The organism is Pseudomonas sp. Q12-87 (assembly GCF_001269755.1).
GTDB lineage: Bacteria > Pseudomonadota > Gammaproteobacteria > Pseudomonadales > Pseudomonadaceae > Aquipseudomonas > Aquipseudomonas fluorescens_S.
On record NZ_LHVI01000004.1, the window covers coordinates 220,201 to 277,871 of the forward strand.

Genomic DNA, 57,671 nt, shown 5'->3' on the forward strand with positions numbered 1-57,671 from the left:
TGGCGCTGCCGCAACTGCAAGTCAAATACAACCTGGTCACTTCCCAGACCCGCATCCCGCTGGTGCAAAACGGCACCGTGGACCTGGAGTGTGGCTCTACCGGGGTGACCGCCGAGCGACAGAAACAAGTGGCGTTTTCCTACGGCTTCATCTATGTGAAGGGCCAACTGCTGACGGCCAAGGACAGTGGCATCAATAGCTTCGCCGACCTGCGCGGCAAGAACGTGGTAACCACCGCCGGGACCACCAATGAACGCTTCCTGAAAAGCTACAACCAGGACAACAAGCTCGACATGTTCGTCATCAGCGCCAAGGACCACGGCGAGGCCTTCCAGATGCTCGAAACCGGGCGTGCGGCGGCGTTCTACATGGACGATGCGCTGCTCTATGGCGAGCGGGCCAAGGCCCGTGATCCGCACAAATGGGTGGTCGTAGGCCAAGAGCAGTCGCGGGAAATCTACAGCTGCATGGTGCGCAAGGACGACCCGCAATTGCTGGCGCTGGTCAACGCGACCCTGGCGGATCTGTACAAGTCGGGAGAGATCAACGACATCTACGACCGTTGGTTCCAGAAACCGATCCCGCCCAAGGGCTTGAACCTGGAATTCCCGATGACCAGCGAGTTGAAGGCGATCATTGCCAAGCCGACGAGTGATCCGGTGCAGTAAGTCATCCGGATATCCACGGGGCCACTGTGGGAGCGGGCTTGCTCGCGAAAGCGGTGCGTCAGTCACTATTTATGCTGGCTGACACACCGCGTTCGCGAGCAAGCCCGCTCCCACGAGTGATCTTCGGCGGCTGCGAAGCCTGCGATGACTAGAAATCCCCCCACAACTGCTGCGCCACTGCCAACGCCACCACAGGCGCGGTTTCGGTGCGCAGTACGCGGGGGCCGAGTCGGGCGGCGTGGTAGCCAGCAGTCTTGGCCTGTTCGACTTCGGCATCCGACAGGCCGCCCTCGGGGCCGATCAGGAACGCCAGCGTCGACGGCTTGGCGTGGCTGACCAGCGGTTCGGCGACGGGGTGCAGCACCAGCTTCAGCTCGGCCTCGGTCTGCTTCAGCCAATCGGCCAACAGCAGCGGCGGATGGATCAGCGGCACGGTGGAGCGCCCGCACTGCTCGCAGGCGCTGATCGCCACCTGGCGCCAGTGCAGCAGGCGTTTATCGGCGCGCTCGTCCTTGAGGCGTACTTCGCAGCGCTCGCTGAATATTGGCGTGATCTCGCTGACGCCCAGTTCGGTGGCTTTCTGGATGGCCCAATCCATGCGCTCGCCCCGCGACAAACCCTGGCCGAGGTGGATATGCAGCGGCGACTCAACCTGCCCGGCGAACTGATCGTCCAGTTGCACCCGCACGCGTTTCTTGCCGACCTCGGCCAGCGTGCCGCGAAACTCCTGGCCGGAGCCGTCGAATACCTGCACCGCATCGCCTTCGGCCATACGCAGCACACGGCCGATGTAATGGGCCTGGGCTTCGGGCAACTCGTGATCACCGAGGCTCAGCGGGGCGTCGATGAAGAAGCGGGACAGTCTCATGCTTAGTTCTCTATTGAATCTGAATTCGACATTGCGGCGAGGGTGCTTTTGTGGCGAGGGAGCTTGCTCCCGCTCGGCCGGGCTGGCGCTCCAGGGCGCAGCGCCCGCTCTTCTTTAGGGCCGCTTCGCAGCCCAGCGGGAGCAAGCTCCCTCGCCACAGAGAATTGCCTGTCAGCCTGGATCACGGAACCCCGGATGGAAGTCCTTCGGCACCGCCACGCTGACCTTGTCCCGGGTCGCGATGTCGATGCCTTCGCTGGCCACTTCGGCGAGGAAGTCGATCTGCTCGGGCGTGATGACATACGGCGGCAGGAAATACACCACGCTGCCCAGCGGGCGCAGCAACGCACCGCGCTCCAGGGCATGCTGGAACACCGCCAGGCCACGTCGCTCCTGCCACGGATAGGCGGTCTTGCTGGCCTTGTCCTTGACCATCTCGATGGCCAGGACCATGCCGGTCTGGCGCACTTCGGACACGTTCGGATGGTCGGCCAGGTGCGCGGTGGCGCTGGCCATGCGCTGGGCCAGGGCCTTGTTGTTTTCGATGACGTTGTCTTCTTCGAAGATATCCAGCGTCGCCAGGGCCGCCGCGCAGGCCAGCGGGTTGCCCGTGTAGCTGTGGGAATGCAGGAAGGCGCGCAGGGTCGGATAGTCATCGTAGAAGGCGTTGTAGACCTCATCGGTGGTCACGCACGCCGCCAGCGGCAGATAGCCGCCGGTCAGGGCCTTGGACAGGCAGAGGAAGTCCGGCGTGATGCCGGCCTGCTCACAGGCGAACATCGTTCCGGTGCGGCCGAAGCCCACGGCGATTTCGTCATGGATCAGGTGCACGCCGTAGCGGTCGCAGGCCTCGCGCAGCAGCTTCAGGTACACCGGGTGATACATGCGCATACCGCCCGCGCCCTGGATCAGCGGCTCGACGATCACCGCCGCGACGGTGTCGTGGTGTTCGGCCAGGGTCTGCTCCATGGCGGCGAACATCGTGCGCGAGTGCTCCTCCCAGCTCACGCCCTCGGGGCGGTGGTAGCAGTCGGGGCTGGGCACCTTGAGGGTATCGAGCAGCAGCGCCTTGTAGGTTTCGGTAAACAGCGGCACGTCGCCCACCGACATCGCCGCGATGGTTTCGCCGTGGTAGCTGTTGCTCAGGGTGACGAAGCGCTTCTTGTCCGGTCGGCCGCGATTGATCCAGTAGTGGAAGCTCATCTTCATCGCCACTTCGATGCAGGACGAGCCGTTATCGGCGTAGAAGCATCGGGTCAGGCCATCGGGCGTCATCTTCACCAGGCGCTCGGACAGTTCGATCACCGGCTGATGGCTGAATCCGGCGAGGATCACATGTTCCAACTGATCGACCTGATCCTTGATCCGCTGGTTGATGCGCGGGTTGGCGTGGCCAAACACGTTGACCCACCAGGAGCTGACGGCATCAAGGTAGCGCTTGCCTTCGAAGTCTTCCAGCCACACGCCTTCGCCGCGCTTGATGGGGACCAGCGGCAGCTGTTCATGATCTTTCATCTGGGTGCAGGGATGCCACAGCACCGCGAGATCCCGTTGCATCCACTGGTTATTCAGGCCCATTTACAGTCTCCTCGAGGCGGCTCGCGGCGGGCGCGGGCAAAACAATCGCGCAAGCCTATGCAATGGCGGCCCTGGGGACAACCCATTGTGTCGTACCGGCTACTTTGGGCGAGGCGATAGACGTCGCTGGCGGCGTTTTGATGGCTGACGTATTCTTCGCCGTTCTCTGAGCCGCCTGGCTCCAATAACTGAAATTTCCTACGTTTTATTCCGGAGTTCGTTGAATGTCTGCTGGTTGGCTGCGCGCCTGTGCGCTGGTGATGATAGGGCTGTTCAGCGTTTCGGCGCTGGCCAAGGACAAACAACCGACGGCCATCGTCATCGGCGGTGGACTGGCGGGGCTCACGGCAGCCTACGAGTTGCAGAACAAGGGCTGGATGGTGACGCTGCTCGAAGCCAAGCCTGACCTGGGCGGCCGCTCTGGCATGGCCACCAGCGAGTGGATCGGCAATGACAAGACCCAGCCGGTGCTGAACAAATACGTTTCCACATTCAAGCTGAGCACCACGCCGGCACCGGAATTCGTGCGTACCCCCAGCTACCTGATCGACGGCACCTACTTCACCGCCGCCGACCTGGCGACCAAGCAGCCAGCCACCGCCGAAGCCATCAAGCGCTACGAAACTACCCTGGACGACCTGGCGCGCTCCATCGAGGACCCGCAGAACCCGGCTGCCAACAGCACCTTGCATGCCTTGGACCAGATCACCGTGTCCAACTGGCTCGACCGCCTGCAACTGCCGGCCACTGCGCGACAACTGGTCAACCAGGAAATCCGCACCCGCTACGACGAACCTTCGCGCCTGTCGCTGCTGTATTTCGCACAGCAGAGCCGGGTCTATCGTGGCGTGGCCGACCGCGACCTGCGGGCCTCGCGCCTGCTCGGTGGCAGCCCGGTATTGGCCCAGGCGTTCGTCAAGCAACTGAAAACCATCAAGACCAATTCGCCGGTATCGGCCATTAACCAGGACAAGGACGGCGTGACCGTCAAGGTCGGCAGCGTTGGCTATCAGGCCGACTATGTGGTGCTGGCCGTGCCTTTGCGGGCCCTGAACAAGATCCAACTGACGCCGGCCCTGGATGCCCAGCATCAAGGCGCGATCAAGGGCACCAACTACGGTTGGCGCGACCAGATCATGCTCAAGTTCAAGACCCCGGTCTGGGACAGCAAGGCGCGCATGTCGGGCGAGATCTACAGCAACGCAGGCCTGGGCATGATGTGGATCGAGCCGGCCATGAAGGGCGGCGCCAACGTCGTCATCAACCTGTCCGGCGACAATGCCCGGGTGATGCAGGCCTTCGGCGACAAGCAGATGGTCGACCAGGTGCTGATCCGCCTGCACGCGTTTTATCCACAGGCCCGTGGCGCCTTTACCGGCTATGAAATCCGTCGCTACAGCACCGATCCCTCCATGGGCGGCGCCTACCTGGCCTTTGGTCCCGGCCAGATCAGCAAATACTGGCGCCTGTGGGAAAAACCATTGCAGCGCGTAGCCTTTGCCGGCGAGCACACCGACACCCTCTACCCTGGCACCCTTGAAGGCGCCCTGCGCAGTGGTCAGCGGGCAGCCAGCCAGGTTGAAGACCTGGCCGCGGGCAAGTCGTTCGAACCAGCCAAGGTCGTTCCGGCCGCGACGGCGGCAGCGGCCGGTGCAGTGGCGGCGAAGAAAGGCAACTTCTTCACCAATCTGTTCGGTGGCTCGGATGACGACAAGAAGCCGGAGCCGGTCAAGGCCCCCGAGCCGGTCGCGCCCACTCCGGCCCCAGCCCCAGCGCCGGTACCCGCTCCAGCGCCGGTTGCGCCACCTGCACCTGCGGCACCGGTAAAAGCCGAGCCGACCAAAAAGGCAGCGGCCAAAGCCACGCCGAAGAAATCGACAGCCAAGACCCCGGCTAAAAAAGCCCCGGCAAAGGCCCCGGTGAAAAAGGCAGAGCCAGCGAAGAAGCCAACGGCGAAACCGGCAGCGACCCCTGAGACCCAGGCTCAATAACGTTCAGGCGTAAAAAAAAAGCGCGGCCCTGAGGTCGCGCTTTTTTTTGCCTATTCATCAGCGCGAAATATCCGGCCTGCTTGGGCAGTGCTCTACCTGAGCTTGCTCGCGATGAGGTCCCTACGGACCCCAACGGCTGCCTGTGCCCTCGCCATCACCCATCATTTATTCTTTAATCTTTCCTTAACCCACCCCCACCAGACTGATGATCGTATTTCTCGATATTTCAAAGCGAAATTTTCCGCTTTAAATCGATAGATAACTCGCTAGTCTTGGTCGCAGTTTTTACAGGATATGAGCAATGCAGCTACGCAACTCTGCTTCTCGTTATGGCTGGGTCAGCCTCGTTCTGCACTGGGGCGTCGCGCTGGCGGTGTACGGGCTATTCGCCCTGGGCTTGTGGATGGTCGGTCTGGATTACTACAGCACTTGGCGAAAAGACGCGCCGGACCTGCACAAGAGCATTGGCCTGGTGCTGCTCGCGGTCATGTTGCTGCGAGTGATCTGGCGTTTTGTCAGCCCGCCGCCCTCGACCCTGCAAAGCTATGGCCGCCTGACGCGTATCAGCGCCAAGCTTGGTCATAGCGCACTGTATCTCGGGTTGTTCGCCGTGATGATCGCTGGTTACCTGATTTCCACCGCAGACGGTGTCGGGATTCCGGTGTTTGGCCTGTTTGAAGTACCCGCGCTGGTGTCCGGACTGCCCGATCAGGCAGACGTCGCTGGCGAGATTCACCTGTACCTGGCGTGGGCGTTGGTCATTTTTTCCGGCCTTCATGCGTTGGCAGCACTGAAACACCACTTTATTGACCGTGACGCGACCCTCAAGCGAATGCTGGGGCGCCAAGCCTGATGTTCAACCTCGACTCCAAAGGAATATAAAGCATGTTGAAAAAGACGCTCGCCGCCCTGGCAATCGGTTCTGCACTGTTGTCGGCCGGCCAGGCCATGGCCGCCGACTACGTCGTCGACAAGGAAGGCCAGCACGCCTTCGTCGACTTCAAGATCAGCCACTTGGGCTACAGCTACATCACCGGTACCTTCAAGGACATCGACGGCAAGTTCAGCTTCGACGCCGCCAAGCCTGAAGACAGCAAGATCGAGTTCAACGTGCGCACCGCCAGCGTGTTCACCAACCACGCCGAACGCGACAAGCACATCGCCAGCAAAGACTTCCTGGAAGTTTCCAAGTACGCCGATGCCAAGTTCGTGTCGACCAGCGTCAAGCCTACCGGTAAGAATGCTGCCGGCAAGGACACTGCCGACGTGACCGGCGACCTGACCCTGCACGGTGTGACCAAGCCAATCGTGGTCAAGGCCACTTTCCTGGGTGAAGGCAAGGATCCATGGGGCGGCTACCGTGCCGGCTTCGAGGGCACCACCAGCATCAAGCGTTCCGATTTCGGCAAAATGATGGACCTGGGTCCACAATCCGACGCCGTTGAGCTGTACGTGTCGTTTGAAGGTGTCAAAGCGAAGTAATCTTCGCACTGACAAAAAACGCCCCTGGTCTTGCGATCAGGGGCGTTTTTTATTGCCACGTGAAAATCAAACAAACAGCGCAATCCCCTTTGGGAGCTAACGCTGTTCATTTAAGAAAGATGACGGATCTGTGGCCAGAGATTGCTCCCGCTCGGCTGCGAAGCAGTCGTAAACCGGCGGGTGCGGTGTGTCTGATGCTCCGCATTTTGCAGATTTTGGGGCCGCTTCGCGGCCCAGCGGGAGCAAGCTTCCTCGCCACGGGTTCGTCGATTGCCTTATGAACAGCATTACCCTATGGGAGCGGGCTTGCTCGCTCCCGCATTCAGGTTAGTGGCGCCCGAATGAAAATGCCCCAGGTCGCAAGACCTGGGGCATTTTTCAAGGCTTGGAAAAACTCAGCGATTGCGGGTCAGCAACGCTGGCTTCTCGCCCCGTGGGCGGCTAGGCAGTTGATCCAGTTGCTCAGGCGTCGGGAAGCGATCGGCTTTCGATTCCTTGTGCATGATCTTGGGCTGGTTGCCACGCGGGTTCTGTACGGCCGGTTCCGGGCGAGGCTGCTCGTCACGGGCCGGGCGGCGAGGGCGAGTGTCGTCGCGACGAGCCTGGCCGTCACGGGGTGCGCCGTTACGTGGGCCGCTGCGCTTGGCCGGCGGGGTGCCGGTGGACGAGCCGTTGCTGTTGCGTGGCCCGTTCTGGCGACCTTGTGGCTGGCCGCCGCGCGGGGCGCCTGCACCTGCTGCGCCTGCCGCCGGGGCACCTGGGCGGCGACCGCGACCTTGGGCCGGTTTCTGCTGCGGTACGTAGTCGACGCGGTTACCAAAGTTATCGACATCGTCGTCCAGGAACTCGTCCGGGGCACGATCAGCCGCGGGGCGTGGTGCCGGACGCTGTTGTTCACGAGCCGGGGTACCTTCGCGGGGCTTCTGTTCGCGAGCCGGGCGTTCGCCACGGCTGTTGCTGGCAGGTTTTTCCTTGCCCTTGTCCTTGCCTTTGTCTTTGCGACCGCCGCCACCGCCTGTGCCATTCGGACCGTCACCGCGTGGACCGCGAGCATTGCGTGGGTTACGCACGTCCGGACGTTCACGCACTTCAGGCTTTTCGGCCTCGATAGTGCTGGCGTCGAAGCCCATCAGGTCGCCGTCGGCGATTTTCTGCTTGGTCATGCGCTCGATGCTTTTGAGCAGTTTTTCTTCGTCCGGCGCGACCAGCGAGATCGCTTCGCCCGAACGACCGGCCCGGCCGGTGCGGCCGATACGGTGCACATAGTCTTCATCGACGTTTGGCAGCTCGAAGTTGACCACGTGAGGCAACTGATCGATGTCCAGGCCACGGGCGGCGATGTCGGTGGCAACCAGGATGCGCACTTCGCCGGCCTTGAAATCAGCCAGGGCCTTGGTGCGAGCGTTCTGGCTCTTGTTGCCATGGATCGCCACGGCCGGCAGGCCATGCTTGTCCAGGTATTCGGCCAGGCGGTTGGCGCCATGCTTGGTGCGCGTGAACACCAGGACCTGTTCCCAGGCGCCAGCGGTGATCAGGTGTGCCAGCAGTGCACGCTTGTGGCTGGCTGGCAGGCGGAATACGCGCTGCTCGATGCGCTCGACCGTGGTGTTGGGCGGCGTCACCTCGATGCGTTCCGGGTTGTGCAGCAGCTTGCCGGCCAAGTCCGTGATGTCCTTGGAGAACGTCGCCGAAAACAGCAGATTCTGGCGCTTGGCAGGCAGGCGGGCGAGGACTTTCTTCACGTCATGGACGAAGCCCATGTCGAGCATGCGGTCGGCTTCGTCCAGCACGAGGATTTCAACGTGGGACAAGTCGACACTGCCCTGGCCGGCCAGGTCGAGCAGGCGGCCGGGGCAGGCCACGAGCACATCGACGCCACGGGCCATGGCCTGAACCTGGGGGTTCATGCCGACACCGCCGAAAATGCAGGCGCTGACGAATTTCAGGTCGCGAGCATAGATCTTGAAGCTCTCGTGCACCTGGGCAGCCAGTTCGCGGGTGGGGGTCAGGACCAGCACGCGCGGTTGGCGCGGGCCATGACGCTGGGATTTGTCTGGGTGACCGTTGGGAAACAACCGCTCCAGGATCGGAAGGGCGAAACCGCCGGTTTTACCAGTACCTGTCTGTGCCGCGACCATCAGGTCGCGACCTTGCAACACGGCGGGAATGGCCCGCTGTTGCACTGGGGTAGGCTGGGTGTAGCCGGCGGCTTCGATGGCGCCGACTAAAGCCTCGGAGAGACCGAGGGAAGCAAAGGACATGAGTAATCCTGTTCTAGTGAGGGCCTGGCCCAATGGGATAGTCTTGCCCGGCGCGAATGACGTTCAATTAAAAGACGTCATCCCGTCCGGTCCTGCCGGGTCTGAAAAGCGAGTCCGGACAAGGCTCGCGCGGGCTGGAAGCTGCGCTGTAGCGGTGTCGGGATGCCTTTTGCAAGACCGGGCGTCCGGGCGTGAGCCTGGCGGGAAGGCCCGAGTATAACAGAGCAAACGCCGCGCGCCGCTTTCCTGCTGCTCAACGGTTTATTTCAGTCTGGGCCGGGTCGGGTGGCGCAGCCTTGGCAATCGGGCCGGCGCCATAGCGGGCGCTCAGCTCGGCATAGCCCGGTTCGCGCTTGAACCGCTTGAGTTCGGCGCCAAAACGCTGCACCAGCAAATCCATCCCGGCGTTGCGCCGCACCGCCAGGTACTGGCTCTGACGGCTGACCACCAGCGGGTTTTCGGTAATTTGGTCGCCCAGTCGCATTTGCTCAAGCAGATGCCGGCCCACCCTGCGGTCGGTGATGAGCAGGTCGATGCGGCCCAATTGCAACTTCCCGAAATTGGCTTCGTGGGTCGGTGCTGTTTCACGCTCGAACAGCGGCGACTCACTGAATGCCTGGCTGTACAAGTAACCGGGCGACGTCCCGACAGTCAGGCCTCGCAGGTCATCGAGGGTACGAAACGGGTGGGGCCGGGCATTGGCATAGAACATCACGAACTCCACATCCGACAGCGGCTCGCTGGGGTAGAGCAGCGTGGCTTCGCGCTCGTCACTGTGAAAAATGTCCAGCGCACCGTCCGCGAGGCCTTGCTCCAGCATCGCCAGGCAACGCTTCCATGGCAGGAACTGCCATTCCACGTCGATACCCAGGCGCTTGAACACAATGGCGGTGGTTTCGTAGTCCAATCCCAGGGCCTTGCCGTTCTCTTCGTAGACGTATGGCGCCCAGGGTTCAGTGACGATGCGCAACTTCTCGGCCCGGGCAACCATGCTCAGGCACAAGAGGAAAATAATAGTCAGTAGGTGGGCAATGACGGGCATGGCCTGAGGTTACGACGAGAGCTCATCAAATAGCTAGAGCGCTCTGGCCTGCGCCTCAGTTGTCCTTTGCCTGCATCAGGTGTTGGTAGATGGCTGTGCGGCGTTCACCGAGTACCAGGCGGATCAGTGGATGATCGAGCCAGTGTTTGAGCTCGTGATCCGGTAATGGCTTTTTCAGGCGATTTTCGAGGTTTTCCAGGGCTTTTTCCCACCAGACCGGGGCGCACGCCTGATCGAACTGATTGGTGTGGCGGTAGCAACCATAGAGAATCTCACGCATGAATTGCCGCTTATGACGGGGTAGCGCCAGGGTGATCAATTTATAAGCCAGGCGCTGAAATGTCGGGGGCCTGGGCAGCGTAGCGGTGACTTGTCCGGTTTCATCCAATGCTTGCTGGCAGAGGGGCGCGGCACCGTGTTTGTCGAGCCAGGCCTTGGTCTTGGCGCGAAACAGTTGCTTGCGACTCCAGTAATGATGGATCAGGTCGGGGCATTCGCGCACCTGCACCGAGCGATAGGCGGCCACCGACAGGCAGAATTCCTCCAGGGTGTAGGCACCCTTCGCCAGCGGGTAAAGCTCATCCATCAAGGCGATCGAGCGATCCAGTACGGACGCGTCCACGTAGGTGAGGCCGATCACTCCAGAGTTCAGCAAGGGCATGTGGTCGTCGGCCAACTGCCGTTGGCGCAATGTGTCTGCCAACGTCAGGTAGAGCACCGAGTCCTTGTTGGCGCCATAAGGCAGACCAAAGGCGTTGCACAGCAACGTGCCCGGCCGGATACGGCGGAACAGATCGAGGGGGGAGCTGTGGAAGAACGTATCGGTGTCGATCAGCAGTGCTAACTCGACCTCTTCCAGCACTTTTTGCATCACCACATGCTTGGCACGGAAGTGATATCCGTGGGGCTCGATCCAGGCCTGGCGGGTTTCGTGATCCAAGGGGCGCAATCGTACCGGCAGCCCTTCGTACGGCGCGGGGTTATCGGTGAACACCTGGATATCCAGCGCTTCGCCCGGGGTCTTGCGCAGACCGGCCAACGCACTGGCTATGCTGAACAGCGCTTCCTGGTGATAGGTCTCGGCCCCGTAGACCAGATAAATGAGTTGGGGGGTCGTTAGCCTGTGACCATTGGGCATCTACTGCATTCCTCCAGCTTTCTTGGGTAGAAAAAAAGGCCTTGGTGTTCGCCAAGGCCTTCTTGTACCTGCGAATTAAGTCATTAACGTGGCAGTTTAAGATTGTTCCAGACGGCGAGGCTGGGTTCGGCCTGATTAAGGGTATAGAAATGCAGCCCCGGCGCACCGCCCTGCAACAAACGCTCACACATTTGCGTGATGACTTCCTCGCCGAAGCTTTGGATGCTGGAACTGTCATCACCGTAGGCTTCCAGCTGCTTGCGGATCCAGCGCGGGATTTCTGCACCGCACGCGTCGGAAAAGCGCGCAAGCTTGCTGTAATTGGTGATCGGCATGATTCCCGGCACCACAGGAATATCGACACCCATCTTGCGGATACGCTCAACAAAATAGAAATAACTGTCGGCATTGAAGAAATATTGCGTGATCGCACTATTGGCGCCGGCTTTGGCCTTGCGCACGAAATTGAGCAGATCGTCTTCGAAATTACGCGCCTGGGGGTGCATTTCCGGGTAGGCGGCCACTTCGATGTGGAAATGCTCCCCGGTTTCTTCTCGAATGAAGCTCACCAGTTCGTTGGCATGGCGCAGCTCGCCGCTGGCCATGCCCATGCCGGAGGGCAGGTCACCGCGCAGGGCGACGATGCGATTGATGCCCGCGGCCTTGTATTGCGTCAGCAGGCTGCGCAGGTCTTCCTTGCTGTCACCCACACAGGACAGGTGAGGTGCGGCCGGGACTTTGACTTCGCTTTCGAGCTGCAACACGGTGTTCATCGTGCGGTCACGGGTCGAACCGCCGGCGCCATAGGTGCAGGAGAAGAAGTCGGGGTTGTAGCTGGCCAACTGACGGGCAGTGGCGATGAGTTTTTCATGCCCAGCATCGGTCTTCGTCGGGAAGAACTCGAAGCTGTAGCGACGGTCTTGGGACATGGTCATATCCTTGGAAACTCGTAGGGCTGAAAGCCTGGCGCATCCCAATGTGGGAGCGGGCTTGCTCGCGAAGGCGGTTCATCATTCAACATTGATGTCGCCTGATCCTCCGCCTTCGCGAGCAAGCCCGCTCCCACAGGGAGAGCAGGCAATAGAGCCGATCAGTAGCGGTAAGCGTGCGGCTTGAACGGGCCTTCGACGGTGACGCCGATGTAGTCAGCCTGTTGCTTGGTCAGTTGGGTGACCACGCCGCCGAAACCGCGGACCATTTCCAGGGCCACTTCTTCGTCGAGTTTCTTGGGCAGTACTTCCACGGTCAGGCGCTCGGCTTTCTGGGCTGGCGACAGGTCGGCGTATTTCTGGCCGAACAGGAAGATCTGGGCCAGGACCTGGTTGGCGAACGAGCCGTCCATGATGCGGCTTGGGTGGCCGGTGGCATTGCCCAGGTTAACCAGGCGGCCTTCGGCCAGCAGGATCAGGTAGTCGTCGTTCTGTGGATCGAAGCTGCCGGTGCCGGTGCGGTGAACCTTGTGGACCTGTGGCTTCACTTCTTCCCACGCCCAATTCTTGCGCATGAAAGCGGTGTCGATTTCATTGTCGAAGTGGCCGATGTTGCAAACCACGGCGCGCTTCTTCAGGGCCTTGAGCATGTTCGCATCGCAGACATTGACGTTACCGGTGGTGGTCACGATCAGGTCGATCTTGCCCAGCAGGGCCTTGTCGATGCTGGCTTCGGTGCCGTCGTTGATCCCGTCGACGAACGGCGAAACCAGTTCGAAACCGTCCATGCAGGCTTGCATGGCGCAGATCGGATCGACTTCCGATACCTTGACGATCATGCCTTCCTGGCGCAGGGACTGGGCCGAGCCCTTGCCCACGTCACCGTAGCCGATCACCAGCGCCTGCTTGCCCGACAACAGGTGGTCGGTGCCGCGCTTGATGGCGTCGTTGAGGCTGTGACGGCAGCCGTACTTGTTGTCGTTCTTGCTCTTGGTCACCGAGTCGTTGACGTTGATGGCCGGGATCTTCAGCTCACCCTTGGCCAGCATGTCCAACAGACGGTGTACGCCGGTGGTGGTCTCTTCGGTGACGCCGTGAACCTTGTCCAGCACGGCTGCGTACTTCTTGTGCAGCAGCTCGGTGAGGTCGCCGCCGTCGTCGAGGATCATGTTGGCATCCCACGGCTGGCCATCCTTGAGGATGGTCTGCTCCAGGCACCACTCGTATTCCTGCTCGGTCTCGCCTTTCCAGGCGAACACAGGGACACCGGCGGCGGCGATGGCGGCAGCGGCCTGGTCCTGGGTCGAGAAGATGTTGCAGGACGACCAACGTACTTCGGCACCCAGGGCAACCAGGGTTTCGATCAGCACGGCGGTCTGGATGGTCATGTGGATGCAGCCGAGGATCTTCGCGCCCTTGAGCGGCTGCTCGCCGGCGTATTTGCGGCGCAGGCCCATCAGGGCTGGCATTTCGGATTCGGCGATGATGATTTCGCGACGGCCCCAGGCGGCGAGGGACATGTCGGCGACTTTGTAGTCGGTAAAATCTGCAGGCGTGATAACAGCGCTCATGAAGAGCCTCCATTCGTAATGTATGCGAATGGGCGCCGTTGTGCGTTTAGTGTCGGTGCGGGTAGCCCCGTACAGACAACGCCCCATCCGAGCCTGACAGGTCGAACCTGCTGCAGCGCCCCTCGGACAGGTGGCGGGAACGGCCCAAAGCGTGGGCCGAAGTAAAGCGGGGCGATTATAACGGGCTAATCGGATCTTCCAAAGGGTTTCTGTCGGCAAATCAAAACTGCCGATAGCTGTCATAGGGCTCGCGACCTAGAGCCTGACCGCCCGGTCTGCCATGATGCGGCTATTCATCGGCCAGACGCTCAGGAGTGAACATGAATTTCCACACCCGCAAATGGGTCAAGCCCGAAGACCTCAACCCCAACGGCACGCTATTCGGCGGCAGCCTGTTGCGCTGGATCGACGAAGAGGCGGCGATCTACGCCATCGTCCAGTTGGGCAACCAGCGCGTAGTCACCAAGTACATCTCGGAAATCAATTTCGTCAGCGCCTCGCGCCAGGGCGACATCATCGAGCTGGGTATCACCGCTACCGAATTTGGCCGCACGTCCATCACCCTGACCTGTGAAGTGCGCAACAAGATCACCCGCAAAAGCATCCTGACGGTGGAAAAAATGGTCTTCGTCAATCTCGGCGAAGACGGCTTGCCCGCGCCCCATGGCCGGACGGAGATCAAGTACGTCAAGGATCAGTTCCAGGACGGCATCACCAGCGAGTGAGAGGCGGCTTCAGGCCCCCGTGAACATTGGCCCACACTGAACAGCTCCGGACGCCGCGTGTCGTAGGTACATCACGCCACCGGTTCAGGAGCTGTATGGATACCCACGAAGAAGGCAAGACCCCTGACCTTTCGGCCCAGGAGCAACACGAAGTCGACCGCAACCAGCCGCCGCGGGCGGCGGTGCTGCATGAAATCATCCGCACCCAGGGCAATCAGGAATTGGAGCGCAGTATTGCCGCGCTCTGGTGGTCGGCCCTGGCGGCGGGGTTGACCATGGGCCTGTCGCTGATGGCGATGGGGTTGCTCAACTCGCGGTTGCCGGATCACGAAGGCTTCAAGGTGATCGCCAGTTTTGGCTACTGCGCCGGTTTTCTCGCGGTGATCCTGGCTCGACAGCAATTGTTCACCGAAAACACCCTGACTGCCGTGTTGCCGGTCATGAGCAACCCCACGCTGGCCAATTTCGGCCGGCTGCTGCGGCTGTGGGGCGTGGTGCTGGTGGGCAACCTCTGCGGAACCTTGCTGGTGGCGTACGTGATGCTGCACCTGCCGATTTTCGACAAGCCCACCGACCAGGCATTCCTGGAGATCGGCCGCAAGGTCATGGAAAACGACACCGGCCAGATGTTCGCCAAGGGCATCATTTCTGGCTGGATGATCGCCACCATGGTCTGGATGATCCCGTCGATGGAAAGCGCCAAGATGTGGATCATCACGCTCATCACCTACTTGATGGCGCTGGGCGATTTCACCCACATCGTGGTCGGCTCGGCCGAGGTGTCGTATCTGGTCTTTGCCGGGCAACTGTCGTGGGAGGACTTCTGGCTGGTGTTCGCCGGGCCGACGTTGGCGGGGAATATCATCGGTGGCAGCTTTATTTTTGCGCTGATCAGCCATGCGCAGATTCGTAGCGAAGTGAGCCTGCCCAGAGGTAAGCCATCTGCTGCGCCAGCGCGGCGCAGCGACTCGGAGTAGGGGGAGCCGATTTATAGGCTCCCGGTGGGCGTGGCGGTTATTTGAATCGCATGTTGCGCAGTGTCGTGCGGGTTTTTGACTCCGGATCGAGCAGCCCCGTGTAGCGCGACCTGTAGTTCGCGATGACCCGTTCAAGTGAATTGTTGAACGCGATCTTCTGTTCCAGTGAATGTTTGGACGCCTTTGGATCTTGCACCTCTTGCAATTCCCGAATGGCCCCGTTGATCAGCTTGATGTTCGCATCGGGCTGGCCGCCGAGAAAGCGCGCGGGATTCAGTACGTGTTGCACGACGTTATGGGCGCGGGTGGCAACGTCTTGCAGATGCATTTTTTCGACGGCGTGCTGGGTCACCACGGAAATGGCGCTGGGCGCGCCTTTGTCCCACTCGGCGGCGGCCTGCAGGAACTGCATGAAGTCCGGGTCATTGCCGTGATTGAGGCGTTTTGCCAGCCATTCCAACTGGTCGGGCTGATCCGCAAGCTGGTCGAGGGCCCAGATAGGCATGTGCATCTCTTGGGTGGGTTCAAGCTTGGAGGACGTTTTGTTGGCTGTCTTGATCGATTCCTTTAATTCTTTCAGCGCCAGTTGTGCGTGCCGCCTGAAGGCGATCACCTCGGCGCAGGCTTCGTCGTGCTCCAGCTCTGCGCTTAGCTGCTCTAACGTGTTGTCGTCAAACGCCAGCAGGGCCTCCCTGGTTGAGGCAAACGAATAGGTTTGTTGAGTGGCGTTGCGCTCGTCCAGATGGGCTTGGACAGCCTTGCGCAGTTCTTCCTGAAGAAAATTCTTTGTCTTCTTGGGCATATTGAAATCGACCGTTCCCCTCAGGCCGGAGTGATCGCCTTCTTTGAATTTCAGCGGTACGACGACGGTATGTTCGTCAAAACGCTTCAGTTGCTCGGCATTCCACACAGAGCTGGCCGTATGGGGGGCCTTGAGAAGTCTATCGATCAGGGCTGACATCCCCGTACCCCGCTGGGTTTCCTGGCCTGATTTTTCAGTGTCGAATACCAGTATCAAGTGCTCGCCGTTCGGGATCGGGCTCGTCGAGGCAGTCGGGTTATAGATAGCAGGTACCGGTGTGTTGTTCAGGATGCCGCCATCGGCAAATGCCGTGGTGGTGCCCATGGGTTGGAACGGCTGCCCTTGCAGGGTCGGCTTGCTGAACACCACCGGCAGCGACGCGGAGATACGTGCTGCCACGGCGATGTCCATCTCTGGGGTCAGGTCCGCGCTGAAGACCACCAGTTGAGCGCCTTCCTCGAACATGGCGGTGCCGGTGATTTCTAGCGTCTTGATCTGCGGGATATCTTTGCTCAGCGCTGCCAGGTCGGCAAAGGTGACGTGCTGGTTTATTTCCACGTTGGCAACGGCTTTTTGCGCTTCTGTGGAAAGAGGTGTGGGGTGCTTTTCGCAGCATCGCAAAAGCGCCGCGCAGGATTCCTTTCTGATCAGTTCCTCCAGCGGCATCCCCTTGGAGCCCAGGCGTGGCAACAGATCACAGAGCAATTGCGCCAGGGGAATGCTTTTCAATTGCTCGCCCAATTTCGACAACCTGTCCTGCCAGATTGAAACCTCGTCCTTGCTGCTGTTGAGCAACTTAACGAGGGAGATGTCGTCGGAGATCCTGTCGAAGCCGGCATGAGTCATACCGCAGGCGAGTAAAGCGGCCGCTAGGGCCCCCGCAGAGGCACCTAAGAACGTTTCGATAAAGTCCATGAGGCCGTTGGCTTCGAGCGTATCGACGAGGCCGGAATAAGCCACCCCCTTGGCGCCACCGCCGCTCAGGACCACTTCTGTGATGGGCGGCCGATTCATACTGACCTGGACGCTACCATCCTCATTTCGAACGAGAGTGATCGACCGGTCTGTCGCGCCGCAGAGCAATTGTTGGGGGCCTTCAGGGGAGGCTTGTTTGGCAAGCGGGTCTACGTGTTCACAAGCGTGAAGGGAAGGATTGTATTGCGAAATTTCTAGCATTCGGGTTCGTTCCGTGTGCCCAAGAGGGGGACCGAACTGTAAGCAATATCTGAAGACTAATTGCGTTGTGACTCAACTGGACAAATATCCGCTGGCTGCAAACGGCAGTCGGCGAATCTCGATGAAAAGCGCTCTAAAACAAGGCTTCTAGGCGGTCGGTAAAACAGCTCGCACGCTTGAGGACAAAATCCTACTGACAGTGTTGCCCATTCGCTCGCGGGCCGGGCAGGTTTCTCAGGTGATCAAACAGCCACTGCCGCCAAGCGTCGTTGCCGATGAATAAAGAACAAGGCTGTCAATACCGTAAGGCCGCCGACAGTTGCCCCCGTCCATGGCAAGTCGGCCAAATCAGCCCCGCTGGCCACCACCAACCCGCCAATCCAGGCCCCGGCCGCATTACCGAGGTTGAATGCGCTCTGGTTTAGGGTCGAGCCGAGATTCGGGGCTTCGTGGGCCTGGTCAATGATCAGCAGTTGCAAGATCGGGCACAGGGCGAAGGCGAAGATGCCCCACAGCACCAGGGTGATGGCGGCGGGTATCACCGACTGGCTGGTCTGGCTGAACGCGGCGAGCACCAGCACCACGGCCAGGGCCATGGCCACCAGCGAGGGCAGCAGGCGCTGGTCGGCCAGCCGTCCGCCAAGGAAGCTGCCCGCCGTCAGGCCGACACCGAACAACAGCAGCATGATCGTCACGCCGTGCGGACTGACGCCGGTGATGTCCTGCAGGATCGGTGCGATGTAGGTGAACACGCTGAACAGGCTGGTGGAGGCCAGCACGCTCATGCCCAGGGCCAGCAATACGTTGACCTTGCCCAGGACCCTGAACTCGCTGGCCAGGTTGGCTTTTTCCATGGGGATGTCCTTGGGCAACCAGACCCATTGGGCAATGGCTGCGATCACCCCGATCATCGACACCGCCCAGAAGGTCGAGCGCCAGCCGGCGTATTGCCCCAGGGCCGTGCCCAACGGTACGCCCAACACGTTGGCCAGGGTCAGGCCGGTGAACATCATTGCGATCGCTTGGGCCCGTTTGTTCGGCGCCACCAACCCGGCGGCCACCACCGAACCGATGCCAAAGAACGCCCCGTGACACAGGGCAGTGATGACCCGGGCGGCCATTAGCGTGGTGTAGTTCGGCGCCAGGGCGCAGAGCACGTTGCCCAGGATGAACATCAGCGTCATGCCCAGCAGCGTTGCCTTGCGCGGCATGTTGGCGGTGCCGATGGCCAGGATCGGTGCGCCGAACACCACGCCCAGGGCGTAGCCGGTGATCAACAGCCCGGCCTGGGGAATGCTCACCGCCAGGTCACGGGCGACATCGGGCAGCAGGCCCATGATGACGAATTCAGTCGTGCCGATGCCGAAAGCGGCGACGGCCAAAGCAAGCAAGGCGAGTGGCATGCGCAGGGTCTCTGTCTGTAGTCTTGACGCTCTGATCAGGCATACGCATGCCGGCGCCCCGGTTCGAACGAACAGGGCAGCGACGGAATTATTGGAATTGGCTTATGCGCAACTGAATGCGGCGTGGTCGCCAGCAGTATAAACCGCTGCCGATGGATCGCGAATCAATTCTCTGGATGGAATAAGGAGCGTGCCGTGCTTGCGACGGCCTTGGTGTTGGTTGCGGCGCTGTTGCATGCGGCGTGGAATACGCTGATCAAGTTCAGTGGCGAGCGTCTGTTGGTGGTGGCGTGCATGGACAGCGTCGCGTTGCTGTTCGTCGCCCTGGCCCTGGGCTTCGTGGCCCTGCCGCCCGTGGACATCTGGCCGTGGATCCTGGCGTCGGCGGCGTTCGAGTTGCTGTATCGCTATTTGCTGATCCAGGCGTATCGGGTCGGTGACCTGGGGCTGGTCTATCCGCTGATGCGAGGGTTGTCGCCGCTGGTGGTGCTGGTCCTGACTTTTATCTTCGCCGGTGAAGCGCTGACAACCCAGCAGATCGTCGGCATCCTGCTGATCCCGTTCGGCATGCTCTGCCTGTTGTGGCAGGGCGGTGGCGGGGCGCGGCTGCCCTGGTCGATGCTGCCGGTGGTGGCGCTGATCGGCTTGTGCATTGGCTGCTACACCTTTATCGACGGCCACGCCCTGCGGCGCTGGTCCCATCCGCTGGATTACCTGGTCTGGGTCACGTTGCTCAGCGCCTGGCCGTTCCCGCTGCTGACGTTGGTCGCCAAGCGGCCGGCGTTCATGCGGTTCTGGCGTGAGCAGTGGCGGCTGGGGCTGGCGGTCGGGTTCTGTGTATTGTTCAGCTACGCTCTGGTGCTCTGGGCCATGCAATTGGGGTCGATCGCCGAAGCGGCGGCGCTGCGGGAGATCAGTGTGATCCTGGTGGTGTTGTTCGGCATGCGTTACCTGAAAGAACCTTTCGGCCGGCCGCGGCTCTTAGCTTGCGGGCTGGTGCTGGCGGGCATGCTGGTGATGAAATTCTGACCGGCGCCCTGACTCGTGATTTCTCTAAAACTCAAAGAAGGAACTGCTTCATGACGGTTGCCCTGTGGTGCGTGTTGATTGCCTTTCTCTTGCCTTACCTCTGTATTGCAATCGCCAAGGCCGGTGGGAAATACCGGTTGCGGGATAATTACGACCCTCGGGATTTCCTCGAAACGCTTGAAGGCGCACCTCGACGCGCATACGCCGCGCAATTGAACAGCTTTGAAATCACCCCGTTTTTTGCCGCCGCCGTGATCGTCGCGCACCTGGCCGGCAATGCCGAGCTGGTGACCATCAATGTGTTGTCCGTGTTGTTCATCACCAGCCGCCTGTTGTACATCATCTGCTACCTGGCGGACTGGGCGATCCTGCGCTCGCTGGTGTGGTTCGTGGGCGTAGGGTTGGTGTTGAGTTTCTTCTTCGTTTCGGTCTGAGGCTGGCGGTTGAATCGGCGGCGTCTGTACTGGCCCTGTCGCGAGCAGGCTCGCTCCCACATTGGATCTAGCCGTACACAAAATATGTGTCCACTGGAGATCAACTGTGGGAGCGAGCCTGCTCGCGATGGGGCCGGACAAAGCACCTCATTCCTTAGGGATTGGCGCTAACCGCATTCGCCACCTGTGGCACTTGGGGCAACGCCATGCCCTTGGGCCAGAGCATCCAGATCTGCCCCTGTTGCTTCATGTCCCCGGCCAGTTGCCCTGCCGCCTCGCCCGTGCCCCAGAACAGGTCCGCCCGTACTTCGCCGGTAATTGCGCCGCCGGTGTCCTGGGCGGCGACGGGGCGATTCAGGGCGCTGCCGTCGGGGCGCGTGGTGGACAGCCACAGCAGGCTGCCCAGCGGAATCACCTTGCGGTCCACCGCCACGCTGTAGCCCGCGGTCAACGGTACGTTCAGCGAGCCGCGCGGGCCTTCGTTGCTGTCAGGGTTGCGATTGAAAAACACGTAGCTGGGGTTGCTGCCCAGCAGCTCGGGAATGCGGTTCGGGTTGGCCTTGGCCCAGGCACTGATGGTGCCCATGGTGACGTCTTCTTTTTTCAGTTCCCCCTGTTCCACCAGCCAGCGGCCAATGGGGCGATAAGGATGACCATTCTGGTCGGCATAGCCGATACGCAATAAGCGGCCATCGTCGAGGCGGATGCGACCCGAGCCCTGGATCTGCAGGAATTGCAGGTTCATCGGGTCTGTCAGCCAGGCGATGACGGGGGCCTTCACTCCATTGTTTTCGATGGTGGCTGCGTCGTCATAGGGCTTGAGCACCCGACCTTCGAGGCGACCGCGCAGGCGTTTGCCCTTGAGTTCGGGGTAAATGCTGTCCAGTGACACAATAATCATGTCCTCCGGCACCCCGTACACCGGGATATTCGCGGTAGCGGTCCGGGTGAGACTGCCGGGGTAGACCGGCTCGTAGTAACCGGTGATCAGGCCGTTGGGGCTGTTGTCGCCCGAACGCAGGCCATAGACGTCCAGGTTCTGTTTCAGAAAGCTGCGAACGGCCTGTGCGGTCTGCGGCACATTGGCCGCTGCCGCGCAGGTGGGCCCCCACGTCGCATCGGCCTTGAGCCGGGTACAAGCGCTGCGCCAAGAGCCGAAACCGGCCAGCAAATCGTTGTCGGACACCGACGGTAAGGCTTCCCACGGCGCGCTGGCATACGTGGCGAGCGCGTGGGTCTGCGGCGCTTCGACCTTTTCGCCGCGATTGCAGCCGGCCAGCAGCGCGATCAGCGGTAGGGTCAACGCCAGGCCTTTGTGCCAGGTCTTGAAGCGGCTGTTCATGAAGATTTCCTTTGCAGCCATTCGAGCGCTTTATGGGGCGCCCAAACAACCCGTATTGTTGATAGGGGCATTGGTCTTTACCGGTGACCCGAGGATACTAACCGCCGTTTCCTGCCCCCCGAGGCCAAGATGTTTGTAAAACGATTTTCCATGGCCGTACTGGCGTGCCTGATGTTGTCCGCTTGTGGCGGTGTCGATCCCAATTCCCCGCTGGGCCAACGCAAGGCGATCTTCAAGCAGATGCTCAAGACCAACGAAGAGTTGGGCGGCATGTTGCGCGGCCGAGTCCCGTTCGACGGTGCGCGTTTCGCCGAAGGCGCGGTGAAGCTTGATCAATTGTCCCATGAGCCGTGGAAGCACTTCCCGCCAGTACGCGAGCAGGACCACACCAGCGCCCTGGACGATGTCTGGCAAAAGCAGGCACATTTCCAAGACCTGGCCCGCAATCTTGAAGCCGCCACCGGCGAGTTGGTGATCGCCAGCAAGGTGCAGCCCTACAAGGCCAGCTACTTGGCGCCGGCGGTGCAGAAAGTCGAGGATGCTTGCAGCGCCTGTCATAAGGAGTTTCGGGATCATTGAATAAAGGCAGCTACTACTGATCTAGCTCATCGACCGCTTCCTGCAGTTCCTTGCGGGAGGCGGCCAGCTTGTCCTTGCGTTTGTTGATGCGTTCGGCGTCGCCTTTCTTCATGGCTTTTTCCAGGTCGGCCTGGCGCCGGCTGACTTCGTGCTTGGCGTCGAGCACCTTGTTTTCTCGCTCTTTGCGCAAGGAGGCGTCGGTGCAATGCGTGGTGACTTCGTTCAGCGCGGTTTCCAGGCCTTCTTGCTGATCCTTGTTGCCACGGGACTTGGCCAGCTCGATCTGGTTGATGATGCCCTGGCGCTTGGCCGCGCAGCCGGTAAGCTCCGGTGCTTGCTCGTCCGCCATCAAGGGGGCGGCCATGGCGCTGCACAAGACCAGCAGGGCAACGGGGGACAGGAAATTCATAGCAACTCCGTAAAAAAATCGCGAGCGGGTCGACACAGATGCGCTGTTGGAACGCATGTTGGCCCCTTGGGTTCAACCGCACGGGCCCGGATTAAAAACCGTCGACTCCGGCGGCGCGTAATACGTCGCTCAAGGCCAGCACCTGCGGGTCGCGAAAAAACGCGCTCAATTGCGCGGCGCGACCCGCTCCGATGCCGGCCTCGGCTTGCCATTGTCCGGTGCTGCGCTCGGCCAGCGCCTGCCACGGTCCTTCCAGCCGGGCCTCGCCGGCGGGCGGAAGGCCAAGTGCCTTGAGCCATTGCCCGAAAGGACGTTGCCGGGCTTCACCCAGGCTGTCGAGCAGGCGCGCGCTACTGCGTTCGCCGAAGCCGGCAATGGTAGCAAGCCCGGCAGCATCGAGGGTCAACCAATCGAGCAATCCGTCGAGTCGACCGGCGGCCAACAATTTTTTCCAGGTGCCCGGGCCGACATGGGGCAGGGCAAGACCGTGCTTGCCGCTGAGCCAGTCCAGGCGTGCCAGGAACTGGCTCTCGCAGCCAGCTGTAGGTTGCCAGCAACTCAATAAGTGATGATCGGCTGCCCGCGGGACACTGAGGTCCTGGCGGACCACGCTGCGCAGGACGACGCCATCGAGCCGCGGGATGGTCAACCCGGCGAGGCTGATGGCGATCCGGTCGCCGGGGCGGATGTCCATGTCCTCCCAATGCTTGAGGGAGCTGACGCTCACCCGGCGGATCCAGCGGTCGTCGAGCTTGATGGGTTCAAGTTCCAGCACCGGGGTAATGCGCCCGGTGCGGCCGATCTTGAAGCGTACCTTGCGCACTTCGGCCAAGGCCTGGGCATACGGGTATTTCCAGGCCACGCTCCAGAACGGCACCCGGGCCCGCCAGCGATCACTGGGTGGACGGCGGCTCTGGCGCAGGACAATTCCGTCACTGGCGAATGGCAGCGGCGTGCGATACCAGTGGTCGCGCCAGTGTTCGGCATCGGCCAGTGCCTGGACCGGCTGGTTGTAGTCGAGCGTGTCGGCGAAACCCAGCGCCGTCAGCGCGGCCATTCGTTCGGGCAGGGTGTCCGGTCCTTCAGGCCACTCCCAGACAAACAGGCCGATGTCCGCTGCCTCTTGCGCCGTCATGTTCGTGCGCGCCATCAGGCCCGCCACGGTCCCGCGGGCGTTGAGACTGCCGCTGCTGGCCTGTACATGGCTGAGCAGGCGCCAGTACAACTCGCCCTGAACGAGCAGGTCGAGGGGCTGGCTCAGCTGTTGGGTGATGGCGCCGATCTTGCGCGCATTAGGGGTCCAGTCATGGCCCTGGACACCATCGCCGCGGCTGATCGCCTGGTGCAAGCGACCCGCGCGATAGACCAGGGTGACCGCCACGCCATCGACTTTCGGCTGGGCCCAGACGTCCGCTCGTCCGTGCAGCCAGGCCCGCACGGCCTCGACGTCCTTGAGCTTTTCAAGACCCGTATGCACGACAGGGTGCGGCACCTTCCCGCGCGCTGTGCGCAATGGGCTGGCCGACTTCTGCAAGTCGAAACAGCTGCGCCACTGATCCAGTTGCGTGCGGGACTGATCATAGAGTTCGTCGGCCACCCGCGAGCGACCGAGGCGGTGGTAACTGTCGTCCCAGCTATCGATTTGCTGTTGCAGGGCGGAGATTTCTGCCCGGGCGCGTTCGATCGGCCAGTCGGGGCAGGTCGCCGCAACGGCCGGGGCTGAAAGAAATAAAAGGAAGGTGAGTGTGAACAATAACGCTGGCATCAAAGCATCCTTGCTTGGTTGAGTCTTTGAAGGCTAGACGTCGGTGCACGGGCTGCGAGTCCCGTTGCGTTACCGGGTTTTACGAAGCCTGATGGCACAATCACGGCGGTACAGTGCGGTGTGATTTAGCCGCGCAACTGTCCCTTGAACCCAGCCGTGGCCGGCGCAGAATGGATGTTCGATCCACCCCAGCCGGGAACTCTCACGATGGACCTGACGACACTTGCCGTTTTCATTCCGGCCTGCTTTGCGCTGAACATGGCACCGGGACCCAATAACCTGTTGTCCATCAGCAATGCCTCGCGCTATGGCTTCGTCCGGGCATGCAGCGGCGGGGTCGGTCGGCTGGTGGCTTTTGCGATCATGATCGCCTTGGCTGCAGTGGGGCTGACGGCGGTGCTGCACACCTCGGAGTTGCTGTTCCTGGGAATCAAGCTTGTCGGGGCCGGCTACCTGTTCTACCTGGCCGTGCAGTTGTGGCGAGCCCGGCCCGAGGCCGACAGCGACGCCGCAGTCGTCTCGATGAGCATGAGCAGCCTGGCGCGTCAGGAATTCCTGGTGGCGATTGGCAACCCCAAGGCAATCCTGCTGTTCACCGCGTTCCTGCCGCAATTCGTCGACCGCGCGGGCACCGTCACCCAGCAGTTCGCAATACTGGGCGGGTTATTCCTGGCGCTGGAATGCGTCGCCATCGGCTTGTATTGCTACATGGGCATCCATGCGCGGCGGTTGTTCGCCCGGCCCAGCGGCAAGCGCCTGTTCAACCGGATGTGTGCGGGATTACTGGCCAGTGCGGCTTCGTTTTTGCTGGTGGCACGGCGAGCCTAGATTCACTGAAGGTCCCCCGTGGTGAGGGAGCAAGCTCTCTCACCACGGGGGACTTTTCGTCTCCGGCGGTCTTACAGGCCGGCAGCGGCGCGCAGGGCGTCGGCACGGTCGGTTTTTTCCCAGGTGAACGTGGTGAAGGTGTCGTCGCCCACGGTCTTGGTCTGCGGTGTACGACCGAAGTGGCCATAGGCTGCGGTGTCCTGGTACATCGGGTGCAGCAGGTCGAGCATGGTGGTGATGGCGTACGGGCGCAGGTCGAACACTTCACGGACCAGGTTGATGATCTTGTCATCGCCGATCTTGCCGGTGCCGAAGGTGTTCAACGAGATCGACGTAGGTTGGGCGACGCCGATGGCGTAGGACACCTGGATCTCGCAGCGCTCGGCCAGGCCGGCGGCCACGATGTTCTTGGCCACATAGCGGCCGGCGTAGGCTGCCGAGCGGTCGACCTTCGATGGGTCCTTGCCGGAGAACGCGCCGCCACCGTGACGGGCCATGCCGCCATAGCTGTCGACGATGATCTTGCGACCGGTCAGGCCGCAATCGCCGACCGGGCCACCGATGATGAATTGGCCAGTGGGGTTGATATGGAATTGGGTGTCCTTGGACAGCAACTCGGCAGGCAGCACGTGCTTGACAATCAGCTCCATCACGCCTTCGCGCAGGTCTTTGTAGGACACATCAGGGTTGTGCTGGGTCGACAGTACGACGGCGTCGATACCGACCACTTTGCCGCCTTCGTAACGGCACGTCACCTGGGACTTGGCGTCCGGGCGCAGCCACGGCAGCAAGCCGGATTTACGGGCCTCGGCCTGGCGTTGCACCAACTGGTGCGAGAAAGTGATCGGGGCCGGCATCAGCACGTCGGTTTCGTTGCTGGCATAGCCGAACATCAGGCCCTGGTCGCCGGCGCCCTGGTCTTCAGGCTTGGCACGGTCAACGCCTTGGTTGATGTCGGGGGATTGCTTGCCGATGATGTTCATCACGCCGCAGGTCGCGCCGTCGAAGCCAACGTCGGAGCTGTTGTAGCCAATGCCCAGGATGACATCGCGAACGATCTGTTCCAGGTCGACCCAGGCCGAAGTGGTGACTTCGCCGGCAATGATCGCCACGCCCGTTTTCACCAGCGTCTCGCACGCCACGCGGGCGAACTTGTCTTCAGCAATGATGGCGTCCAGCACCGCATCAGAAATCTGGTCGGCGATTTTGTCCGGATGCCCTTCAGACACGGACTCGGAGGTGAAAAGGGAGTATTCGCTCATCTCGATGTATTCCTACAAGTTACCGTTGGTGAGTGTGCCAGTCGGTCGCTGAAAGTGGCGAACCTGGATCTGGAAACCATTACGTAAGCCAATATAGAGGCTTTCTCCGGGCACGAGGCCCGCGGCGGTGGCCCAGCGGGCCAGGTCGTCCTGTTCAAACCCGAGCCAGAGATCCCCGCAGGCCTCCCTGGCCCAGCTCTGGTTGTGGCTGCATAACTCTGTTACCAGCAGGCTGCCGCCTGGTTGCAGCAGGCCGGCCATGTGCCGAAGCGCATCGGCCGGTGCGGCGAAATGGTGAAGCACCATGTTCAATACGACGCAGTCGGCCTGCAGGCCCACACCGTCCAAGGCGTCGGCCAACTGCAGGCTTACATTAGCCAGCGTTTCGCGTTCGCACACCTGGCGTGCCAGTTCGAGCATGGCCGGGCTGTTGTCCAGCGCCGTGACCTGGCAGAAACGCCGTGCCAGCTCCGGCAGGAATGCGCCGTCACCAGGGCCGACCTCAATCGCCGTCGCCGTGGAATCGAAACCCAATTTGTCGAGCAACGCCACGACACTCTCGCGGTACTGCGGCAGGCCGGCGATCAGGTCCTGCTGGGCGCGAAACTTTTCGGCCACCCGGGCGAAAAAATCCTGGCTGGCGGCGGCCCGTTGCCGGTGGACCTGGGCGATGCGCGCCTGCACGTCGTTCGGCAGGTTCAGCGCATCCACCTCATCCAGCAGGGCGGCGTGCAGCGTGCCGCCCAGAAGGTCGGTGTGGGGCAGGGCGCGGCGATAGAAAATCGCGTTGCCTTCGCGGCGTGTCGCCACCAGGTCGGCCTGGGCCAGTACCTTCAGGTGATGGCTCATGCCGGACTGACCGATGCCGAAGATCTGCGCCAGCTCCAGCACGCCGAACGAATCGTTGGCCAGGGCGCGCAATACATTGAGCCGCAGCGGATCGCCGCCGGCCTTGCAAAGGGCCGCCAGCTCATCGCAATCGTCATGGCGGATGGAGGGCGCGGGTAAATTCATAGTGCCGCAGTCTAGAGAGGGGGTTGAATCCCTGCAAGTTCAATATCAAAAAGTTTTGATATTGCACGATAAAAGGCACTTCCCGGGATGTGCTTGACTCTACCGACCATGAGCGGAAAGGTTTCATCTGGCGAATGCGGCCTTATCCACCGGAAAAACGCTTCAGGATGACTATCTGTCATTGCCCGGAGCGGGTGGGTGAGGGAAAATGCTCGCCTTTTTTCAGTTTCGTTTTATTCATTCTCGATTCAATTCCCGCAGGAGATCAGCGATGCCCAGCCGTCGTGAGCGTGCCAATGCCATTCGTGCCCTCAGCATGGATGCCGTGCAGAAAGCCAACAGCGGCCATCCCGGTGCCCCTATGGGTATGGCGGATATCGCCGAGGTGCTTTGGCGCGATTACCTCAAGCACAGCCCGAGCAACCCAGCCTTCGCCGATCGTGACCGCTTCGTGCTGTCCAACGGCCACGGCTCGATGTTGATCTACTCGCTGCTGCACCTGACCGGCTATGACCTGTCCATCGATGACCTGAAGAACTTCCGCCAGTTGCACAGCCGCACCCCGGGCCACCCGGAATATGGCTACACCCCAGGCGTGGAAACCACCACCGGTCCGCTGGGCCAAGGCTTGGCCAACGCCGTCGGCTTTGCCCTGGCAGAAAAAGTATTGGCTGCGCAGTTCAACCGCCCGGGCCATAACGTTGTCGATCACCACACCTACGTATTCCTGGGTGATGGCTGCATGATGGAAGGCATTTCCCATGAAGTCGCCTCCCTGGCCGGCACCTTGGGCCTGGGCAAGCTGATCGCCTTCTATGACGACAACGGCATTTCCATCGACGGCGAAGTCGAAGGCTGGTTCACCGACGACACTCCCAAGCGCTTCGAGGCCTACAACTGGCTTGTCATCCGCAACGTCGACGGCCATGATCCAGAAGAGATCAAGACCGCCATCGAGACCGCGCGCAAGAGCGCCCAGCCGACCCTGATCTGCTGCAAGACCACCATTGGCTTCGGTTCGCCGAACAAGCAGGGCAAGGAAGACTGCCACGGCGCGCCGCTGGGTGCCGAGGAAATCGCCCTGACCCGCGCTGCCCTGAAGTGGAACCACGGCCCGTTCGAAATCCCGGCCGACATCTATGCCGAGTGGGACGCCAAGGAAAAAGGCCGTGCGGCCGAAGCCGAATGGGACCAGCGTTTCGCCGCCTACTCCGCCCAATTCCCTGAACTGGCCAATGAGCTGGTGCGTCGCCTCAGCGGTGAGCTGCCGGCCGATTTCGCCGAAAAGGCGTCTGCCTACATCGCCGAAGTCGCGGCGAAGGGCGAAACCATCGCCAGCCGCAAGGCCAGCCAGAACACCCTGAACGCGTTCGGCCCGCTGCTGCCGGAACTGCTGGGCGGCTCGGCCGACCTGGCCGGTTCCAACCTGACCCTGTGGAAAGGCTGCAAGGGCGTGACGGCTGAAGACGCCAGCGGTAACTACATGTACTACGGCGTTCGCGAGTTCGGCATGAGCGCGATCATGAACGGCGTCGCGCTGCACGGCGGCCTGGTGCCTTACGGCGCGACCTTCCTGATGTTCATGGAATACGCCCGCAACGCCGTGCGCATGTCGGCACTGATGAAAAAACGCATCCTGTACGTGTTCACCCACGACTCCATCGGCCTGGGCGAAGATGGCCCGACTCACCAGCCGATCGAGCAACTGGCGAGCCTGCGCTGCACCCCGAACCTCGATACCTGGCGCCCATGCGACGCCGTGGAGTCGGCGGTGGCCTGGAAGCACGCCATCGAGCGTAACGACGGCCCATCGGCGCTGATTTTCTCCCGCCAGAACCTGCAGCACCAAACCCGCGATGCCGGCCAGATCGGCGATATCTCCCGCGGTGGCTACGTGCTCAAGGATTGCATCGGTGAGCCTGAGCTGATCCTGATCGCCACCGGTTCCGAGGTCGGCCTGGCCGTCCAGGCCTATGACAAGCTGACCGAGCAAGGTCGCAACGTGCGCGTTGTGTCCATGCCATGCACCAGCGTGTTCGATGCCCAGGACGCCGGCTACAAGCAAGCCGTGTTGCCGCTGCAAGTCAGCGCACGGATCGCCATCGAAGCCGCTCACGCCGATTACTGGTACAAGTACGTGGGCCTGGAAGGCCGCGTCATCGGCATGACCACTTACGGCGAATCGGCGCCTGCGCCGGCGCTGTTCGAGGAATTCGGCTTCACCCTGGAAAACATCCTGGGCCAGGCTGAAGAGCTGCTGGAAGACTGATCCGAAAGTTGCGTCGTCTGGACTGACGCCTTCGCGAGCAAGCCCGCTCCCACATGAGATTGCATTCCAAATGTGGGAGCGGGCTTGCTCGCGAAAGCGCCGGCCCAGGCAATACTGAGCTGAAGGATTCACCACGCTAATCGAGAACCCCATGCCCCAACCGCGTCCCTACAAAGTTGCACTCAACGGCTACGGCCGGATTGGTCGTTGCGTCTTGCGTGCGTTGTTCGAGCGAGGAAGCAAGGCTGGGTTCGAAATCGTGGCCATCAACGACCTGGCCGACATGGCTAGCATCGAATACCTGACACGCTTTGACTCCACCCATGGCCGATTTCCCGGCGAAGTGCGGGTCGAGGGCGATTGTCTGCATATCAATGGCGATTGCGTGAAAGTCCTGCGCAGTGCCACCCCCGAAGGCATCGATTGGGCATCCCTGGATGTCGACCTGGTGCTCGAATGCTCCGGTGCCTACCACACGCGTGACGACGGCCAGCGTTTCCTCGCGGCCGGCGCGCCACGGGTACTGTTCTCCCAGCCGATGGCCAGCGAAGCGGATGTCGACGCCACCATCGTCTACGGTGTGAACCAGGATTGCCTGACCGGTGAAGAGCTGCTGGTGTCCAACGCGTCCTGCACCACCAATTGCGGCGTGCCGCTGTTGCGCCTGCTGGACCAGGCCATTGGCCTGGAATACGTATCGATCACCACCATCCACTCGGCGATGAACGACCAGCCGGTGATCGACGCCTATCATCATGAAGACCTGCGCCGTACCCGTTCGGCGTTCCAGTCGGTGATTCCGGTGTCCACTGGTCTGGCGCGCGGTATCGAGCGGCTGTTGCCGGAACTTGCGGGACGAATTCAGGCCAAAGCCGTGCGGGTGCCGACGGTCAACGTGTCCTGCCTCGATATTACGATGCAGACCGTGAGCGATACCGACGCCACCGAGGTCAACCGGATCTTGCGCGAAGCCGCCACCAGCGGCCCGCTCAAAGGCTTGCTGGCCTATACCGAGTTGCCTCATGCCAGTTGTGATTTTAATCATGACCCGCATTCGGCCATCGTCGATGCCAGCCAGACCCGGGTTTCCGGGCCACGGCTCGTGAACATCCTGGCCTGGTTCGACAACGAATGGGGTTTTGCCAATCGAATGCTGGACGTTGCTGAACATTATCTGCAAACAGCGACTTCGCTTGCTGCTTCCAACAAACCTGCTCTCTAAACAGTTATCCAGGAATTGCGACCCATGACCGTGTTGAAGATGTCCGACCTCGATCTGCAAGGTAAGCGCGTACTGATCCGCGAAGACCTCAACGTCCCCGTCAAGGACGGTGTTGTCACCAGCGACGCGCGCATCCTGGCTTCGCTGCCGACCATCAAGCTGGCCCTGGAAAAAGGCGCGGCCGTGATGGTTTGCTCGCACTTGGGCCGTCCGACCGAGGGTGAGTTCTCGGCCGAGAATAGCCTCAAGCCTGTCGCCGACTACCTGAGCAAGGCCTTGGGCCGCGACGTGCCATTGGTTGCCGATTACCTGGGCGGCGTGGACGTGAAGGCCGGCGACGTCGTGCTGTTCGAAAACGTGCGCTTCAACAAGGGCGAGAAAAAGAACGCCGACGAACTGGCCCAGCAATACGCGGCCCTGTGCGACGTGTTCGTGATGGACGCCTTCGGCACCGCCCACCGCGCCGAGGGTTCGACCCATGGCGTGGCGAAGTTCGCCAAGGTCGCCGCGGCCGGTCCGCTGCTGGCTGCTGAACTGGACGCGCTGGGCAAGGCCCTGGGCTCCCCGGCCCAGCCGATGGCTGCCATCGTTGCCGGCTCCAAGGTGTCCACCAAGCTTGATGTATTGAACAGCCTGAGCCAGGTGTGCAACCAATTGATCGTCGGTGGTGGCATTGCCAACACGTTCCTGGCCGCTGCCGGTCACCCGGTTGGTAAATCCCTGTACGAGCCGGACCTGCTGGACACCGCCCGTGAAATCGCCGCCAAGGTCAGCGTGCCATTGCCGGTGGACGTGGTGGTCGCCAAGGAATTCGCCGAAAGCGCGACCGCGACCGTCAAGCTGATCGCAGACGTGGCCGAAGATGACATGATCCTCGACATCGGCCCGCAAACCGCGGCCCATTTCGCCGAACTGCTGAAATCGTCCCAGACCATCCTGTGGAACGGTCCGGTGGGGGTGTTCGAGTTCGACCAGTTCGGCAACGGCACCAAGGTGTTGGCCCAGGCCATCGCCGACAGCGCTGCGTTTTCGATTGCGGGCGGCGGCGATACCCTGGCGGCCATCGACAAATATGGCGTAGCCGATCAGATCTCCTACATTTCTACCGGTGGCGGCGCGTTCCTCGAATTCGTCGAAGGCAAGGTGCTGCCCGCCGTGGAAGTCCTGGAAAGCCGGGCCAAGGCCTGAAGCTGCGTTGACCAGGCAAAGGAGTGTTCCGATGGTCAAGACGTTAACGTTGCTGTTGGCGACGACAATGCTGGTGGCTTGCTCAAGCAGCCCGGAGGCCCCGGCCCCGCAAACCGGCACGTCGATGCCCGAGGATGGCTGTTCCCAGGCCGACTGGCAGGCCGAGACCAACCCGGTGCTGAACAAGCGTTCCGGGCCGGACGGCCTGGACAAATACGAGACGCAAACCCCGGCCAAGGAACATGGTTGTCCTTGACGGGTCTGACTCTTAACTCATGGCTGGCGGCGCGCGTCGTCAGTCGAGGAACACGGATGAAAGGCTTGATCGCCGTAATGGCGTTGGCATTGCTGGGCGGCTGTGCACAACTGGGTTTTTTGCATTCGTCCGAGCCTGTTGCAGAGGGCTGGACAAGCTGGACCTGTGACAGCGGGGCCAAAGTGCTCTGGCGCTACACCGATGTCGCCCGCCAGGAAGTCGACGTGCGCCTTGGCGGCGCCGATCAGGTTTATCACCTGAAGCAGGAGCCGGGCGCCTCGGGTTCGCTGTACAGCGATGACATGCTGGCTTTTCACGTCAAGGGTGACGAAGGCCTGGTGTATTGGGTCGCCACCAATGACTTGATTGGGCGGGGTTGCAAGGCCAATTGATCCACAGAGGTCCAATGTGGGAGCGGGCTTGCTCGCGAATACGGTGGGTCAGCTTGCATATCTGCTGAATGTGAAACTGCATTCGCGAGCAAGCCCGCTCCCACAGGGCCTCTATAAAATTTGAGATTTTGTTTCACCGAACACGCAGACCGGGACCACCCCCCGATCTGCAATGACTTGAATAGCCGCCGCCGCTCCGGCAGGCTGGCACGATTAACGACCCTCGACCGGGAGAGACACACAATGGCACTTATCAGCATGCGTCAGATGCTGGACCACGCAGCCGAGTTCGGCTACGGCGTTCCAGCCTTTAACGTCAACAACCTTGAGCAGATGCGCGCCATCATGGAAGCCGCTGACAAGACTGACTCTCCGGTGATCGTCCAGGCTTCGGCCGGTGCCCGCAAATATGCCGGTGCGCCGTTCCTGCGCCACCTGATCCTGGCCGCTATCGAAGAATTCCCGCACATTCCGGTGTGCATGCACCAGGACCATGGCACCAGCCCGGACGTCTGCCAGCGTTCCATCCAACTGGGCTTCAGCTCGGTGATGATGGACGGCTCCCTGGGCGAAGACGGCAAGACCCCGACCGACTACGAGTACAACGTGCGTGTCACCCAGCAAACCGTGGCCATGGCCCACGCTTGCGGCGTTTCGGTGGAAGGTGAGCTGGGTTGCCTGGGCTCCCTGGAAACCGGCATGGCCGGCGAAGAAGATGGCATTGGCGCCGAAGGTGTGCTGGATCACAGCCAAATGCTGACCGACCCGGAAGAAGCCGCCGATTTCGTCAAGAAAACCCAGGTCGACGCCCTGGCCATCGCCATCGGCACCAGCCACGGCGCCTACAAGTTCACCAAGCCACCTACCGGCGACGTGCTGGCGATCGACCGCATCAAGGAAATCCACAAGCGCATCCCCAACACCCACTTGGTGATGCACGGTTCTTCCTCCGTGCCGCAAGAGTGGTTGGCGATCATCAATCAGTACGGCGGCGACATTAAAGAAACCTACGGCGTGCCGGTTGAAGAAATCGTTGAAGGCATCAAGTACGGCGTGCGCAAGGTCAATATCGATACTGACCTGCGTTTGGCGTCCACGGGTGCCATGCGTCGTTTGATGGCGACCAATCCGAGTGAGTTTGATCCGCGTAAGTTCTTTGGTGCGACCGTGACTGCGATGCGTGATGTGTGCATTGCGCGTTATGAGGCGTTTGGGACTGCTGGGAATGCTTCGAAGATCAAGCCGATTTCGTTGGAAGCGATGTATCAGCGGTATTTGAAGGGTGAGTTGAACGCTAAGGTTAACTGAGGCTTTAGTGGTGTGAAAAAACCCGCAGTGATGCGGGTTTTTTGTTTGTGCGGTGTCATGGTTGTGTGTGTATATCCGTTGCTGCGGTAACGGCCACTTAGGGTTCCGCCCTCACTCCGGCATTGCTCCGTGGGCCGCCGCGAAGGGTCATCCATGACCCAGCGCGGCTACCTCGGCATCCATGCCGAGGTGCCTACTGCGCAATGCCTGCGTTCGGCCAGCGTGGTTTAACGGGGCGCCCAAGATCAAAAGCCAGCGCGAGGCGGCCTTATAGCCGGCCTGGTTCCAGGTGGCACCACGCTTCCCCTGTGGGAGCGGGCTTGCTCGCGAAGGGCATGTCACCGTTGATGAAGATGCTGGATTTGCTGGCTTCTTCGCGAGCAAGCTCGCTCCCACAGGGTTTTGTGTGGTGCATCATTTTCTGCGTCTGCTGAAGATCCAATGTGAGAGCGAGCTTGCTCGCGATGACGGCAGCAGATTCAACCCCTAACTATCTCGCCCGCTACTGATCCAGTGCTATCGAGAGCGGGCTCGCTCCCACCAAAACGGAGCGTTATTGACCTTCGAGCCCGCGTTGTTCAATTACCCCAAACACATCCACATCCTGGACCATGATCCGGGCGATGTTGGTGATGGTATTGATGTCGTTTTCGCCTGAGTCACGCAGGGAGCTGCAGGCCATGAGCGTCAGGTAGTCGAGGGTGGCGTGCAGGCGTTCGCTAACGCAGGCGTGGAGTTCGGGCAGTGCGGCCGTTTTGTCGATGAACAGGACGGGCTGAGTGGTGGCGATCGGGGTAAGTGGGGTGAAGCGGCGGAACGATTGTTCGGTAGACATAATAAATCTCTAACTCAAGGGAAAATTTGGCCACCGTTTTGCTGCGAAACAATTGGGGGGCAGCCATGTGCGGGTTCGCAGACCGAGGAGTTAGCACCCGGCAGACCCGAAGATCTCCCACACACAGCCGCCATGAAAGCCGAACACAGGCGCGTATGCCTATGCCGATTTTTGACGGTTGTGATTCTAACTCACCAGGGCTGCGAAACCCTCCCACTGATCAAAGCCAGCGGGCAGACCCAACTATAGAGCAGATTTTCCAAGCAAAAATCGACCTGTAGGACGCACCGGCCCCCCGTGGCGAGGGAGCTTGCTCCCGCTCGGTGGCGCAGCCGCCGTAAAACCTGGGCATGAGGTCGGTCTGACGAAAAGAGGGGGCTGCTTCGCCGCCCAGCGGGAGCAAGCTCCCTCGCCACGGTGAGTAAATTCCTACGAGAATTTCAGAAGGGCAGGATAAGCAGAAAATGCGCACCCAAGCGAAGCGCCGAACAACCCACCATCACCGCAACCTGCCCCACCGCCTTCGCGAGCAAGCCCGCTCCCACAGGAGAAACGCGATCCCTCCAACAACCAGGCCGGCTATAAGGCCGCCTCGAGGGGGACGTTGATCTCGGGGCCCCGTTAACCACGCTGGCCGAACGCAGGCATTGCGTAGTGGGCATCCCGGCATGGATGCCGGGATAGCCGCGCTGGGTCATGGATGACCCTTCGCGGCGGGCCCACGGAGCAATGCCGGAGTTGAGGGCATGCCGAGCCTAGGCGAGGCACCGAGTGGTGGGGCAAGAGCGTTTTGCTTACTTTTGCGCTTCTCAAAAGTGAGACGCCGTAAGGGCGTAACCCTAAGTGGCCGTTACCGCAGGAACGGATATACACACGGTATCCCTAGATACATCCCCACGAGACTTTCGAAAACACACAGTTAAGTGTTGTGATCAATATCCAACTTGCTGAACGTCACCTTCCCACCTTCACTGGTATACCCACTGTTGTCCTGAACATACACCCCAGCCTTGAAATACAACGGTTTGACCCGCCACGTAGAACTGATGGTGGTATACCAACTACGACCCGCCGCAGTAATCCCCAAGTCGCCAGTACGATCAAGGTGGATCCGGTAACTGAACGACCGATCAAGCTTCACGCCGGTGGCGACGGTGACAACCCGGCCCTCGTCGTCGTTGGGGCGCATGCGGACCTTGGCAACGATGTCGCCGGTCTTGCCATCATCCTTGTACTGGTATTCCAGTTTCACCAAGGGCTTGCTGCTGTCCTTGGCATGAATCTGCCCGATCACGATCTTGCCGCTGCTGGGGACCTGATTGACGACCAGCGTCGCGCTCAATTTATTGTCGGCGTCTGGGTACAGCCAATTGCGCAAGGTGCCGTCCTTGTACGTCTCGCGCAATTCGCTACGGGGGTAAATCGCGTTTTCCGTCTTGGTGCCGGTCACCGGTGACCAGAAATACACGGTGCTGCCTTCGGAGTTGAAATATTTATCCTTGAACCCATCCACCAGCCGAGGGGTCTCGATGGTTTTGGGCGGGCTGCCCTCAGGGATGCTCAAGTTCCAGGTTGCAAGATCGACCATGTTCGGGTCCTTTATACGAGTGAAAATACTGCATGACGCAACCAGAGGCTCTGGCCCGGACTTATCGAGTCGATTCGACAAGGCCTGGGTCGGCCTTTTCTCATGCCAGTACGGCGGAGGGTTGGCGTCAACTGACCGTCAGAGTGGTCATCGCAGTGTTTGTGCCCGAGATAGTTGGCCGTTGGTCGGTTAGTTCGGTTTTTGGCTGAACTATGGCGCTATGGCATCTGTATAGGCGGGGGGCACCGGAGCAGCGATCCTTGCTGCACCGGTGCTCTTGATACCCTTAAAGGGTGGTGTGCTTGATTTCCAGCAGGCTGAACGTCACTTTTCCGCCTTCGGTGGTGTAGCCAGTGTTGTCCTGCACATAGACGCCCGCCTTGAAATACAGAGGTTTGGTCTTCCAGGTCGGGTCCACCGAGGTTCTCCAGTTGAAGCCCGCCGCGCTGATCCCCAGCGCACCACCTGGGCTGAGGTGGATCATGTAGGAAAAATTGCGGTCGAGCTTGACGCCGGTGGCGACTGTAATCACCTGGCCCGATTCGTCATCCGGACGCATGCGGACCTTGGCGACAATGTTGCCGGTGGAGCTAGAGGTCTTGTACTGGAACTCCAGCTTCACCATGGGGCTGGTGCTGTCCTTGGTGTGGATCTGGCCGATCACGATCTTGCCGGAGCTGGGTACCTGATTGACTGTCAGGGTCGCACGCAAGGTGTTATCCGCCGCCGGATAGAGCCAGTTGCGCAGGGTGCCATCGGCGTAGGTTTCACGCAGTTCGCTGCGTGGGTATATCGCGTTGGCGGTCTTGGTGCCGGTTACCGGGGCCCAGAAGAACAGGGTGCCGGTTTCGGCGTTGAAGTATTGGTCCTTGAACCCTTGGGCCAGTCGAGGGGTCTCGATGGTCATCGCTGGGGTGCCTTCGGGTACGCTCAAATTCCAAGTAGTGAGATCGATCATGTTGAGGTCCTGCATAACGTTGTGAAATGAATGAACGCCACAGCGTGAGGCTCTAACCCGCGCTTGAGGGGCGTCCTGATAACACCGGGATTTGAGCTTTTAGTTGTTTTGTCGGCGGATGTTTGACGTCAATTGAACGTCATGAGAGGTATTGCAGTTTTTATGCCTGACCAGGGTGACCGTTAGTCGGCTATTTCGGGCTTTGTCTGGATGATGGCGCGATGACACCTACTGCTTTTCAAAATCCCGGTCTAGAGTGAGTTCACAGTATTTGTCCGCTTTGCCACGGAAAACGGACATGGCGCCTGATAAGAGAAGCAGCATGGAATGCGCGCAACCCACGATTGGCGACGACAGCTCCGTCCTTTTGATTGTTGATGACTACCCCGAAAACCTGCTCAGCATGCGAGCGTTGTTGCAGCGTCCGGATTGGCGAGTGATGACCGCTGCCTCGGGTGTCGAGGCGCTTAACCTGCTGCTCGAACATGACATCGACCTGGTCCTGCTGGACGTGCAGATGCCCGACATGGACGGTTTCGAAGTGGCTCGCCTGATGCGTGGCAGCCAGCGCACGCGGCTGACGCCGATCATCTTCCTGACCGCCAACGAACAGTCCCAGGATGCGGTGATCAAGGGCTACGCCAATGGCGCAGTGGATTACCTGTTCAAACCTTTCGACCCGCAGATCCTCAAGCCCAAGGTGCAGGCGTTGCTCGAGCATCAGCGCAATCGCCGGGCCTTGCAGCGCCTGAGCCAGGATCTGGAAGCGGCCCGGGCCTTTAACGCCTCGGTGCTGGACAACGCCGCCGAAGGCATTCTGGTGGTGGACGAGGCAGGCGGTATCCGCTTCGCCAACCCGTCCACCTGCCGTTTGCTCAATGCCACCGCCGAGCAGTTGCAAGGGCGGCCGTTCCTCGATTTCCTGCAGAAACCGCACATCGCCGAATGGGCCGATTGTGATATCCACACGGCCTATCGTCGTGGCGAGACCTTCCGCCTGCACGACGCCGTCATGCGCACCGCGCCTGGCCAACAGGTTTCGGTAGCCTTGTCCTGCGCACCGTTGCCCGCCGAGCAGAAGGCGATGGTGGTGACGCTCCAGGACATGTCGGTGGTTCGCCATCTGCATCAGCAACTCGAATACCAGGCGGTTACGGACCCGCTGACCGGTTTGCTCAACCGTCGCGGGTTCTACCAGACCGCCGAAAACCTGCTGATGCGCAGCGAGCGACAGGAAAGCAACTGGGTGCTGTTGTACCTGGACCTCGACGGTTTCAAGCGGGTCAACGACTCTCTAGGGCATGACGCCGGGGACCGGGTGTTGCGCTGGGTGTCGGAACAACTGAAGGCGTGCCTGCGCCCGTTCGACATCCTGGCGCGCCTGGGCGGTGATGAGTTCACGGCGCTGCTGGACCTGGAATTCCCGGAGCAAGCCGCCAAGATCGCCGAGAAACTCATCGAGCGTGTCGCGATCTGCCAGCAGATCGAGGGCATGGATGTGGCGCTGGGAGCCAGCATCGGCATCGCCACGTATCCCGATTGTGGCGCCAACCTGGATGGGCTGTTGCGTGCGTCGGACATCGCCATGTACGAAGCCAAGCGCGCGGGACGCCAGCAATACCGTTTCTACGATCAGGAAATGAACGGGCGAGCCCGTTCACGGCTGATGCTTGAAGAAAGCGTGCGTTCGGCCATCGAGAACCGCGACTTCAATATGGTCTATCAGCCCCAGGTGGGGATCAGCGATGGACGAATCCGCGGCTTCGAAGCCTTGCTGCGTTGGCAGCACCCCAGCGTCGGCGATGTGCCGCCGGGCCTGTTCCTGCCGTTACTGGAGGAGGCACGACTGATCAGCCGGCTGGGCAGTTGGATTTATCATCGCAGCGCGGCCCAGCGCAAAATCTGGGAACGGTTGTTCGCCGACGATCTGGTACTGGGGGTGAGCTTGAGCAGCACCCAATTCGGTATGCCGAACCTGGTGACCGAACTGCGCCAGGTCCTGGAGCGCCACGCCTTGGAACCCCGGCAACTGGAGGTCGAGGTGACCGAGGATGCGCTGATGCGCAACCCTGATGAAACCCAGAAGCAATTGCACCTGCTACGTCACCTCGGTGTGCGGGTGGCGCTGGATGACTTCGGTTCGGGGCCATGTTCGCTGGCGCATCTGCGTGACCTTGAACTCGATACCCTCAAGCTCGACCGCCACTTGATCGCCCGCTTGCCAGGGTCGCCCCGGGATGCCGCGCTGGCCGCCTCGGTGATCGAGTTGTGCAAGCAATTGGGCTTGCGGGTCATCGCCGAAGGGGTGGAAACCCTGGAGCAATATCAGTGGTTGCAAGCCCATGGGTGCGAGTATGTGCAGGGTTTCCTGGTGGCACGCCCCTTGGTAGCCGACGACACGGGCGCCTTCGCCACGCCGTTCGACTGGAGCGCGGTGCGGGCCTGAATTCGCTACACTGGCGACCTTTTGCAACTGTTGCCGCCCCGATGACCGCGCTCAAATACCTCCAGGCCTATCCCGCCGCCCTGCAAGCCCAGGTGCAGCAAATGATCGCTCAGGATCGACTGGGCGATTACCTGCACCAGCGCTATCCCGGCCGCCATCCGATCCAGAGCGACAAGGCCTTGTACGCTTATGCCCTGGATCTCAAGCAGCAATACCTGCGTAATGCGCCGGCCATCGACAAGGTGTTGTTCGACAATCGCCTCGACCTGACCCACCGTGCCCTCGGTCTGCACACGGCGATTTCGCGGGTGCAGGGAGGCAAGCTCAAGGCCAAGAAGGAAATTCGCATCGCGTCGCTGTTCAAGGAGGCGGCGCCGGAGTTCTTGAAGATGATTGTGGTGCACGAGTTGGCGCACTTCAGGGAGTCGGACCACAACAAGGCGTTCTACCAGCTTTGCGAGCACATGCTGCCGGGGTACCACCAGTTGGAATTCGATCTCAGGGTGTACCTGACCTGGCGCGATCTGCCATCCCAAAAGGAATGACCGAATGGACGTCAGCAAGACCAAGACCAGTTTTTATCGTCGCTTGTATGTGGCTTACCTGATCGACAGCGGCGCCGCCAGCAATGTCCCGGCCCTCACCGAGGTCACCGGCATGCCGCGACGCACCGCCCAGGACACCGTCGCGGCCCTGGCCGACCTGGATATCCTGTGTGAGTTCGAACAGGAGCAGGGCGCGCGCAATCACGCCGGACGTTATCGGATTCGTGATTGGGGTGCGATTGACCGGGGCTGGATCGAGGGCAATTTGCAGCGGATCAAGGCGGTGCTTGAGTATCCCTGAGATGTGGCTGTGCCTGGGCTGGCCTCATCGCGAGCAGGGATCTTCAAGGGCTACGTAGATCAAATGTGGGAGCGAGCCTGCTCGCGATGGCGCCTTCAAGGGCGATGCATGCCTATATGTGGAATCCCATCCTCCAGATACTCCACCCCCACCACCTCAAACCCATACCGCCCATAGTACCCCTGCAGATGCGCCTGGGCTGACAGCGAGATCGACGTCCCGGGCCAATGCTTTTCGGCCTGTTTGAGCGCCTGTTCCATCAGCGTGTGGCCCAGCCCCTGGCCCCGTGCTTGCGGCGCAATGATGACGCGGCCGATCACCACGTCGCTGTTTTGTGAATGCGGGTCCAGCAAGCGCAGGTAGGCCACCAGGTGGTCGTCCTGCCAGGCCATCAGGTGACAGGTGTCGCCTTCCAGGTCCAGGCCGTCAACGTCCGGGTAGGCGCAGTTCTGCTCGACGACGAACACATCGGCGCGCAATTTGAGGATGGCGTACAGCTGTTCCTTGCTCAGGTCACTGTGATGTTTGCAGACCCAGTCGATGTCCATTTTTTGAATTTCCTGAAGAACCTGATGCCGATATTAAGCGGGCCGTCGCTGGAAGTCTCGTTCCCGGTCGACCGGAAAATGGCAAAAAAAATCAAAATGCCATCATTCACTTGTCGCAGCGCTGTCTTCTTTGTGTAATCTTCGCTGCAGCACTGCGCAGCAATTTCGATGAGCTAATGTTAGGACCGGATACCTGAGGAAATCCCTTGAGTTTCGGCTAAAAACAAACCGGGCTTTGAACCCGTCAAGGATGTCTGGCATGCCTCGATTGCATCGAACTCTTGCTTTGGTCGGGTTGCTGTTGCTGAGCTACAGCGCCTGCGCGCAGAAGTTGCGTCTGGTCGCCGATGGCTGGCCACCGTTCACTGATTCCACGTTGGTCAACGGCGGCTTGGCGACCGACATTGTCAGTACGGCCCTGGCGCGAGCCGGCTATGCCACGGACTTCGAGCAGGTGCCCTGGGCCCGGGCGATGCTGGGCATTGGCGAGGGGCGTTATGACGTATTGATCAATGCTTGGTACAGCGAAGAGCGCACGCAGGTGGGGCAGTTCTCGGCCGAGTACCTGGTCAACCGAGTGCGTTTCATCAAGCGCAAGGACGACGATATCCAGTTCGATCAATTGCCACAGTTGCATGCCTATCCCATCGCCGTGGTCCGGGGGTATGCCTACTCCAAGGAATTCGATGAAGATCTGCAAATGCAAAAGATCCCTGTGCATAACTTCGCCATGGCCGTGCGCATGCTGGTCGCCGAGCGGGTGAAACTGACCGTGGAGGATGAATACGTGGCCCGCTATTACCTGGCCCGTGAATCCGCCAAAGTACGCAGCGCCGTGGAGTTCCTGCCCAAGCCGTTGAGCGAAAACAGCCTGCACATCCTGGTCAGCCTGAAGAACCCGGAGCACCAGGAAATCATCGCGAAGTTCGATCAGGAGATCGCGGCGATGAAGGCGGATGGGAGTTATGCGCGGTTACTCAAGCAACATGGAATGTGAGCTTGGAGGGTAAGTACCTGGACTGGCCCCTTCGCGAGCAAGCCCGCTCCCACGTTTGGAATGCATACCCCTGTGGGAGCGAGCTTGCTCGCGAAGAGGCCCGCCCATTCACCGCAGTATTCAGACCTCGCTGGGGTCCTTGATCAAATGCGCCGCCAGTGTCCGCAACGGTCCCAGCTGACGGCAGATCAACGCCAGTTGCGTCTGCACCAGCCGCTGGCCCTCATCGATTTCATCGGGCATCTGCTCGAGTTCATTGGCCAAGGCTTCTTCTTCATCGCTCTGGATCGCAATCGCTTGCTTGCTCGCCAACCCCTGGGCGATTTCATCGATGCTCGTTGCCAGTTTCACACCGGCGCCGTTGATCAACTGTTCATGCACGTGCGCTGGCAGCTCGGTGCCCCGGTGCGCGCCCAGGCCTGACAAGTAACTGAGCAGAGTGTGGGACAGCACGAGGAAGCGGAACCCCACATCGGCTTCCTTACGGAAATGCCCCGGTTCCATCAGCATATTGGCCAGCGTGGTGGACAGCGCGGCATCGGCGTTGTGGGCGTTGCGTCGGGCCAGGCGATAGGCCAGGTCATCGCTTTTGCCGGTGGCGTATTGCTGCATGATCTGGCGCAGGTAAATGCTGTTGCAGGTCAGCGTGTTGGCCAGCACCTTGTTCAGCCGCCGACCTTGCCAGTCCGGCAGGAACAGGAACACCGCAAGCCCGGCGATCAGGCTGCCGAGCAGCGTATCGAACAGCCGCGGCAGCAGCAGCCCGTAGCCGTCGCCCACCTGGTTGAAGCAGAACAGCACCATGATGGTGATCGCCGCTGTCGCCAGGGTGTAGCGGGTGGTGCGGTTGGTAAAGAACACCACCCCGGCGGCGATCGCGAAGCACGATTGCACCAGCGGGTTGGGGAACAGATCGAACAGCGCCCAAGCCACCGTGAGGCCGATGGCGGTGCCGATGATCCTTTGGCCGAGCTTGCGCCGGGTGGCGCCGTAGTTGGGCTGGCAGACGAACAGTGTGGTGAGGATGATCCAGTAGCCCTGGGACGGGTGGATCATGTGCACCACGGCGTAGCCCACACTAAGGGCCAGGGGCAGGCGCAGGGCATGGCGGAACAGCAGCGAGGTGGGCGTGAGTTGTGTGCGCAGGCGCAGCCAGACGTCCTTGAGGTTGCGCGGCGAGCGGTCCAGCAGGCTGCTGTCGGTGGCATCGGCCAGTGCGTCAGGGTTGCTCGCGTCGCTGAGCAGCCGGTCCATAGTGCCAAGGTTCGCCGCCAATGCCCGCAATGACCGCAGCAAGCCGCGCCAGGCCGGGTTGCTCTGGATGCGCAAGTGTTCCAGCGACGCGTGCAGGTCGTTGAGGGCTTCAGCGAAGGTATGGTCGTAGACGAACGGCTGGCGCAGCTGGATCGACTCGGCCAGCGCCTGGCAGGCCTTGCCTTGCTGGCGCAGCAGGCGTTGGCAGCGGAACAGCACGTCGCTGTGGAAGAAGGCTTCGGCCAGTGCGTTATAGGGGTAATGAGACGAGCTGGCGCGTTCATGGATGTCCTGGGCCAGGAAATACAGCTTCAGGTAGCGGCTGACTTTCGACCCCGGCCGGCCATTGCCCACCCGGTGCAGGATGATTTCCTTCGCGCTGTTGAGCGCCGCCACCACCCGGCCGTTCTGCTGGGCCAGTTCCAGGCGGCGGGCTTCGATGTCCAGCTGACGGATCGGCTCCAGCAACGATGATTTGAGTTTCAGGTAACGCCCCAGTTCGCGAAACAGCCGCGCCAGGCTCTGCTGCACCGGCTGGTTGGAAAACAGCGCGTGCCACAACACCGAGAGCAGGCCGTACCACGCCGCGCCCGCCACCAGCAGCAGGGGCTCGTGCCAGAAATCAGTGACTGCGCCGCCGCGCTGATCCACGCCGATCATGGTGTAGACCGACAGAATCAGCGTGGCCGAGGCAATCGCGCCATAGCGTTCGCCCAAGGCACCCAGCATGGTCAGGCCGAAACTCGCCAGGGCCAGGGCAACGATGAACACGATGGGGTATGGGAACAGCAACTCCACCGACAGCGCCGCGACGGTGAAGCACACCAGGGTCACAGCCAGCGCAGTGAGGCGGCCCTGCCAACTGTCGTCGGTCTCGGCCAGGGCGCTGGCGATGATGCCCAGGAACAGGGGGATCAGCAGCGCCATCTCGTCCAGGTACCAGCACAGCCCCATGCTGCCGGTCAGGGCGATGAACACCCGCACGCTATAACTGAACTTATCCAACGCCCAAAGGCGACGCAGAGACTGGCTAAACGAGGTCGATGACATGAAGTGCACGGGCCTGACGGGCAATGACGCTAAATTGAGGCAGTAATGACGCCGACGCAATGGCGGCGAGCACATCTGGCAGCAAAAAGTGTTCCGGGATGCACCACCAACCTACTGTGGGAGCGGGCTTGCCCGCGAATACGGTGTGTCAGCAGCATCGAATTGACTGACTCACCGCATTCGCGAGCAAGCCCGCTCCCACATTTGATGTGTGCTGTGTCATACGTACTGCGCAGCCGCATAACCCGACGCCCAGGCCCATTGGAAGTTGAACCCGCCCAGATGGCCGGTGACGTCCAGCACTTCGCCGATGAAATACAAGCCAGGGCTTTTCAGCGACTCCATGGTCTTGGACGAGACTTCCCGGGTGTCGACGCCGCCCAGGGTGACTTCGGCGGTGCGGTAGCCTTCGGTGCCGGCCGGGACCACGTTCCAGCTCGCCAGTTTTTCGGCGATGTCCGCCAACTCAGCGTGGGTGTATTGCTTCATGGGCTTGGACACGAACCAGCTGTCGGCCAACAGGTTGGCCATCTTCTTGGTGAACAGTTCGCCCAACAGGGTTTTCAATTCGCTGTTGGGGCGCTCGGCCTGTTGCTGTTGCAGCCACTGCGGCACGTCGTGATCCGGCAGCAGGTTGATCTGCACCGTATCGCCCGGCTCCCAGAACGACGAAATCTGCAAGATCGCCGGGCCGCTCAGGCCGCGGTGGGTGAACAGGATGTTCTCGCGAAAGCTCTGGTCGTTGCAGCTCACCAGGCAGTCCACCGATGTGCCGGAGAGTTCGGTACACAATGCCTTGAGCTGGTCGGTGATGGTGAACGGCACCAGCCCGGCGCGGGTGGGCAGCAGTTGGTGGCCGAATTGCTGGGCGACTTGGTAGCCGAAGCCGGTGGCGCCCAAGGTCGGGATCGACAGCCCGCCCGTGGCGATCACCAAGGACTGGCAGGCGATGGCGCCGAGGGTGGTTTGCAGCAGGTAGCCGCTGTCGGTTTTTTCGATGTGGGTGATCGAGGTGTCCAGGTGCAGGCTGACGCCGGCCTGGTCGCACTCATCCAGCAACAGGCCGAGGATGTCGCTGGACTTGTTATCGCAGAACAACTGGCCGAGCTTTTTCTCGTGATAGGGCACGCCGTGCTTGGCCACCAGGGCAATGAAATCCCATTGGGTATAGCGCGCCAGGGCCGATTTGCAGAAGTGCGGATTTTGCGAGAGAAAATTGCCCGGCTCGGTGTACATGTTGGTGAAATTGCAGCGCCCACCGCCCGACATGAGGATTTTCTTGCCGGCCTTGTTGGCGTGGTCCAGCAACAGCACCTGGCGCCCGCGCGCGGCGGCGGTCAATGCGCACATCAATCCGGCGGCGCCAGCGCCAATGATCACGACTTCGGTAGAGCGCAAAACGGTGTCCTCTCACAAATTTTAATTTCACCGACAAACCAATGTGGGAGCGGGCTTGCCCGCGAAGACGGTGTGTCAGTCAACATTGAATCGACTGATACACCGCCTTCGCGAGCAAGCCCGCTCCCACAAGGGGATCTTCGTTGGATGGAAGATCGCTTACAGGATCCGCACCCGCAGCGAGCGCCCCTTGATCTTGCCATCGTTCAGGCGTTGCAAGGCCTGTTTGGCGATGCCGCGTTCCACGGCCACATAGGCCTGGAAGTCGAAAATCGCAATCTTGCCGACCTGGGCACCAGGGATACCGGCCTCGCCGGTCAGGGCGCCGAGGATATCGCCGGGGCGGACCTTGTCCTTGCGCCCGGCGCCGATGCACAGGGTACTCATGGCCGGCAGCAGCGGACCACCGCCCTGGGGCTTGAGGTTGTCCAACTGGTCCCAGCTCAGCGGCGATTTCTGCAGTTGCTCGATGGCCTGGGCGCGGTGGGCTTCGGACGGTGCGACGAGGCTGATGGCGATGCCTTTTTCCCCGGCGCGTCCGGTGCGGCCGACGCGGTGGATATGAATCTCCGAATCCCGCGCCAACTCAACGTTGATCACCATGTCCAGGGCATCGATGTCCAGGCCACGGGCCGCCACGTCGGTGGCTACCAGCACGGAGGTGCTGCGGTTGGCGAACATCGCCAGCACCTGATCACGGTCACGTTGTTCCAGGTCCCCGTGCAGGCCCACGGCGGAGATGCCTTTGGCGGTCAGGTGGTCGACGGTTTCCTGGACCTGCTGCTTGGTGAAGCAGAACGCCACGCAGGAAGCCGGGCGGAAATGCGCCAGCACCTTGACCACCGCGTCCATGCGCTCCTCGGGCGATATCTCGTAGAAGCGCTGCTCGATCTGCGCGTCGGAGTGAAACGCCTCGGCCTTCACTTGCTGCGGGTTGCGCATGAACTTGGACGACAGTTGCTTGATGCCCACCGGGTAGGTGGCCGAGAACAGCAGCGTCTGGCGGCGTTCCGGGGTCTGTTGGATGATGTCTTCGATGGCGTCGTAGAAACCCATGTCGAGCATGCGGTCGGCTTCGTCGAGGATCAGCGTGTTGAGGCCGTCCAGCACCAGCGAGCCCTTGCGCAGGTGTTGCTGGATGCGCCCTGGCGTGCCGACGATGATGTGGGCGCCGTGTTCAAGGGAGGCGATCTGCGGGCCGAAGGACACGCCGCCGCACAGGGTCAGGACCTTGATGTTGTCTTCGGCACGGGCCAGTCGACGGATTTCCTTGGCGACCTGGTCGGCCAGCTCGCGGGTCGGGCACATCACCAGTGCCTGGCAACCGAAGAAGCGCGGGTTGATCGGGTTCAGCAGGCCGATGCCGAAGGCCGCGGTCTTGCCGCTACCGGTCTTGGCCTGGGCGATCAGGTCCATGCCCTTGAGAATCACCGGCAAGCTCTGCGCCTGGATCGGCGTCATCTGGGCATAACCGAGTGATTCGAGGTTAGCCAGCATGGCGGCGGACAGCGGTAGAGTATTAAAAGCGGTGGCAATGGTGGTCACGGGACTGGCCTGCAAAACAAAATGTCGCGCAGTGTAGCAGCCTCGTGCCACTTTCTTCGAAAGTTATGGACGAGCTGTTGTGGTCAGGCAGCCAATGCCGTTAGTGCTCGATATGCTCATCCGGCCGCTTGACCCGTCGCCCATCCTGCTTGGATAACTGGGAGAAAATCGTCGCCGCCAGCATCGCCATGATCCCCACTGTCACGAATGTTAGCTGGAACGCGCCCAGGACGGTGTCGACCCCGTCATTGCCTACCTGGGCCGTGAAGCCGCCGAGCAGCGCACCGGCGCACGCCACGCCGAGGCTCAGGGACAATTGCGCCACCACCGACAGCAGGCTGTTGCCGCTGCTGGCGCTGGCATCGTCGAGGTCGATCAGGGTTACGGTATTCATCGCGGTGAATTGCAGTGAGTTGATCGCCCCCAGCACCGCCAATTGCGCGAGCAGCAGCCAGTACGGCGTCTGCTCACTGACCAGGCCCATGCTCGCCAACATCAGGCCCAAGGCCACAGTGTTGCCAGTCAGGACGATGCGATAGCCCAGGCGTTCGATCAACGGCCGGGCCACGGACTTGGCGACCATCGCGGCGGCCGCCAGCGGCAGCATGCTCATGCCGGCCTGGGACGGCGAATAACCCAGGGCGACTTGCAGCAGCAACGGCACCAGGAACGGCAGGGCGCCGCTGCCCAGGCGCGCGAACAGGTTACCGAGGATGCCGACGGCGAAGGTCCGGGTCTTGAACAACGACGGCGGGAACAGCGCGTTCTCAACGTGCCCGGCCCGCAGCCAATAGGCCGCCAGGCACGCCATGCCGCCGAACAACAACAGCATCACCCGCAGGTGCGGCAGGTGCAGCTCACCCAGGCCTTCCATGGCGATGGTGATCAGCACCATCGCCGCGCCGAACAGCAGGAAGCCTAGCCCATCGAAACGGGTGCGCTCGCTGCCGCGAAGGTCGGGGATGAACTTCCACACCGCATAACAACCGATCATGCCCACCGGCAGGTTGATGATGAAGATCCAGTGCCAAGTCAGGTATTCCACCATCCAGCCGCCCATGGTCGGGCCGATCAACGGGCCGAGCAGGCCGGGGATGGTGATGAAACCCATGATCCGTACCAGTTCCGAGCGCGGATACGCCCGCAGCACCACCAGCCTGCCGACCGGCAACATCAACGCGCCGCCCAAGCCCTGGATCACCCGTGCGCCAATCAGCATGCTCAACGAACTGGACAAGGCGCACAGCAGCGAGCCGAAACTGAACAACAGGATCGCGCCGAAGAAAATCTTCTTGGTGCCGAAACGGTCGGCGATCCAGCCCGAGGCCGGGATCAGCAGCGCCACGGTGAGCATGTAGGCGATGATCACGCCTTGCATGCGCAATGGGTTTTCCGCCAGGTCACTGGCCATGGCGGGCAGGGCGGTGTTGAGGATGGTCCCGTCCAGGGACTGCATGAAGAAGGCGATTGCCACCACCCACGGAAGCCAGCGGGCGGTGACGGCGTCGAGCGGTGCGCGGTTGGGCATGGGACCTCTTGTATGAACAGTGAATAAATAACTGTGGCGAGGCAGCTCTTGTGGCGAGGGAGCTTGCTCCCGCTCGGCTGCGAAGCAGTCGTAATCCAGGCGACGCGATCTTTCAGGTACACCGTGTTGGTCGGTTTGGGGGCGCTTCGCGCCCCAGCGGGAGCAAGCTCCCTCGCCACCGGGAAAGCCCTCGGTTTACAGTGTCAACGTCAACCGCTTGACCAGCGCCCCCGGCAACAGCATCGAGGCCGTGGCCCGCTGGCTGTAGGTGCTGGCCGAGAGCAGAAGTTCCCGCTCCTGGGTCAGGCTTTCGAGTTGTGAACCGAGCAGGCTGTAGACGCTGTCGTCGAAGCGCATGGTGCTGACCGGCGCCACGATCTGGCCGTTCTCGACCCAGAACGTGGCGAAGCGGGTCATGCCGGTCAGGCGCGCAGCCGGTTGGTCCGAGTAGTTCAGGTACCAGAGGTTGCTGATATACAGCCCGGTGCCGAGGGCCTCGAGGATGTGCTTTTGCTCCAGCAGACCTTCCTGCATGACCAGCGCCGTGGGGTATTCATAGCTGCTGGCGCCGTTGGCGGTGAGGCCATATTCGGCGGCGCTGCGAGAATTGACCAGCCGCGCATTGGCCATGCCCTTGGCGATCAGCCCCAGGTCATCGCGGGGATAACCTTCATCGGAGAATGCCGGACTCAAGGAGCCGCTGACCTGTTCGCTCAGCCATACAGTGGGGCTGAAACAAGCTTCGCTGGCATAGAATTTCTGCAACGGGCTCTGCTTGCTGGCAATTGCCCGGGCCGAGAACCCGCCCCAACTGAGCATGCCCATGATCTCTTCCAGGGCCGCCGGCGCCAGGTAGGCCCGGTATTCGCCGGGCGGCAGCGTGCGCAAGGGGCGACCGAGAAATTCAAGCTGCTCGCGGGCCTGCTCGAAGCGTCGGGCAAACCCCTCGTCGCTCCATTCATGCCCGGCGTAGCTGGCTTTCACCGCCTGGCCGTTCTCATGAAACAGGCTGAAATCGAAGTTGAAACTGTTGGCCTGATGCCAGCCGAACGCCCCCGACGAGCTGGCGAAACCACGGCTGATGGGGCCCGCCGCGTAGAACCCCACCAGGTCCAGGCCTTCGGCGGCGCGGGTGATTTCGGCCACGGCGTGCTCGGTTTCCGGCAGGGGATGGTCCTGCACATTGTTGCTCTGCCAGTGGTTTTGGTTGAGCAGCAAATACGGATCCGGGGGCAGCAGCGGCAAGGTTTCGCGCAGTTGCTGCAGACCCTCGGCCAAGCGTTGCAGGTCGGTCTCGGCGTCGCCAGACAACGTGATCTGCAAGTCGGCGTGGCGACCCTCGTCGATCAGTTTGAAACTGACACTGGCCTGTTGCACGTGTCCGGCCTGGCGGACCTTGCCGTGGTTGAACCGCACAAAGGCCGAGGACTCGGCGGCGTAGCCGAGGGTGAACTGTTCAGGCGTATGCAGGGCTTCGCGCAGCCAGTCGACCAACGCCTTGAACGCCCCGGCCTGATTATTGACGGTACTCATCAGGCATCTCCCCCAAACACATCGACATTGCTGAACACGCAGGCCGGCGAGGCATGGCCGACGCGGATGACCTGGTTCGGTTCGCCCTTGCCACAGTTGGGCGTGCCCAGGACTTGTGAGGTGCTGGCATCGCCCACGGCGCGCAGGCTCTTCCAGAAGTGCGCGGAAATGCCCCGGTAGTTGGGGTTCTTCACCACGCCCTTGAGCTCACCGTTCTCGATCAGTTCGCCCCACTCGCAGCCGAACTGGAATTTGTTGCGGGCGTCGTCGATGGACCAGGAGCGGTTGGTGCGCATCAGCACGCCGCGCTCGATACCCTGGATCAGTTGCTCCAGGGGTTGGTCGCCGGGTTCGATGTTGAGGTTCGCCATGCGGTCGATGGGCGGGCGATTCCAACCGCAGGCACGGCTGTTGGCGACACCGTCCAGGCCCGCGCGAAACTGCGACAACGCTCCGCCCAACGGCCGCAGCAAACGGCCCTCGCGGATCAAGAACTGTTTGCTGGCGGCGGTGCCTTCGTCGTCATGGCTGTAGCTCGCCAATTCCTCGGGGATGTCCGGGTCGAAGGTCACGTTCAGCAGGCTGGAACCGTATTGCAGGTGGCCGAAGTCGCTGGCCTTGACGAAGCTGGTGCCGGCGTAATTGCGCTCGTCGCCGAGGATGCGGTCCAGCTCCAGTGGATGGCCGATGGACTCGTGGATCTGCAGCATCATCTGGTCGGGCATCAGCAGCAGGTCGCGCGGACCCTGCGGGGTGTTCGGCGCCATCAGCAACTGCAGGGCCTGGTCGGCGATTTTCGGCCCGGCGCCGATCAGGCCGCAGCGGCTGATCACATCGAAGCCGCCTTGCTGGCCAAAATTTTCCCGGCCGAGGGTACGAGTCTGGCTGTCATGGCCGTCGAAGGCGGTGACGTCCAGGGCCGGGTAGATGAAACGTTGGGCCTGGCGCAGTTCGGCGCCAGCGCTGTTGAGGTAGATCTGTTCGACTTGGGTCAGGCCGATGCTGACTTGCCAGTTTACCAAACGCTCGTCCCGGGGCACCGCCGCCGATTCGTCGCCGAGCAGTTGGTAGCAATCGCTCAGGGCCGGGAACGCCTGGTCGAAATGAGGTGAGTAGTAATCTGCGCGGTCGCTGGACACCGGTTGCTCGCGCAGGTCCAGCAGGGCATGGGGCTTGAGCCGCCGGGCTTGTTGCTCGGCCCGCTCCAGCGCCGCTTGCAGACCGGCCTGGGACAGGTCGTTGGTGGAGGCATATGCCTCGACGCCATTGACCCGCGCGGTAAGCATCGCGCCTTCGTCGCGGCCCAGGCTGGGCGGTTCGGCAACGTTCTTGCGCACCGACAGATGCTGGCCGGACTCGCGCACGTAGCGCAGGGAAAAAAATTCAGCGCCCGTGCGCAAGGCAGCAAAACGCTGCTTGAGCTGGGGGTGGAAGTCGAACATGGAACCTCCTTGTCTGGAGTGGCGGTGCAGCGGCATGCGGCGCATTGACGCGGCGGCTCTAGATTAGGCCTGGGCGGGGGAGGGATCAAGGCAGATGGGAATTTGGCGTGTCAGATTGGACGCAATCGCGAGCAAGCTCGCTCCCAGTGGATTTTCGGCGGTCACAAAATCTGTGTTCACCACCAATCCCTGTGGGAGCGAGCTTGCTCGCGAAGACGGCGGCACATCCAACATTGATGCAAGTTGACCCACGGCTTTCGCGAGCAAGCCCGCTCCCACAAGCTATTTTCGGCGGTCACAAAATCTGTGTTCACCACCAATCCCTGTGGGAGCGAGCTTGCTCGCGAAGACGGCGGCACATCCAACATTGATGCAAGTTGACCCACTGCTTTCGCGAGCAAGCCCGCTCCCACAAGGGATCTTAGTGGTCACAAAATGTATGTCCGCTGCAGATCCCAATGTGGGAGCGAGCCTGCTCGCGAAGGCCGCGCCGCGGTTCCGAGCCTTACTGGGCGGTAGGCCCTACTTCACGCAGCGGCTTGCCGCGCACTGGCGCGTCGCCGGCGACGTAGTACGGCGCGGTGCTGCGAGGCAGTGGCTTGCGACCACGGATCTTGTCGGCGATCTTCTCGGCGATCATGATCGTCGGCGCGTTCAAGTTGCCGGTGGTGATGATCGGCATGATCGAGGCATCGACCACTCGCAGCCCCTGCAGGCCATGTACGCGGCCTTCGCCATCCACCACGGCCATGTCGTCGGTGCCCATCTTGCACGAGCAGGACGGGTGGAACGCGGTTTCGGCGTGCTCGCGGATGAACTGGTCCAGTTGCTCGTCCGTCTGCACCTCGATGCCCGGGCTGATTTCACGACCGCGGAACGGATCGAGCGCAGGTTGCTGCATGATCTCGCGGGTCAGGCGGATGCCATCGCGAAATTCCTGCCAGTCCTGCTCGGTGGCCATGTAGTTGAACAGGATGCTCGGATGCTGGCGCGGGTCCTTGGACTTGGCCTGGATCCGGCCACGGCTTGGCGAACGCATGGAACCCATGTGCGCCTGGAAGCCATGTTCCTTCACGCCGTTGCTGCCGTTGTAGTTAATCGCCACCGGCAGGAAGTGGTACTGGATGTTCGGCCAATCGAAATCCGGACGGGTGCGGATGAAACCGCCGGCCTCGAACTGGTTGCTGGCGCCGATGCCGGTGCCATTGAACAGCCACTCGGCACCGATGGCCGGTTGGTTGTACCAGAGCAGCGATGGGTACAGCGAAACCGGTTGGGTGCAGGCGTATTGCAGGTACAGTTCGAGGTGGTCCTGCAGGTTTTCGCCGACGCCTGGCAGCTCGTGGACCACCGGGATGTCGAGGCTTTCCAGCAGCTTGGCCGGGCCGACGCCGGAACGCTGGAGAATCTGCGGCGAGGCGATGGCGCCGGAGCACAGCAGCACTTCCTTGCGTGCCCGGGCTTCGACGCGCTCTTCGGCGGCGCCCACCAGGTAGCGCACGCCCACGGCACGCTTGCCTTCGAACAGAATCTTGTCGGTCAGGGCATGGGTGACGATCGTCAGCGTCGAACGCTTCTTCGCAACGTCCAGGTAGCCACGGGCGGTGCTGGCGCGACGGCCGTTCGGCGTGACGGTGCGGTCCATCGGGCCGAAACCTTCCTGTTGGTAGCCGTTGAGGTCTTCGGTACGCGGATAGCCTGCCTGTACGCCCGCTTCGACCATGGCGTTGAACAGCGGATTGTTGCCGGGTTTGGGCGTGGTCACGCTGACCGGGCCGTCGCCACCGTGGTAATCGTTCGGGCCGATGTCGCGGGTTTCGGCCTTGCGGAAATACGGCAGGCAGTCCAGGTAGGCCCAGTCTTCCAGACCGGGCAGCTTGGACCAGTTGTCATAGTCCAGGGCGTTGCCGCGGATGTAGCACATGCCGTTGATCAGGGAGGAGCCGCCCAGGCCCTTGCCGCGACCGCACTCCATCCGGCGGCCGTTCATGTGTGGCTCCGGGTCGGTCTCATAGGCCCAGTTGTAGCGCCGGCCTTGCAGCGGAAACGCCAGTGCGGCGGGCATTTGCGTGCGGAAATCCAGGCGATAGTCCGGACCGCCGGCTTCGAGCAGCAGGACGGTGACGCCTTCGTCTTCGGTCAGGCGGGTGGCCAGGGTGTTACCGGCCGAGCCTGCGCCGATGATGATGTAATCGAATTCTTGGGACATTGAATGCACCCTCTTCTGGAATTGGGTTCAGGTCGCGGCAGCCGAGTGTTCTTGTGGCGAGGGAGCTTGCTCCCGCTCGGCTGCGCAGCAGTCGCAAAATCTGCGACTGCGGTCTGTCTGAATGACTGTGGTGCCTGAAATTGGGGCTGCTTCGCAGCCCAGCGGGAGCAAGCTCCCTCGCCACAACAGCGTTCACTCAGGCCTCATGCCAGATCAGAACACCGACGCGTAATCGCCCAGTTCGACCTGTACCGATTTGATGCGCGTGAAGTTGTTCAGCGAGCTGATGCCGTTCTCACGGCCCACGCCCGATTGCTTGTAGCCACCGACCGGCATCTCCGCCGCCGACTCGCCCCAGGCGTTGATCCAGCAGATGCCCGCTTCGAGCTGATGGATGACGCGGTGGGCGCGGTTCAGGTCGCGGGTCACGACGCCGGCGGCCAGGCCGAACTCGGTGTCGTTGGCGCGGCGGATCACTTCTTCTTCGGTTTCATAGGTGAGGATGCTCATCACCGGGCCGAAGATTTCTTCGCGCACGATGGTCATTTCGTCAGTGCAGTCGGTGAACACGGTCGGGGCGACGAATGCGCCCTTGGCGAATTCGCCGTCGGTCAGGCGACCACCGCCGCACAGCAGGCGCGCGCCCTCGGCCTTGCCTTTCTCGATGTAGCCCAACACGCTTTCCATGTGGGCGAAGCTCACCAGCGGGCCAAAGTTGGTGTTTTCGTCCTCTGGGTTGCCGATCCGAATGCGTGCCACGCGCTCGGCGATCTTGGCTTCGAAGGCCGCCTTGAGGTGGCTCGGCACGAATACGCGGGTGCCGTTGGTGCAGACCTGGCCGGAGCTATAGAAGTTGGCCATCATCGCGGTGTCGGCGGCGCGATCCAGGTCGGCGTCATCGAAGATGATCAGCGGCGACTTGCCGCCCAGTTCCATGGTCACGTCCTTGAGCGAGGAGCTCGAAGCGCTGGCCATGACTTTCTTGCCGGTGTCGGTGCCACCGGTGAAGGAAATCTTCTCGATGCGCGGGTGCTCGGTCAGCCAGGTGCCTACTTCACGGCCGCTGCCGGTCAGTACGTTGAACACGCCCGCTGGAAGACCGGCCTCGGTGTAGATCTCGGCCAGTTTCAGGGTGGTCAGCGAGGTGACTTCGCTCGGCTTGAAGATCATCGCGTTGCCCGCCGCCAGGGCCGGTGCGGATTTCCACAGGGCGATCTGGATCGGGTAGTTCCATGCGCCGATACCCGCTACCACGCCCAGGGGCTCGCGACGGGTATAGACGAACGAAGTGGTGCGCAGCGGAACCTGCTCGCCTTCGATGGCAGGCACCAGGCCGGCATAGTATTCCAGCACATCGGCGCCAGTGACGATGTCGACGTATTTGGTCTCGGAGAACGATTTGCCGGTGTCCAGGGTTTCCAGGGCGGCCAGTTCATCGTTGCGCTCGCGCAGGATGTCGACGGCGCGGCGCAGGATGCGCGAACGCTGCATGGCGGTCATCGCGGCCCAGATTTTCTGGCCCTTTTCGGCGCTGACCACGGCGCGCTCGACATCGTCCTTGGTCGCGCGCTGCACTTGGGCAAGGACTTCACCGTTGGCAGGGTTGATGGCTTCGAAGGTGGCGTCGCCGCTGGCATCGCTGTACGCGCCATCGATGTAGAGTTTTTGCAGTTCGAAACGGGCCATAAAGTCCTCGCAAGTGCATAAGTGGTTGGCTGGCCACCGGGCGTGTCGTCTATAGCTGACTGCGCGGGTCGGTGGCGGTTCAGGAGCCGAGCGGTTCTGTGTGCTCTGGCATGCCTGCTTTGGCCAGTTGGAAATCCATGTATTCGTAAGCGATCCGGTGTGCCTGGGCGGTGTCGAACGCGTCTCCCGACAGCGCGCCGCGCAGCCACAAACCGTCAATCAGGGCGGCCAGGCCCCGTGCCGCGCTGCGTGCCTGATGAACGGGCAACACACGGCGGAACTGGCAGCACAGGTTGGAATACAGACGGTGATCGTTGATCCGCTGCAACCTGTGCAAAGACGGGTGATGCATGCTGGTGGCCCAGAAGGCCAGCCAGGTTTTCATTGCCGGGCCATTGACCTGGCTGGCGTCGAAGTTGCCTTCGATGATCACCTTCAGGTGAGCCCGTGGGCTCGAATCCTGGAGCGCCTGGCGGCGCGCGGTGACGTTCTCGCTCAGGACACTCATCAGGTACTGGGCCGTAGCCGCGATCAGGCCATTCTTGTCCCGAAAGTAGTGACTGATGATGCCGTTCGAGACACCGGCCAAACGAGCGATCAGCGCAATGCTGGCGTCCCCCATCCCGACCTGGTCGACGGCCTGCAACGTGGCTTCGATCAATTGCTGGCGGCGGATGGGTTGCATACCGACCTTGGGCATCTAGCACATCTCCTTAGGCCCGCCGGCGGACAAGTTGGGTCTGCCGTGGCGAAGGCCAGTCTATTTTGTTTTGATTGAACGTTCAATCAACAAAAACAAAGTTCTATACGTAAGTCATCGCTGTTTGTCGGGAATTTCATGTATGAAAACCCGTAGTACAGGGGCGAGGACTTTTTCGGGATGTCTTTATAACACTCGGGGGTCGGTTGGATGCCGAGCAAACGGTTGTGTGGCGAGGGCAATGTCAGGGCTGAGTGTCTACACAAACAAAAACGCCGCGATCATCTCGCGGCGTCTTTGCGCAGGTGGGCTTAGCCCAGGTTTTTGCCGAGCAATGCGTGATACAGCTCGCTGTCGCCCAGGATCCCGACGACTTTCTGGTCATCGTGAAGCACCAGCTTGTTGCCGGTCTGGTAGCGGATCTGCAACGCGTCGCGCATGCCGATGTTGGAGTCCACCAGCGTCGGGCGACGGCCGAGGCCTTCGACGGCCTGGCCCGGTGCCCAGTTTTGCAGGTCCAGCGCCGCGCCGTTCTGCCGGGCGCCCTTGATGGTGTTGCCCTCGGCCAGGTCAAGCCAGGAGTCGCCGCCCGGGTCCAGGCACACCGAACCGTTGATGCGCTTGCAGTTGTCCAGGGTGCGCATCAGGCTGCGCCCGCAGAGAACGTTGAGTGGGTTGGTGTGGGCGACGAAGGTGCGCACATAATCGTCCGCCGGGTTCAATACGATCTCTTCCGGCTTGCTGTACTGGATGATGCGGCCGTCTTTCATGATCGCGATACGGCTGCCCAGCTTCAGGGCTTCGTCGAGGTCGTGGCTGACGAACACAATGGTCTTGCTCAGCTTGCGTTGCAGCTCCAGCAGTTCGTCCTGCAGGCCTTGGCGGATCAGCGGGTCGAGGGCCGAGAACGGTTCGTCCATCAGCAGGATGTCGGCGTCCATCGCCAGGGCGCGGGCCAGGCCGACTCGTTGCTGCATGCCGCCGGACAACTCGTCGGGCTTCTTGTTGCGCCATTGGGTCAGGCCCACCAGCTCAAGCTTCTCATCCACCAGCTTGCGGCGTTCCTTTTCCGGTCGGCCCTGCATTTCCAGGCCGAAGCTGATGTTTTCGCGCACGGTCAGCCAAGGCATCAGGGCGAACTTCTGGAACACCATGGCGATGCGCTTGGTGCGCATCATCTTCAGTTCGGCTGGGGTACAG

The 57,671-nt window shown here is 61.4% G+C and carries 47 protein-coding genes, 1 pseudogene and 1 riboswitch (2 of these 49 only partly in view); of the genes and pseudogenes, 20 read left to right on the forward strand and 28 right to left on the reverse strand.

The annotated features are described in order from the left end of the window. Window positions 1-668: the 3' portion of a transporter substrate-binding domain-containing protein gene (locus AD663_RS02135; RefSeq protein ID WP_003177525.1), read on the forward strand. It extends 235 nt beyond the left edge of the window; only the last 668 of its 903 coding nucleotides appear in the window; its start codon lies beyond the left edge, outside the window; it ends in the stop codon at window positions 666-668. 148 nt (window positions 669-816) lie between these two features. Here AD663_RS02135 and AD663_RS02140 read toward each other — a convergent pair whose 3' ends face one another. Together AD663_RS02140 and AD663_RS02145 are read right to left on the reverse strand one after the other, a co-directional pair. Further along, entirely contained in the window at window positions 817-1,536 is a 720-nt protein-coding gene (locus AD663_RS02140) for a 16S rRNA (uracil(1498)-N(3))-methyltransferase (protein WP_053213186.1), read from the reverse strand. Between the two features lie 171 nt (window positions 1,537-1,707). Beyond that, on the reverse strand, window positions 1,708-3,114 hold the full coding sequence (locus AD663_RS02145; RefSeq protein WP_053213187.1) for an adenosylmethionine--8-amino-7-oxononanoate transaminase: 1,407 nt from the start codon (window positions 3,112-3,114) through the stop codon (window positions 1,708-1,710). 224 nt (window positions 3,115-3,338) lie between these two features. Between AD663_RS02145 and AD663_RS02150 the strand changes: the two genes are divergently transcribed. From AD663_RS02150 to AD663_RS02160, 3 genes are all read left to right on the forward strand, one after another. Further along, entirely contained in the window at window positions 3,339-5,105 is a 1,767-nt protein-coding gene (locus AD663_RS02150) for a flavin monoamine oxidase family protein (protein ID WP_053213188.1), read from the forward strand. Between the two features lie 301 nt (window positions 5,106-5,406). After that, entirely contained in the window at window positions 5,407-5,958 is a 552-nt protein-coding gene (locus AD663_RS02155; RefSeq protein WP_003177529.1) for a cytochrome b, read from the forward strand. A 32-nt stretch (window positions 5,959-5,990) separates the two neighbouring features. Further along, complete coding sequence (locus AD663_RS02160) at window positions 5,991-6,587, forward strand: YceI family protein (protein WP_053213189.1); 597 nt, start codon at window positions 5,991-5,993, stop codon at window positions 6,585-6,587. 395 nt (window positions 6,588-6,982) lie between these two features. Here the strand turns inward: AD663_RS02160 and AD663_RS02165 are convergent, their stop codons facing one another. The 5 genes and pseudogenes from AD663_RS02165 to ahcY all read right to left on the reverse strand — a co-directional run bounded on the left by AD663_RS02165 (window position 6,983) and on the right by ahcY (window position 13,528). Beyond that, the gene (locus tag AD663_RS02165; RefSeq protein WP_003177531.1) at window positions 6,983-8,848 is read right to left on the reverse strand and encodes a DEAD/DEAH box helicase; all 1,866 of its coding nucleotides are present in this window, start codon (window positions 8,846-8,848) and stop codon (window positions 6,983-6,985) included. Between the two features lie 231 nt (window positions 8,849-9,079). Continuing rightward, a pseudogene (locus tag AD663_RS02170) lies at window positions 9,080-9,890 on the reverse strand (substrate-binding periplasmic protein); the annotation flags it as partial. Between the two features lie 55 nt (window positions 9,891-9,945). Then, on the reverse strand, window positions 9,946-11,028 hold the full coding sequence (locus AD663_RS02175) for a hypothetical protein (RefSeq protein WP_003177533.1): 1,083 nt from the start codon (window positions 11,026-11,028) through the stop codon (window positions 9,946-9,948). An 83-nt stretch (window positions 11,029-11,111) separates the two neighbouring features. Continuing rightward, on the reverse strand, window positions 11,112-11,957 hold the full coding sequence (metF, locus tag AD663_RS02180) for a methylenetetrahydrofolate reductase [NAD(P)H] (protein ID WP_003177534.1): 846 nt from the start codon (window positions 11,955-11,957) through the stop codon (window positions 11,112-11,114). A gap of 161 nt (window positions 11,958-12,118) precedes the next feature. Then, complete coding sequence (gene ahcY / locus AD663_RS02185) at window positions 12,119-13,528, reverse strand: adenosylhomocysteinase (protein WP_003177535.1); 1,410 nt, start codon at window positions 13,526-13,528, stop codon at window positions 12,119-12,121. 23 nt (window positions 13,529-13,551) lie between these two features. Then, window positions 13,552-13,658: riboswitch (S-adenosyl-L-homocysteine riboswitch) on the reverse strand. 190 nt (window positions 13,659-13,848) lie between these two features. Here ahcY and AD663_RS02190 point away from each other — a divergent pair. After that, entirely contained in the window at window positions 13,849-14,253 is a 405-nt protein-coding gene (locus AD663_RS02190; RefSeq protein WP_003177536.1) for an acyl-CoA thioesterase, read from the forward strand. A gap of 95 nt (window positions 14,254-14,348) precedes the next feature. Then, a complete protein-coding gene (locus AD663_RS02195) occupies window positions 14,349-15,230 on the forward strand; it encodes a formate/nitrite transporter family protein (protein WP_003177537.1) in 882 nt (293 codons plus the stop codon). 37 nt (window positions 15,231-15,267) lie between these two features. On the opposite strand, the gene AD663_RS02200 is transcribed toward AD663_RS02195, so the two are convergent. After that, the gene (locus AD663_RS02200; RefSeq protein ID WP_053213190.1) at window positions 15,268-17,208 is read right to left on the reverse strand and encodes a patatin-like phospholipase family protein; all 1,941 of its coding nucleotides are present in this window, start codon (window positions 17,206-17,208) and stop codon (window positions 15,268-15,270) included. A gap of 242 nt (window positions 17,209-17,450) precedes the next feature. Further along, window positions 17,451-18,611, reverse strand: coding sequence for an MFS transporter (locus AD663_RS02205; protein WP_053213191.1), 1,161 nt, complete (start codon window positions 18,609-18,611; stop codon window positions 17,451-17,453). A gap of 195 nt (window positions 18,612-18,806) precedes the next feature. On the opposite strand from AD663_RS02205, the gene AD663_RS02210 reads away from it, so the two are divergent. Then, window positions 18,807-19,640, forward strand: coding sequence for an EamA family transporter (locus AD663_RS02210; protein ID WP_003177540.1), 834 nt, complete (start codon window positions 18,807-18,809; stop codon window positions 19,638-19,640). 50 nt (window positions 19,641-19,690) lie between these two features. Continuing rightward, entirely contained in the window at window positions 19,691-20,074 is a 384-nt protein-coding gene (locus tag AD663_RS02215; RefSeq protein WP_053213192.1) for an MAPEG family protein, read from the forward strand. A 154-nt stretch (window positions 20,075-20,228) separates the two neighbouring features. Here AD663_RS02215 and AD663_RS02220 read toward each other — a convergent pair whose 3' ends face one another. Further along, window positions 20,229-21,416 carry a murein transglycosylase A gene (locus tag AD663_RS02220; RefSeq protein WP_053213193.1) on the reverse strand — a complete coding sequence of 396 codons (1,188 nt, stop codon included), beginning with the start codon at window positions 21,414-21,416 and terminating at the stop codon, window positions 20,229-20,231. Between the two features lie 129 nt (window positions 21,417-21,545). Here AD663_RS02220 and AD663_RS02225 point away from each other — a divergent pair, with 129 nt between their 5' ends. Further along, window positions 21,546-21,995, forward strand: a complete 450-nt coding sequence (locus tag AD663_RS02225; protein WP_053213194.1) for a cytochrome c — start codon at window positions 21,546-21,548, stop codon at window positions 21,993-21,995. A gap of 13 nt (window positions 21,996-22,008) precedes the next feature. Here the strand turns inward: AD663_RS02225 and AD663_RS02230 are convergent, their stop codons facing one another. Together AD663_RS02230 and ligB are read right to left on the reverse strand one after the other, a co-directional pair. Continuing rightward, window positions 22,009-22,404 (reverse strand): DUF1090 domain-containing protein, encoded by a 396-nt coding sequence (locus tag AD663_RS02230; protein WP_053213195.1) that lies wholly within the window; start codon window positions 22,402-22,404, stop codon window positions 22,009-22,011. 91 nt (window positions 22,405-22,495) lie between these two features. Further along, window positions 22,496-24,169 (reverse strand): NAD-dependent DNA ligase LigB, encoded by a 1,674-nt coding sequence (ligB, locus tag AD663_RS02235; RefSeq protein WP_053213196.1) that lies wholly within the window; start codon window positions 24,167-24,169, stop codon window positions 22,496-22,498. 207 nt (window positions 24,170-24,376) lie between these two features. On the opposite strand from ligB, the gene AD663_RS02240 reads away from it, so the two are divergent. After that, window positions 24,377-24,997, forward strand: coding sequence for a LysE family translocator (locus tag AD663_RS02240; RefSeq protein WP_003177546.1), 621 nt, complete (start codon window positions 24,377-24,379; stop codon window positions 24,995-24,997). A 71-nt stretch (window positions 24,998-25,068) separates the two neighbouring features. Here AD663_RS02240 and metK read toward each other — a convergent pair whose 3' ends face one another. Both metK and AD663_RS02250 read right to left on the reverse strand, forming a co-directional pair. Then, the gene (gene metK, locus AD663_RS02245) at window positions 25,069-26,259 is read right to left on the reverse strand and encodes a methionine adenosyltransferase (protein WP_003177547.1); all 1,191 of its coding nucleotides are present in this window, start codon (window positions 26,257-26,259) and stop codon (window positions 25,069-25,071) included. Window positions 26,260-26,271: 12 nt separating this feature from the next. Next, a complete protein-coding gene (locus tag AD663_RS02250; protein ID WP_053213197.1) occupies window positions 26,272-27,273 on the reverse strand; it encodes a metalloregulator ArsR/SmtB family transcription factor in 1,002 nt (333 codons plus the stop codon). A gap of 271 nt (window positions 27,274-27,544) precedes the next feature. Between AD663_RS02250 and tkt the strand changes: the two genes are divergently transcribed. The 6 genes from tkt to fba all read left to right on the forward strand — a co-directional run bounded on the left by tkt (window position 27,545) and on the right by fba (window position 33,908). After that, the gene (tkt, locus tag AD663_RS02255) at window positions 27,545-29,542 is read left to right on the forward strand and encodes a transketolase (RefSeq protein WP_053213198.1); all 1,998 of its coding nucleotides are present in this window, start codon (window positions 27,545-27,547) and stop codon (window positions 29,540-29,542) included. Window positions 29,543-29,693: 151 nt separating this feature from the next. Next, on the forward strand, window positions 29,694-30,764 hold the full coding sequence (epd, locus tag AD663_RS02260; RefSeq protein ID WP_003177550.1) for an erythrose-4-phosphate dehydrogenase: 1,071 nt from the start codon (window positions 29,694-29,696) through the stop codon (window positions 30,762-30,764). A 24-nt stretch (window positions 30,765-30,788) separates the two neighbouring features. Further along, window positions 30,789-31,952, forward strand: a complete 1,164-nt coding sequence (locus AD663_RS02265; protein ID WP_003177551.1) for a phosphoglycerate kinase — start codon at window positions 30,789-30,791, stop codon at window positions 31,950-31,952. Between the two features lie 31 nt (window positions 31,953-31,983). After that, window positions 31,984-32,208, forward strand: a complete 225-nt coding sequence (locus AD663_RS02270; RefSeq protein WP_003177552.1) for a hypothetical protein — start codon at window positions 31,984-31,986, stop codon at window positions 32,206-32,208. Window positions 32,209-32,264: 56 nt separating this feature from the next. Beyond that, the gene (locus tag AD663_RS02275) at window positions 32,265-32,600 is read left to right on the forward strand and encodes an MliC family protein (protein ID WP_053213199.1); all 336 of its coding nucleotides are present in this window, start codon (window positions 32,265-32,267) and stop codon (window positions 32,598-32,600) included. Between the two features lie 243 nt (window positions 32,601-32,843). Continuing rightward, a complete protein-coding gene (gene fba, locus AD663_RS02280) occupies window positions 32,844-33,908 on the forward strand; it encodes a class II fructose-bisphosphate aldolase (protein ID WP_003177554.1) in 1,065 nt (354 codons plus the stop codon). Window positions 33,909-34,461: 553 nt separating this feature from the next. Here the strand turns inward: fba and AD663_RS02285 are convergent. From AD663_RS02285 to AD663_RS02295, 3 genes are all read right to left on the reverse strand, one after another. Beyond that, a complete protein-coding gene (locus tag AD663_RS02285) occupies window positions 34,462-34,743 on the reverse strand; it encodes a hypothetical protein (RefSeq protein ID WP_003177555.1) in 282 nt (93 codons plus the stop codon). 919 nt (window positions 34,744-35,662) lie between these two features. Beyond that, window positions 35,663-36,331, reverse strand: a complete 669-nt coding sequence (locus AD663_RS02290; protein WP_053213200.1) for a polysaccharide lyase family 7 protein — start codon at window positions 36,329-36,331, stop codon at window positions 35,663-35,665. A 286-nt stretch (window positions 36,332-36,617) separates the two neighbouring features. Next, window positions 36,618-37,289: a polysaccharide lyase family 7 protein gene (locus AD663_RS02295; RefSeq protein ID WP_003177557.1), complete on the reverse strand. Its 672-nt coding sequence runs from the start codon at window positions 37,287-37,289 to the stop codon at window positions 36,618-36,620. A gap of 322 nt (window positions 37,290-37,611) precedes the next feature. Here AD663_RS02295 and AD663_RS02300 point away from each other — a divergent pair, with 322 nt between their 5' ends. From AD663_RS02300 to AD663_RS02310, 3 genes are read left to right on the forward strand one after another with little or no spacing between them, the layout of a single operon-like run. Further along, complete coding sequence (locus tag AD663_RS02300; protein ID WP_003177558.1) at window positions 37,612-39,735, forward strand: bifunctional diguanylate cyclase/phosphodiesterase; 2,124 nt, start codon at window positions 37,612-37,614, stop codon at window positions 39,733-39,735. A 41-nt stretch (window positions 39,736-39,776) separates the two neighbouring features. Beyond that, window positions 39,777-40,280, forward strand: coding sequence for a M48 family metallopeptidase (locus AD663_RS02305; protein WP_053213201.1), 504 nt, complete (start codon window positions 39,777-39,779; stop codon window positions 40,278-40,280). Window positions 40,281-40,284: 4 nt separating this feature from the next. Further along, a complete protein-coding gene (locus AD663_RS02310) occupies window positions 40,285-40,581 on the forward strand; it encodes a helix-turn-helix domain-containing protein (protein WP_003177560.1) in 297 nt (98 codons plus the stop codon). Between the two features lie 95 nt (window positions 40,582-40,676). On the opposite strand, the gene AD663_RS02315 is transcribed toward AD663_RS02310, so the two are convergent. Then, window positions 40,677-41,129 carry a GNAT family N-acetyltransferase gene (locus AD663_RS02315; protein WP_003177561.1) on the reverse strand — a complete coding sequence of 151 codons (453 nt, stop codon included), beginning with the start codon at window positions 41,127-41,129 and terminating at the stop codon, window positions 40,677-40,679. 259 nt (window positions 41,130-41,388) lie between these two features. Here AD663_RS02315 and AD663_RS02320 point away from each other — a divergent pair, with 259 nt between their 5' ends. Continuing rightward, the gene (locus AD663_RS02320) at window positions 41,389-42,126 is read left to right on the forward strand and encodes an ABC transporter substrate-binding protein (RefSeq protein ID WP_003177562.1); all 738 of its coding nucleotides are present in this window, start codon (window positions 41,389-41,391) and stop codon (window positions 42,124-42,126) included. A gap of 120 nt (window positions 42,127-42,246) precedes the next feature. Here AD663_RS02320 and yccS read toward each other — a convergent pair whose 3' ends face one another. From yccS to choV, 10 genes are all read right to left on the reverse strand, one after another. Further along, on the reverse strand, window positions 42,247-44,430 hold the full coding sequence (gene yccS, locus AD663_RS02325; protein ID WP_053213202.1) for a YccS family putative transporter: 2,184 nt from the start codon (window positions 44,428-44,430) through the stop codon (window positions 42,247-42,249). A 219-nt stretch (window positions 44,431-44,649) separates the two neighbouring features. After that, on the reverse strand, window positions 44,650-45,828 hold the full coding sequence (locus AD663_RS02330; protein ID WP_003177564.1) for an NAD(P)/FAD-dependent oxidoreductase: 1,179 nt from the start codon (window positions 45,826-45,828) through the stop codon (window positions 44,650-44,652). Between the two features lie 159 nt (window positions 45,829-45,987). Then, window positions 45,988-47,325, reverse strand: coding sequence for an ATP-dependent RNA helicase DbpA (dbpA, locus tag AD663_RS02335; RefSeq protein ID WP_256217155.1), 1,338 nt, complete (start codon window positions 47,323-47,325; stop codon window positions 45,988-45,990). A gap of 148 nt (window positions 47,326-47,473) precedes the next feature. Further along, entirely contained in the window at window positions 47,474-48,901 is a 1,428-nt protein-coding gene (gene mdtD / locus AD663_RS02340; protein WP_003177566.1) for a multidrug transporter subunit MdtD, read from the reverse strand. A 195-nt stretch (window positions 48,902-49,096) separates the two neighbouring features. Next, a complete protein-coding gene (locus AD663_RS02345; protein ID WP_053213203.1) occupies window positions 49,097-50,434 on the reverse strand; it encodes a TldD/PmbA family protein in 1,338 nt (445 codons plus the stop codon). Further along, window positions 50,434-51,876, reverse strand: coding sequence for a TldD/PmbA family protein (locus tag AD663_RS02350; protein WP_053213204.1), 1,443 nt, complete (start codon window positions 51,874-51,876; stop codon window positions 50,434-50,436). Before AD663_RS02350 ends, AD663_RS02345 begins: the two co-directional genes overlap by 1 nt. Before the next feature lie 505 nt (window positions 51,877-52,381). Next, window positions 52,382-54,085, reverse strand: coding sequence for a choline dehydrogenase (betA, locus tag AD663_RS02355; RefSeq protein WP_053213205.1), 1,704 nt, complete (start codon window positions 54,083-54,085; stop codon window positions 52,382-52,384). A 213-nt stretch (window positions 54,086-54,298) separates the two neighbouring features. Beyond that, window positions 54,299-55,771: a betaine-aldehyde dehydrogenase gene (betB, locus tag AD663_RS02360; RefSeq protein WP_053213206.1), complete on the reverse strand. Its 1,473-nt coding sequence runs from the start codon at window positions 55,769-55,771 to the stop codon at window positions 54,299-54,301. A 79-nt stretch (window positions 55,772-55,850) separates the two neighbouring features. Continuing rightward, complete coding sequence (gene betI, locus AD663_RS02365; RefSeq protein WP_053213207.1) at window positions 55,851-56,471, reverse strand: transcriptional regulator BetI; 621 nt, start codon at window positions 56,469-56,471, stop codon at window positions 55,851-55,853. A 311-nt stretch (window positions 56,472-56,782) separates the two neighbouring features. Then, window positions 56,783-57,671: the 3' portion of a choline ABC transporter ATP-binding protein gene (gene choV / locus AD663_RS02370; RefSeq protein ID WP_003177572.1), read on the reverse strand. Its footprint extends 290 nt past the window's final position; only the last 889 of its 1,179 coding nucleotides appear in the window; its start codon lies off the right edge, out of view; the stop codon is at window positions 56,783-56,785.

What these genes read in the sequence shown, in the direction of transcription:
- AD663_RS02270 (WP_003177552.1), top strand. Translation starts at nt 31,984, where the DNA reads ATGGTCAAGACGTTAACGTTGCTGTTGGCGACGACAATGCTGGTGGCT.
- betA (WP_053213205.1), bottom strand. Translation starts at nt 54,085, where the DNA reads ATGTCCCAAGAATTCGATTACATCATCATCGGCGCAGGCTCGGCCGGT.
- ligB (WP_053213196.1), bottom strand. Translation starts at nt 24,169, where the DNA reads ATGCCAGCGTTATTGTTCACACTCACCTTCCTTTTATTTCTTTCAGCC.
- AD663_RS02315 (WP_003177561.1), bottom strand. Translation starts at nt 41,129, where the DNA reads ATGGACATCGACTGGGTCTGCAAACATCACAGTGACCTGAGCAAGGAA.
- AD663_RS02155 (WP_003177529.1), top strand. Translation starts at nt 5,407, where the DNA reads ATGCAGCTACGCAACTCTGCTTCTCGTTATGGCTGGGTCAGCCTCGTT.
- metK (WP_003177547.1), bottom strand. Translation starts at nt 26,259, where the DNA reads ATGAGCGAATACTCCCTTTTCACCTCCGAGTCCGTGTCTGAAGGGCAT.
- AD663_RS02305 (WP_053213201.1), top strand. Translation starts at nt 39,777, where the DNA reads ATGACCGCGCTCAAATACCTCCAGGCCTATCCCGCCGCCCTGCAAGCC.
- epd (WP_003177550.1), top strand. Translation starts at nt 29,694, where the DNA reads ATGCCCCAACCGCGTCCCTACAAAGTTGCACTCAACGGCTACGGCCGG.
- AD663_RS02345 (WP_053213203.1), bottom strand. Translation starts at nt 50,434, where the DNA reads ATGAGTACCGTCAATAATCAGGCCGGGGCGTTCAAGGCGTTGGTCGAC.
- AD663_RS02145 (WP_053213187.1), bottom strand. Translation starts at nt 3,114, where the DNA reads ATGGGCCTGAATAACCAGTGGATGCAACGGGATCTCGCGGTGCTGTGG.
- AD663_RS02310 (WP_003177560.1), top strand. Translation starts at nt 40,285, where the DNA reads ATGGACGTCAGCAAGACCAAGACCAGTTTTTATCGTCGCTTGTATGTG.
- AD663_RS02295 (WP_003177557.1), bottom strand. Translation starts at nt 37,289, where the DNA reads ATGATCGATCTCACTACTTGGAATTTGAGCGTACCCGAAGGCACCCCA.
- AD663_RS02275 (WP_053213199.1), top strand. Translation starts at nt 32,265, where the DNA reads ATGAAAGGCTTGATCGCCGTAATGGCGTTGGCATTGCTGGGCGGCTGT.
- AD663_RS02350 (WP_053213204.1), bottom strand. Translation starts at nt 51,876, where the DNA reads ATGTTCGACTTCCACCCCCAGCTCAAGCAGCGTTTTGCTGCCTTGCGC.
- AD663_RS02225 (WP_053213194.1), top strand. Translation starts at nt 21,546, where the DNA reads ATGTTTGTAAAACGATTTTCCATGGCCGTACTGGCGTGCCTGATGTTG.
- AD663_RS02200 (WP_053213190.1), bottom strand. Translation starts at nt 17,208, where the DNA reads ATGCTAGAAATTTCGCAATACAATCCTTCCCTTCACGCTTGTGAACAC.
- AD663_RS02290 (WP_053213200.1), bottom strand. Translation starts at nt 36,331, where the DNA reads ATGGTCGATCTTGCAACCTGGAACTTGAGCATCCCTGAGGGCAGCCCG.
- yccS (WP_053213202.1), bottom strand. Translation starts at nt 44,430, where the DNA reads ATGTCATCGACCTCGTTTAGCCAGTCTCTGCGTCGCCTTTGGGCGTTG.
- AD663_RS02250 (WP_053213197.1), bottom strand. Translation starts at nt 27,273, where the DNA reads ATGAATTTACCCGCGCCCTCCATCCGCCATGACGATTGCGATGAGCTG.
- AD663_RS02320 (WP_003177562.1), top strand. Translation starts at nt 41,389, where the DNA reads ATGCCTCGATTGCATCGAACTCTTGCTTTGGTCGGGTTGCTGTTGCTG.
- AD663_RS02195 (WP_003177537.1), top strand. Translation starts at nt 14,349, where the DNA reads ATGGATACCCACGAAGAAGGCAAGACCCCTGACCTTTCGGCCCAGGAG.
- AD663_RS02285 (WP_003177555.1), bottom strand. Translation starts at nt 34,743, where the DNA reads ATGTCTACCGAACAATCGTTCCGCCGCTTCACCCCACTTACCCCGATC.
- AD663_RS02205 (WP_053213191.1), bottom strand. Translation starts at nt 18,611, where the DNA reads ATGCCACTCGCCTTGCTTGCTTTGGCCGTCGCCGCTTTCGGCATCGGC.
- AD663_RS02150 (WP_053213188.1), top strand. Translation starts at nt 3,339, where the DNA reads ATGTCTGCTGGTTGGCTGCGCGCCTGTGCGCTGGTGATGATAGGGCTG.
- betB (WP_053213206.1), bottom strand. Translation starts at nt 55,771, where the DNA reads ATGGCCCGTTTCGAACTGCAAAAACTCTACATCGATGGCGCGTACAGC.
- AD663_RS02230 (WP_053213195.1), bottom strand. Translation starts at nt 22,404, where the DNA reads ATGAATTTCCTGTCCCCCGTTGCCCTGCTGGTCTTGTGCAGCGCCATG.
- betI (WP_053213207.1), bottom strand. Translation starts at nt 56,471, where the DNA reads ATGCCCAAGGTCGGTATGCAACCCATCCGCCGCCAGCAATTGATCGAA.
- AD663_RS02160 (WP_053213189.1), top strand. Translation starts at nt 5,991, where the DNA reads ATGTTGAAAAAGACGCTCGCCGCCCTGGCAATCGGTTCTGCACTGTTG.
- tkt (WP_053213198.1), top strand. Translation starts at nt 27,545, where the DNA reads ATGCCCAGCCGTCGTGAGCGTGCCAATGCCATTCGTGCCCTCAGCATG.
- AD663_RS02265 (WP_003177551.1), top strand. Translation starts at nt 30,789, where the DNA reads ATGACCGTGTTGAAGATGTCCGACCTCGATCTGCAAGGTAAGCGCGTA.
- AD663_RS02175 (WP_003177533.1), bottom strand. Translation starts at nt 11,028, where the DNA reads ATGCCCAATGGTCACAGGCTAACGACCCCCCAACTCATTTATCTGGTC.
- AD663_RS02190 (WP_003177536.1), top strand. Translation starts at nt 13,849, where the DNA reads ATGAATTTCCACACCCGCAAATGGGTCAAGCCCGAAGACCTCAACCCC.
- AD663_RS02240 (WP_003177546.1), top strand. Translation starts at nt 24,377, where the DNA reads ATGGACCTGACGACACTTGCCGTTTTCATTCCGGCCTGCTTTGCGCTG.
- mdtD (WP_003177566.1), bottom strand. Translation starts at nt 48,901, where the DNA reads ATGCCCAACCGCGCACCGCTCGACGCCGTCACCGCCCGCTGGCTTCCG.
- dbpA (WP_256217155.1), bottom strand. Translation starts at nt 47,325, where the DNA reads ATGCTGGCTAACCTCGAATCACTCGGTTATGCCCAGATGACGCCGATC.
- AD663_RS02220 (WP_053213193.1), bottom strand. Translation starts at nt 21,416, where the DNA reads ATGAACAGCCGCTTCAAGACCTGGCACAAAGGCCTGGCGTTGACCCTA.
- ahcY (WP_003177535.1), bottom strand. Translation starts at nt 13,528, where the DNA reads ATGAGCGCTGTTATCACGCCTGCAGATTTTACCGACTACAAAGTCGCC.
- AD663_RS02300 (WP_003177558.1), top strand. Translation starts at nt 37,612, where the DNA reads ATGGAATGCGCGCAACCCACGATTGGCGACGACAGCTCCGTCCTTTTG.
- metF (WP_003177534.1), bottom strand. Translation starts at nt 11,957, where the DNA reads ATGTCCCAAGACCGTCGCTACAGCTTCGAGTTCTTCCCGACGAAGACC.
- AD663_RS02140 (WP_053213186.1), bottom strand. Translation starts at nt 1,536, where the DNA reads ATGAGACTGTCCCGCTTCTTCATCGACGCCCCGCTGAGCCTCGGTGAT.
- fba (WP_003177554.1), top strand. Translation starts at nt 32,844, where the DNA reads ATGGCACTTATCAGCATGCGTCAGATGCTGGACCACGCAGCCGAGTTC.
- AD663_RS02215 (WP_053213192.1), top strand. Translation starts at nt 19,691, where the DNA reads ATGACGGTTGCCCTGTGGTGCGTGTTGATTGCCTTTCTCTTGCCTTAC.
- AD663_RS02165 (WP_003177531.1), bottom strand. Translation starts at nt 8,848, where the DNA reads ATGTCCTTTGCTTCCCTCGGTCTCTCCGAGGCTTTAGTCGGCGCCATC.